The following is a 57,671-nucleotide window of genomic DNA, read 5'->3' on the forward strand; positions in this document are numbered from 1 at the left end:
TCAGCCCTTGATGCACGATTTCTTTTTCAACCAGCGCTCTGGGCATCACACCGATAACGGCACCTTTATGGGATAGCGCAGAATTTGCTATTTCCCCCATCAGCCCAACTTTACCACCACCATACACAATCCCCACGCCGGAATCGGCCAGAAAATGCCCCATCTGTTTTGTTTTCTCAATATAGATAGGTGAATTACCTGATGCCGAACCGCAGAAAACGCCAACTCTCATCACAAGCTCCCTGCAACAAACTGTACTAGCCATTCTACTACTACATGCTAAATACAATATTGAGTTATCGCATATAAGGCTATCGGATATCTGGAATCAACCAGCCGCAAACGCGATTGACTCACACCACGCCCGTATCTACGCGCTGACCGATATCTTTTAGCTGCGAGTATTTTTCTAACAGGCCGGGCGCATCGTCCAGACTCATGGCAAACATCCACATGTAGGTCATCACCGAATAGATATGCCCCGCATTGGTCCCGCCGTTCAGCGTCATGTACAAAATCGTCAGTGAAAACAGGATAGCGGCGGCGGCACCAATAGCCAGGTAGCCCAGCGCTTCACGATCAGACAGGCGAATACGCAACCCGGCCAATACATGGTAATGCTTGGTGAGCGAAGCCGCCGTCGCGCTACTGACAAAACCAACCTCTTTTTCCAGGCGGTTATTTAATTTACCGAACAGGACTTCATTTTTACGGGTGTATCCCGGCAGGAATAAGGCAAAAAACAGCAGGATAGCGACACAGGCAACACCCGCCCAGAACTCAATCACCAGTAGCATCACGGCGGCGCCGGTGATCGACGCCAGCGATGTGATCAGCACCGGGAGATGAATTTCGAAAAAATCCACGAACTCGCGTGAGAGCGCCACGCGCGCCGCGATAGTTGAGTGGTTATGGTTTTCTTTTCTCTGCGCCAGAATCACCGGTACGGCCAGTGCGGCATAAATACGAGCGAACGTGCGGGTATCCACACTGCGTCGCGCAGCACCAATCGCCCACATAACAAACACCATCAGCGCATACAGCACCGCGTGCCAAGGCTGAGCATTCAGAATCGCGTTAATGGCAAAACCCGCCATCAAAGGGTAAAGCAGATAGGTCACATTCTCCGCCACGACTAACAGCAGAGTGAGAATCAGTTTTTTGCCATGCAGCTTTCCGAGTTTTTTAAGGGTAACAGCGGCACTATGCGAAACCTTGACCGGTTCGCTGATATTATGGGTTTGCATGAGAATAGCATCTAACAAAGTTATACTTGAGCGGTTGCTCAAGAGCTAAAATTGTATTTGAGCACTTGCTCAAAGTCAACGCGGGGACGGTAATGAAAGAGACAACGAAAGCGCTAAAAGACAAAATCCTTGATGGCGCAATCGAGCTATTTATTGAGAAAGGCATAGAGAAAGTGACAACGCGCGAGCTGGCGGAACACGTTGGTATTTCGCGCAGCCATCTTTATCACTACTTTCCTGACTGGCAGACGCTGTCAATTGAGGCGCTAACGGCATTCATGCAGGCGGATTTGGAAGCGGTCGCGGCAGAAATCGCCACGTTACCGCCGAAAGAGAAACTGCATGAGCTGGTGAAGAATTATCTGCCGGATACCACGGACGTCATCTGGAATCTGTATGGATCGCTATGGCAGTTGGCCGTTCACAATAGCGCTTACGCAGAACTCGCCCATGTCATGACAGAGAAATGGTCTGCCTTACTGGAAGAAATAATTGCCTCAGGCGTCGCGTCCGGTGCCTTTAAGAATACGGACACCCAGCGCGTCTCCCGCCAGTTGGATGCGCTATTAAACGGCTACTCTGACCATCTGATTATTAATCCGTCCCCTGCCGATTTTCAGCAGGCAATTGAAGATATTGATGATTTCATACAACACGTGTTGTAAGGCACATGAGCAGCACATCTGAGATAGCGATGACATTGCGATTAATCGGGTTACGCCGTTCCAACGCCCATTAATCGCGGATGTTGCACGCCATTTTTGATTGGACGGTGCTAATCAGGTAGGCATACTTCGTCAACATCTCAAACTGGATGACGTCATTTTCAGCCAGAATAGGGATCGCCTCATCGGGGGCATTATCATTACCGTTTTTATTCATCGCGATATTATTCACCACCAGACGATTCCCTTCCCAAACGGAATCAAAGCTGAACGTACGCCGAATCGTCAGCGGCACACCATCCTCACCGATGTAAAAGCCGTTGACCAAAACCAGCGCTCTATTTTGTTTATTGAGATAAAAATAGACGTCATATTCCTTTCTGATTTTCTGATCTTCTGCGTAGAGCTTTACTTCAGCCTGACATATCAGCGGCTTTCGGTATAAATTACTTTTTAAATAAAAAACGGTCCCCAGAGAAAATGAAATAAAAAGCACCAATGCGGTGCAAAAAATTTTCTTTCTGACTTTAATTATTAACATAAGTTACACATCCACTCCCGTTATTCTTACAGGAAATAACGATTTCACTTTTCTTATCCAGCATTCCAGAGATAACAATTTTTTTCGACAGGAAGAACAGGGTGTTCTCTGAACATAGGTTTTCATAGTCGGTAGGAAGTGGATAGCCCACGCTGTCATATAAATAGAAAAGATCGCATTTCCCATTCATCTTCACGTCAACAAGGTGTCGATATGGGAAACGGTTTACGTTAACCAATGCGAGCAGGATAATCCCTACTATCGTTATCCAGATGATGAGGAGGAACCGGGTGTATTTCTGTGCCTTTACGGGCTCTGGTATAGCATGGTGTGTTATAGAAAACGGCTTTTTTTCTTTATACACATCCTCTTCTGCTTTCTCTTCTACGTTCTCTTCAACTGCCTGATGTAACGTTGCTTTTTCTCCTCCGCCCTTATCCGCCTCTGGGTAGGAAACGATACTTTCAGCATTAAAAACAATACCCAACTTGGGGATAGTCACTATCGAATCCTCAAGGTCAAATTCGCGTAATACCTTCCTTAACAGAGATAAATAGTTGTTGAGATTATTAATAGAGGGGGAAAGTGCATGCTTTTCCAGCGCCTCTTTTAACAAAAAATCGCGGCTTAGCGTTACCCCCTGATTCTCAATTAGCAAACTAAGCAATCGAGAAACAGGAAAGCTCAAAGAGATTGCTTCATTTTCACGCTCTATCCATGTAAGTGTCCCCTCTCCCTCATTGAAAATGATTAAATCATTAATCAAATAAACCATACGTCCTTTTTCCATCAAGATTAAGAAGCGTTATTCGTTTGTTATAATCCACCTGGCACATACATTATTTCTGATAATAAAACCTATGGAATAGTCTTAAAATCACTACGCCACAGAAAGAATCATCAACAAAAGAAGAATCAATTATATATCTTGCCTTACGGCACTCGTAATCAGGCAAGGATAAAAACTTACCTATTTGTTGTCAAAGATTATTTAACTTTCATTTAAGTTTCGTGCAAAAAAAAAGACATTTCATTATTTTTATAACCCCATCAATATTTCATGCCATGCAACACTATAGACAATGAATAACAAATAACACATTGAATTAAAATAAATTATCTCGATAATTATATTTATAGCGCATTATCACCCCTTAGAACACAAAAACCGCAAAACAGAATAAAAACCTAAATAAATATAAATTTAAAAGATTTAATCTAAATAAATATAATCAATACAATATATTTGACCACAAAATCATTCCCCCCTACTATGCAAACCAGTTCCATAGTCACTGGTCAGGCAAGCAGGGAATATATTCACCCGGTGAAATACAGCAAACCGCCGCCCAGACCAATAAAGGCATTACAAAAGAAATGGCATTACTCGTTATGCATGAATGCGCACGCATTCATGAGAGTAACGCTCATGTTTTAAATAGAGTAACCAATAGAGAGAGCGTAATATGAAACTATCAAAGATCACCCTGGCATCCTTCATCTCCGTGATATTTTCTGTCGGCGCACACGCTGCAGATTCACATAATGGAACGGTGACGTTTAAAGGAAAAATTATTGATACGCCTTGCTCAGTATCCCAGGAAGATTTGCACCAAACGATCGAGTTTGGCGAAATCAGCAAAACCGTGTTGGAAAACGGCGGCACGTCAGAAATTAAGCCGTTTGATATCACATTAAAAGATTGCAGTCTGGATACCGCCACCAGCGCCAAAATTGTTTTCTCCGGCGGCGCAGCATCCGGCACCAATAATGAAATGCTGGCATTAAACGGCAGCGCAACTGGTGCAGGTATTGCCGTAGAACGCGTCGGCGAAAAAATTAAATTCGACGGAACCACGCCAGCGGTTCCTGCTACGCCGTTGGCAAACGGGGATAATATTTTCTCCTTCACATCCTATGTCGCCAAACTCCCCACCCCGCAAGAAGGTGAGTCACCAACAATCACCACAGGGGCATTCTCCAGCACGGCTAATTTTGTTGTGTCTTATCAATAAAATATTGATGCGCTAACCATCCATTGCGCTAACAGCAGGGTATAGGCAATCAAATGGGGAGGTCACCTCCCCTAATACATTCTTTATTCCACACGTGGTTTACGTACGTGGATATCTACAACGCTGCATCTGTTCAAGCACATATTCCTATGGCAATGAAGAAACTTACGTTCAAAGAAAAAATAAAATCAGCCTTATTTCGCTACGGTGTTTTTATTTTTTCTTTGAATACAACAGCGCTCAGTGCAACGGAATTTAACGTTAACGTACTGGATGTTGATGAGCGTAGTGACATTGATCTTAGCCATTTTTCCGATCCTGAATACGTCACGCCCGGCACCTATCTTTTATCAATAAAAGTGAATGCGCGTGAAATACAGCAGGAGATGATTAGCTACCTGCCGGAAGGCAACCATCAGGCTCGGCCAACAGCCTGCCTCTCGCCTGAACTTGTTGATAAGCTGGCGCTGAAGAAAGAAGCACGCGACAAGGTCGAACGATGGAATAACGGCGAGTGTGTCGATCTGACGCCCATTGCCGGCGTGAAAGTGTCTAACCAGATAGGCATGGGAACGCTGAATATTACGATCCCTCAGGCCTGGCTGGCGTACAGCGATAGCAACTGGATTCCACCCGAACAGTGGGATCACGGTATCGGCGGTGCGCTGCTGGACTATAACCTCGTGGGTAACGTACGTCGTGATACCCATGGCAGAGGCACATCACACTATCTCAGCAGCTACGGCACTGCCGGGTTTAATCAGGGAGCCTGGCGCTACCGTGCCGATTACCGCTATTTTCTGCAAAAATCGCGCAACGGAAATCGCGATCGTTTCTCGTGGGATCAGTTTTACGCCTATCGCCCGCTGCCTACGCTTTCAGCCGATCTCAAACTGGGTGAAATGTATTTCAGCAGCAACCTGTTCGATAGCTATCGCTTTACCGGCGTGTCATTAGCCAATAACGACAACATGCTCCCACCTTCGTTGCGCGGCTACGCCCCCGAAATTCGCGGCGTCGCTAAATCAAACGCTACGGTGACCGTCACGCAAAATGGCCGACTGATCTATGAAACCACCGTGCCAGCTGGCCCCTTTGCGATTCAGGATCTGAAGAACGGCGTCAGCGGCACGCTGGATGTCCGCGTGACGGAAGAAGACGGCACGGTGACGACGTTCCAGACTGAATCGGCCAACCTGCCTTACCTGACGCGGCCGGGACACGTGCAGTATAAACTCGCTGCCGGTAAACCCTCGAATACCAACCATCGCCTGCAAGGCCCAGCCTTTTCTGCCGCCGAGGCCTCATGGGGGTTATCTAACGCGTGGTCGGTGTACGGGGGCAGTATTTTGTCCGATGGCTACCAGTCCTGGTCGGCAGGCATTGGGAAAAACCTCTACCTGCTGGGCGCGCTGTCCGCTGACGTCACGCAGTCACGCGCAACGCTCCCAGCGACGTCGTCGCAAATGGGCCATGCGTTCTCACTCAACTGGTCTAAATACTTCAACTCGATCGATAGCCAGATCAGTTTCGCGGGCTACCGCTTTTCAGAAAAAACCTACATGAGCATGGCGCAGTACCTCTACGCACTGAATCTGGATAATCGCTATCGCAATGAAAAAGAGCGCTACACCATTACGCTTTCCAAAAATTTCGCGACGCGCGAGTCATCCTCATGGCTGAGCGGGCTATCGACCTATGTTACCTATACGCGCCAAACCTACTGGAATGAAGCCGAACAGGATCGCTACGGGGTTTCGCTGAACAAGTACTTTGATATCGGCGCCTTTAAAGGGATTGCAGCAAATTTCGCGGCCTATCGCACCGAATTCAACCGCCGTACCGATGACAGCCTGTACCTGAGTTTTTCCATTCCGCTCGGGGAGCGAGATCGTCTGAGCTACAGCATGGGGCGCTATAACGACAGCAGCAATCAGACGCTGACCTATTCCAATAACGCCGATCCGCGCCGAACCTGGAACCTGAGCACACGGTACGACAGCAAAGAGCATACCTACCTGAGCGGCAACTATACCCATCTGGCACCGATGACCGATGCCACCGTGGGCGTAGCCTGGCAGCAGGATCGCTATACCTACCTGAACGGCTCGCTGCGCGGCGGGATTACCGCCACCCGCCACGGCGTTGCAGCACACCCGAAAGGCAATCAGGGGGGCACCCGCATCATGGTCGATGCGGGGCAGGCAGGCGTGCCGTTCACCGGCAGCCAGGTCGAAACCAACCGCTACGGTCTGGCCGTGATTGCCGGCACCAGCAGCTACTACGACGTATCGACCCGCATTGATGTACAGAAATTACCACCAACCATCGAAGCGGTGACAACGGTCGTTCAAGGCACGCTGACCGAAGGGGCAATCGGCTACCGCAAATTCGACGTGGTAAGCGGAGCAAAAGTCATGGCGCACATCGCGCTGGCCGATGCCTCCTATCCTCCTTTCGCCGCGCAGATCAAAAACAAGAAAGGCCGCGATATCGCCATGATCACCAACGGCGGGCAGGCCTATATCACGGGCGTCTCGCCTGATGAAACGCTGTCCGTCCTCTGGGAGGGAAGAACACAGTGTTCCATCACCCTGCCCGCGACCTTAAATCACCTTGATGCGCTGCTGCTTCCTTGTAAATAAGCGGCGCGAAGAAATAGAAAAGTCTGGAGAGTACGTTATGAAACACGCATGTTATCAGCGAGCAGCAGGATTCCTCATCGGCTGTCTGTTTTTGATGCCCTCAGCCTATAGCGCCCTGAGCCTCGATCGCACCCGCGTTATTTTTAACGACGAGGAACAATCTGCGACGGTCATGTTGATGAACCAAAACGCGGAGAATCCGTTTCTGGCGCAGTCCTGGCTGACGGACGCTCGTCACAATAAAGTGAACACGCCGCTGATGGTGCTGCCGCCGCTGCAACGCATCGAAGCGAAAGGCTATAGCCTGATCCGTCTGGTCAAGACCGAGCAAATCAGCCAATTGCCGGCCGACCGCGAATCGCTGTTTTACCTCAACGTCCGGGAAATTCCGCCCAAAACGGACAAACCCAACGTATTACAGATCGCCATTCAGTCTGAAATTAAGGTGTTCTTCCGCCCCCGCGGCGTAAAGCCAGCCAAAGACGAAATATGGCAGGAAAAACTGACAATCCGAAAAACGGGAAACACCTTTCAGGTAGAAAACCCAACGCCGTACTACATCACGGTCAGCGGCATTCTGAAACAGCCTAAAGCGACGCGTGCGAATCCTACCAGCCTGCTAAAGGGGAGCGCCTTTATGATCGCGCCACGCTCAACCCTGCCAGTTGCGGTGACTGACGGGGCGAGCGATCGCTTCTATCTGTACTACGTCAACGACTACGGCGGTCATCTGGAGCTGCCTTTCACCTGCGTACAAAACCAGTGTCAGCCCACAATCCATAAATAAACGACAGGGAACCCGCCATGTCTTGGTTAGCTATTCATCAACATCGCCATGTCGCTCTCTGCGCGTCGCTTTTTTTCAGCTTAACGGCATTTAACGCCAGCGCACTGGAATGTCGGCTGGGCACCGTGACTGGCCCGGTAAACGATTATGAGGATATCGGTACGCTAAAGATCCCGGCGACGTTGCCTATCGGCAGCCGCCTCTGGACGTCAAAACCCTATACCCGCAGCCTGGCCTGCTGGGCATATCAATCCGTACGTCCGCAGGGTGAAATGTCCTATTTTTATCCTAATCCCGAAGGCAAGGTCATCAGCCCAGGTGTTGGCATTGGCATCATCTACAACGGTCAGGATCTCGGGGTGATTACCAACGGCGGCACCACGGCATCCCGAGTCTCCACAGGACAGTGGATCGCAGCAGGCCCGAGTGGTTCATCGCCGCCGTCCAACCCGACCATGCTGAATGTCACGGTACAGCTCTATCTCGAAAAAACCGGAAATATCACCGATACCACGGCGGGCGTGGATGCGCTGCGCGTCTTCCAGATTGACGGTGAAGGGGGCATTAACAACAAACCCAACAGCAACTATGGCTTAAGCCTGTCAGGGCTACACGGCATCGACATTATGCAGTGCGCCGCAAAAATCAACGTCTCGCCCGACAGCTATGTCGATTTTGGTACGGTCAGAGCATGGTCGGGTACGGAAGCCAACGCGCTGGCGCAAACAGAATTCCACATCAACGTATCGACCGACGGCGGAGAAGACTGCGGCAAGGGATTCGATCTGGATATCAACTTTGATGCCTCATCGCGGGGAAATTCACTCGTCGGGATAGACGGCATGAACATGGGAAATGGCTCCACGCTGAAGATCGAAGATACGCGCAACGGCAATAACGTGGTGTTTAATCAGTTCATCAGTCTGGTTGACGGCCTGACATCATCGAGCGGCGTGATTGAACGGCGCTATACGGCTCGACTCTACGCCTCCGGCCCCGCGGTGGTCGGCGATACCGAGAAAAATATTATCCTACGGTTTAATTATCATTAACCCGTCTTCCTACGCGAGATCGCAACAATGATAAAACACAGCACCACAATAGTGAAAATCAGGTGGCGCCGCACTCTGCTCGCTTTTACGCTGGGCATCATGGCGCTGCACTCCAGCACCGCTTTCACACAGCAGAGAACACCGCTGGACGATCACGAAATGACCTTCCGCGTTTTAGTCGTCAACGCCGCCTGCAATGTGAGTACGGAGAGCAAGGCGATTGTGGTAGACATGAGTGAAGTTTCTGAGCGCTATTTAAAAACCAATAGCTACGGTGACTGGCATGACTTCACGATTAACCTCACGGACTGCAATCTGGATACTTACCAAAACGTCACGATTCACTTTTCAGGAAAAGAAGAGCCGCTGTTGCCCAAGCGGCTGGCGCTGGATACCCCTTCCGGTGCCAAAGGTATCGCGGTTGGCCTTTATCATGCGAACAAGCTGGTCAGTATCAACAGCAGCACGGACAGCATTGTGCTGCAAAGCGGAGACAACGCCATTCCTTTTTCGGCCCGCATCGAAAAGATACGCGACGATCTGATTCAGTCCGGTGATTTCATGGCAACGGCGAACTTCACCTTGAGCTATTTATAGCGGGTTGAGGGAAAAGTCGAGGCCGCCCCTGTTTTTTACCAAACACCGGCGGCACAAGCATTATTCACCCACGGCTAAAGTTACTTGTTAGCCGCTCCCCCTATTCGCTAGCGGCTAAAAACCAGCGGAATTCTTTTCGAGAACAGAAAATAGGGGATCCAGACGGCAATGCCAAAGACCGCAGAGGAAATCGCACGGATATCACCAGTATCGAACTTAGCATTAAACAAGTAAGCCGGTAGCACTGTCATATACCCCACCAGCAGCGCGCTAATGAAATAGTATGCAACCATCACATTCCGCGTGCGTTTTTTACGTCGGAAGAAGGTCATTGCGGTGAAAATTTCCAGTGCGAACATAGCACACAGGAAAAACACCAAGGCCAATGCGTAATAGCCGAGAAACCCAGTGTTCCTAAAGTGAATAACCATCGCATTGATAATTTCGTACAGCGAGAACGGCGTAGTAACGATAGAGAGAATAATCCCCAGCGCCGGGAGGTAGAGAATACCGTTAATCTTCTGTTGTTCTTGTTCTTCACATGTTGCGCACAGGCCAGATTCTTTACGTGCGTCGTTATCACAGTTTAGGCACTTCATTTTCTGAACTCCCTGTAAAATGTTCCAAAAGAAAAAGACGGTTTCCCGTCTTGATATCACACGTCATTGTCGCTTACCCCCGAAACGATGTTAACCCCTATTCCGCCATCAATTCACGCAGCATCCGTTCAGGGTGATTAAGGAAAGCACGTGTGACCTGATAGTGTTCCGTGTCCTCGTACGCGACCTGCTGTATTCCGTCTTCGCCAAACTGGAAGATCGTGGCATCAGGATATGCCATCAGGATCGGAGAGTGAGTCGCGATAACAAACTGCGATCCTTCACGGATGAGATCGTGCATGCGGGCAAGCGCAGCCAACTGCCTGCTGGGCGACAGCGCGGCTTCCGGTTCGTCGAGTAGATAAATTCCCTCTTTACCAAAACGGTTGAGCAGCAACGCCATAAAGGATTCACCGTGCGATTGTTCATGCAGTGAATAGCCACCATAGGAATTAATCACAGGCGGATCAAAACCAGGTTCGCTATCCAGCCGCTCAATTTCCGTCGCGACATTGAAAAAGCTCTCGGCGCGTAAGAAGAAACCGTTTTTAGGTTTCTTAATCCCTTTCGCCACCCGCAGGAAATGCGACAGCCTGGAATGTGAGGTGCGGGTACCGAAGTTGAAATTGCGGGTACCGCCTTCCGGGTTGAACCCCATCGAAACGGCAATCGCTTCTAACAGCGTGGATTTTCCCGAACCATTTTCACCGATAAAAAAGGTGACTTTCGGGTGCAGCTCCAGCTTATCCAACGAGCGAATCGACGGAATAGAAAACGGATAAACCTCGAATGAGTCCACCTTTTCGTGTGCCAGCGCGATTCGGCTGACGTATTGCGTTGAGATCATTTTCAGTCTTCCTGACGGGTAATGAGTGAAAATATCCTAACCCCATAGCGTTAAAAGAAAAAACGCCCGTATCGCTGTGATACGGGCGCTATGCTGATTCCCGACAACGGTGCTTCACATCGTCGGGTCAGTCACTCACATCAATAGCAACGTGCTGAACTAGAAAGCATAGTTAACCGTCATCGAGACGCTGCGCGGCGTGCCATACACGGCATAAGGCGCAAGGTAGTCGCTATATTCTTTATCAAACAGGTTGTTGATATTCGCCTGTACCGCCAGCTGTTTGGTCACCTGATAGCGGCTAAACAGGTTAACCAACGCGTAGCTGCCCTGCTCGGCGCGCAGCGTGGTATTTTGCGGGCCAGAGCCTTCCTGCCAGATACCATTTTGCCAGTTCACGCCGCCGCCAACGGTTAACTCCGGCAACGTTGGCAATTGGTAACGGGTAAACAGCTTGAACGACGTGCGCGGCTGTTCTGGATTGACCGACTTACCGTCCCGATCGTCAACAACATAGCGCGTACCGCCAAACGTCATTTGCAGGTTGTCCGTCACTGCGCCGTTCACTTCAAATTCGATCCCTTTGCTGACGACACCATCAACAGACTGGTAAGCCGTTTCCTGTGTCACCACATTCTTCTCAAGCGCAGTTTGAGCTACGCGATCCTGCTCAATTCGGAAGACCGCAACTGAAGCCGTCAGGCGACTGTTATACCAATCCCCCTTCACACCCGCTTCATAATTTTTCCCGGTTGTAGGAGACAAATATTGATTGTCTACACCTTTTTTCGTTTGTGGCTGGAAGACATCGGTATAGCTGGCATACGTTGACCAGGTATCGTTGATGTCATACACCAAGCCAACATAAGGCGTCACACGATTCTTACTGGTATTTCCTGTCGTTCCAACGATGCTCCAGTCGGTATAACGTGCGCCAGCAATCAGGTGCAATGGATCCGTTAACGAGAATCGTGCTGAGGTATAGAGGGATTTTTGTCGTGTGGTTGAGTGCTCATAATCATTATTCCAGAGCCCCGGCACAAAAGTGCTACCCACCCAAGACCCCCATGTCGGATCGGCAATATTGCCATTCCAGTTGTAGAAATTGCCCATATCCGCAGGGCTTATCGTCGATTGGGCATTAGCGAATTGATTACGCTGCCGAGTATAGCTGCCGCCTACCACCAGCTCATGCTGGCGCCCTAGTAGCTCGAACGGGCCAGACGCGTAAGTATCAATCGCATCAACTTTACGAGTGCCCTTATTCCATCCACCATAAGCACCGACATTACCGCCGAACGGATCAACCAGTAGCCCGGTATCTTTATCTGGGAACCCATTGGCATACATCAGCTTGGAATCGAAGTGGGTTTCACCATGCGTCCCGTTCATACGCACCTGCCAGCCGTTATCAAAACGCTGAGTCAGATCGGCAAAAACCTTCTTCGAGGTTTTATCCGAGTAGCTCCAGTTTGGTGCGGTGTTAAAACTACGACCGAAATGCGTGCTGCTGCCGTCAGTGAACCACGTCGGCAATCCGCCCCACGTAGGGCTATCGGTATTGCTTTCCTGATAATCATAACCGAGGGAGATCGTCGTCGAATCGGTCACATCAGCATCGATCACACCGTAGAGGAATTTTTTGCGGCTGTGGTAACGATCGAGCCAGGTGTCGTTATCCTGATAACCCGTAACCACACGCCCACGCACATTACCGGATTCCGTCAGCGGCGCAGACAGATCGGCCACCATCCGCTGTTTATCCCACGAGCCGTAGCTGCCAGATACCGAGCCTTTAAATTCGCGACTGTCCGCATGTTTGCGCACCATGTTCACCGCCGCAGAAGGGTTACCCGTTCCGGTCATCAACCCGGTCGCCCCACGTACCACTTCGATACGTTCGTAGATTGCTGTATCGGAAGCGGAATCACCGAAATCCCAAATTTCGTCTACGACCGTAGGAATTCCATCGAACAGATAGTTAGTAATCTGGAAGCCACGCGCAAAATACGTCATACGCTCGGAATCGATGATTTTAGAGGATACACCGGTCGTGTTCGCCATCACCCCACCAATCGTTTCAAGGTTCTGATCTTCGATACGCTGCTGGCTGATAACGCTCACTGACTGCGGGATATCACGCGGCGTCAGCGTCATCTTCGTTCCGGCGTTAGTCACTTTCACGCTGTAATCCTGCGGGTCGCTGGCTTCTGCGTTGGCATTGGCGTTCGCACTGACCACCAGCGTATCGCCTGAGGCGGGATTTTCTTCAGCAGCGGCTTGAGCAGGCAGGAAAGAGGCAGAAATCAACAGGGCGAGAAGAGAGACTCCGAATGGTTTTGCTCCGGCCAGCGAAGAATCACAAACGCGCGTTTTTCCGGCGCGAGTAACTCCAAAAGACATGGTATATCCTCGGTTAACTGATGGTGATTTTGGCGAGATGCTGAGGCGTTTCTTGTCAACATTTGCACAGAAAAGTAAATGATAACTATACGCATTATTATTGTTATTTCAACGAAAGGATTAATTCACTTAAAATACAAATAGATAAAAAAGAACAAATCACCACACCGTTAACAAGGCATGTTACAAAAAGAACATTTGAGGCATTTACAACAGACCGGCCAACCCAAGAACAGTCAGCGGCAGCGCGACGCCTGCGACCAGTGTCTGAAGCGCGATAATTCCCGCCATCAACGGTGCATCACCACCTAACTGACGAGCCATGATGTAGGATGACGATGCCGTCGGCAGCGCTTGAAACAACAAGGCTGCAATCGCCGCCGGACCAGACAGATTGAAGAGATGGCAAGCGACGATTGTTACTAGCGGCATCGCTATGAATTTCGCACATGATGCAATCACCATAGGGCGCAGCCAGCTACGCGCAGCGGAAAAATCCAGCGCCGCGCCCACGCACAGCAGCCCCAGCGGCAGCGATGCCTGCCCCAGCGATTTCAGAACTGGCTCAATCCCCAGCGGCAAACCTAATCCGGTAATCTGCAAAGTAATACCGATCGCGCAGGCCACCACTAGCGGGTTCAGCGCCAGCAGCCGCACGATATTCTTCAATGAGGGAGCCCCAGTATTGCCGTAGCGGGCAAAAACCAGAACACAGAGAATATTGACCGTCGGCACAATCGCCGCATTCGCGACGGCGGCAAGCGCCACACCGTGTGCGCCAAACAGCCCGGCAGCGGCAGACACGCCAACGTAGTTGTTAAAACGGACACCGCCCTGAAATAGAGAGGTAAACGCCGCATCATTGACGGGGAAGAAGCGGCGCGCAGCGACCAGCCCGGCAGCGACAACCAGCGTTGAGCACACCAGCGTCAGGATCATCGCCGCTACCGGCACGCCATCCAGACGCGCCGTCGCCAGACCATGTAGGAATAGCGCGGGAAGCAGAATGTAATAACCCAACCTTTCAGTCTGCGGCCAAAATGCCGCAGCCAAAAAAGATCGCTGGCGTAACCACGATCCCAGCACGATCAGTAGCGCGATCGGTAACAGCGCCAGCAGAAGTGAGGCGATCATCGGCTGACACGCCACGGCGCAGAAGATAAAAGAAAGAAGGATTGCGGATTGGACGCCATGGTTCAGTACCTGAGTGGAAGAAACAGGCACTACCCTAGCGGGATTTCTGATGAGAAAAAAACGAGATTAACTCAACGTTAGCTCAATTATTTCTCATGAATGGCATCTTCACCAGACTGCGTTCGGATCGCTTCCGCCAGTGCCGCAGCCAGACGCATTGCCGGGCGATCTTCACGTTCCAGCAGCACAACGCGCCGCTGCTGTTGAGGCTCACCAAAGGGGATACACGTCAGATTATTCAGGCGGCCCCTCTCCCGTTCGGACAGCGGAATAACCGCCACGCCAAGCCCGCTGGCGACCATCTGTACAATCGCCTCCTGACTGTCCAGCTCCATATCGGTTTGCACCCGCAGCCGCTGGCGGCGCAGCTCGCGATCGATAGTTCTTCCAGCCCAGGCGCGACGATCGAAACGAATAAAAGGGTGTTCTTGCAGGAGTGGTCTGGCATCCAGAGACGCCAGCGCCGAGGGGGCAACGATCCAGAATCCTTCCTGATACAGCGGCGTACTCATCAGACCGGTTGGATAGGGTTTTACCGGCTCGGTGGTTACAGCAGCGTCCAGCTCGCCAGCATCAATGCGAATCGCCAGTTCCGCCGACATCCCGGAGTTCACCAAAACACGCAGGCGTGGATGAGCATGACGCAATGCGGCCAGCGCGGCAGGCAAGACACCCGCCAGCGCGGTCTGGATCGCGCCAATTCGCAAGCGCCCGGCCAGCTCTCCGCTCTCACCTAATTCGGCGGCAATGCCGTCGTACTGCGCAAGAATATCCCGCGCCTGCTCTACCGCACGATGTCCGGCTTCCGTGAGTACCGGAACGCGACGTGAACGATCGAAAAGCGACACCTTGAAGTCTTCTTCCAGACTGCGAACATGCAGGCTGACGGCTGATTGTGTCAGGCACACGGCTTCAGCCGCGCGGGCAAACGATCCATACTGAGCAATCGCGACTAACGTGCGCAAAGCTTTTAACGACATGCAGCCCACTCTCCAGCCTATGCGTGAATAGAAAAACGTGAATAAAAAGCATGACAGGTAATAACAATGTCGCCTTTTTACACAGGTTGCAACATGCGCTGGCGGAGGAGATGAGCAGGAGAAGAACACCAGCGAAACAGTGATATGTTTCGCTGACATAAACCGGGCGATACCCTGCACCTTGATGAGGACACAGAGCAATTAACTCGATAAAATACAAAAGAGTCAGTGAGTAACGTGTCAATAACGTAGTGTTATTTTTGATGTAAGACCAAATACCATCCCTTACAGGATTCAGTATTATTTCCCTGGTGTGGCGAATATTTTCTTAATTTTGTGACATCATCTACATATAATTAGCGTAAAACTTCGTGGCAATAAATTGTAGCATAAGAATATAAATCAATAAAAGGTAAAAAACCCCCTTGTATGATAAAAACAATCATGATAGCAAAATCATTCGCGCAATAATAAGTTAGCAAGATAATAATTATCAACACACTATTAACTGAGATTCAATATTCATTGAATTAATGCCACCTCTCAAGGAGGGCAGGATGTCACCATCAGCGGAACACATGACTGACCATATTCATAGCCTGATTACTATGATGGAGTGCTTAAACGAACCATGGGGCATTAAGGATTTGTCATCGCGACATATTTACATGAACAAGGCAGCGTACTTCTATACGGGCACACCGGAAAAATTTGATATTGAGGGTCGTTTTGATGATGAGTTTCCAGCCAGTTGGGCGGAACTCTCCGATGATTTAAAAGAACACGACAGAATAACGGAGAATAGTGAGAAACGAGTGACGGTGATCGAAACACATTATTGGTATGGCAAAAAGACTCTCACACCTTGCGTCAGCGAAAAGATGCCTATTTTTGATAGGAATAAAGCCTGTATTGGTACCATGTGGAGCGCCAGACAGTTAGACTCACTATCTCCGCTTGTCTATATCAATCAGCAAAAACCGACCTTATTACAAACCGAACTCACAACGGATGTTTTTACTCAGGCAGAGCTCGACATTATATTTCTGCTATTGCAACGTTTTTCAAATAAAGACATTGCCAGAAAAATGAATGTCTCGCCGAAAACAATAGAGAACAGAGTCTATAACATGTACCAAAAAACCGACACTCACTCTCTCCAACAGTTTGAAGCATTTTGTCGGAATCTTGGCGTAGACGGTTATATTCCCCGTTCACTCATCACGAAAGGCATTCAGTTTATATAAGCGCGTATATCCCTATGGAAAAAATAGATGACTACCCCGTCAGCCGCGTTCCGCTGAGTGTCCGGCTGCCTTTTTTAAATGTGGCATTAGTTCACATCGGCATGTTAACCGCGCTAGACCAGTTTATGTTAGGCGCAGTGCTCGGCCATTCCATGACGCTAAGCCAGGCATTTCTCGCCATCTTTATTGGTAGCGCCATTTTTGGCGTGGTAACCGTGGGGCTGGGCTACGCCGGGATGAAAGAAGGTATGTCGGGCAGCCTGCTCGCACGCTGGTGCGGCTTTGGCCGTATTGGTTCCGTCCTGATTGGGCTGGTCATCGCCGTTAGCCTGATCGGCTGGTTCGGCGTCCAGAATGCCGTATTCGCCAAAGCGCTCAACTTTGCGATGGCGGATAAGCTCGGCTTTGGCTGGTCCGCCGCCCTGTCCGGCATTGCGCTGACGCTACTGGTTGCCTTCGGTTTCAGAGCATTACGCTTCACCGCCAAAATTGCCGTACCGATGTTTGTCATCGTCGTCGGCTACATCTCGATCATGACGCTCTCTGGTCACAATATTGCTGAACTGATCGCTTCTGCGCCTAACGGTGCGGCGATTTCGATTAGCGCCGGCGCAACAATGGTCGTAGGCGGCTGCATCGTCGCCAGCTTAATTACGCCAGATATGACGCGCTATTCTCAAACAGGAAAACACGTTTTCTGGATGACAATGCTGTCGATTATCGTCGGGGAATTTATTGTAAATGGCCTCGCCATAATTATTGCCCGCGCGCTCAATACCGCAGACGTTGTGACGATCATGTCTCAGGCGGCTGGCGGCATCGGGTTGATTGCCGTTATATTTTCGACACTGAGAGTCAACGATATCAACCTGTATTCTTCCTCCTTGGGAATCGCCAATGCCATAGAGGGCGTCACGGGGAAAAAATTACGCTATGTCTCGATCACGCTGGTGATTGGCCTCATCGGTACACTGCTTTCCGTCGCGGGTATTCTGGATCGCTTTATCGATTTTCTGACGCTATTAGGCGTGTTATTCCCCCCAATTATTGGTGTGATGCTGGTTGATTATTATATTTTACGAACCCACAGGGCACTGCTTGACGCCAGCCGTGCCGAAGGCCAATTACCTGACAGTGCACAAACACCGCTGATTGGCTGGCCCGCTATTATTGCCAGCATTGTCGGTGCCATCGTTGGATTAGCCTTTGAATGGGGCGTTCCGGCGTTTAATTCGTTACTGGCGGCCAGCCTGCTTTATTGGATAATAAAGCATTACACCAATAACCATGTGTATTTTAGGAAACCAGAACATAACCAAAATTTAAAATGAAATAGGTAACAAGATAAAATTCATCTATAATCCAATCGGCCTCTTTTCATAGAGGCCGATATATTTTTACTTAAGCAAATTAGCTCCTGAATAATTCAACCTGCATTCAGGCGGTGACGCTCAGGCAGATTGAAGCATGACGGATATATACTCTAAATAATTCGAGTTTCAGGAAGGCGGCAAGAGAAGGCATCCCGATGAGCTTACTGAGGTAAGTGATTCGGGTGACTGAACGTAGCCAACACACATGTAACTTGAAGTATGACGAGTATAGGCCATGATGGCCTTGGGATGGGCCTTATCTATCAACGAGAAATTCCTCTCGAGAAATAATAAGGCTGATTAGCAATATTCATGCTAGGAAAAGGATTTATGCCAAAAATAAAAACACTTCTCACGCCGTTAAACTGTCTACTCGTTTTAAGCGGCGCCTTAATGGTCAATACGGCAAACGCCGCTGAGGCTTGTGTCGCAGGTAACTGGCAGGTGGATAATTCCATCACCGATATGCCTTCCGTAAAATACCAGACTGAGCACTTTGCCTTCCGCTGGAATAATAACGACGTTAACCGTAATGATGCGGTTGCCGCAGGGCAGAAACTGGAACAAATTTGGGATAAGTTTATTAAACAAATTCAGTTCCCCGAGCCTTATTGCAAACAGACCGTGAAATATAAAGCCAATATTCACATTGATCCCACCTTTGGGCTCAGCGGGGGTATTGCAGGCGGTGGCAGCATGGGCATGTGGATCGGCCCTGCCTCGCTCAAGGATAACTGGGGGCTGGCACACGAATTTACCCATGCGCTGCAAGGGCAAACTGGCGGCTTCCAGAGTTCAGGCGATAACTACGTCGGCTGGATTTGGGAATCCCACGCGAACTGGATGACGCACCAGATGGATGAATTCCGTGGTACGTCTGCACACTGTTCGGAAATGCAGGTCAACTATCCGCATATTTATCTGGGTTCAACGCGTAACCGTTACTGCAACTGGCAGTTTATGGAATACCTAAAAAACCGCTTTGGCTATGGCGCGATCAACGATATGTGGTCAAAAGCGCCGAAATGGGGTGAAAGCGGTCAGTCTACTGCCGATCCGCTGTCCGTTCTGCGTACCAACATGGGCTGGAGCCAGTCTGAATTCAACGATGTCTTCGGCGACTGGGCGATGCACAACGTCAACTGGGATTACATCGATCCAGATGGCTTCGATCGTGGGCGTTTTTATCGTTCAACCTACGGCAGCTATGGTGCGGTACAACCCAACCAGAATAACGCTGACCGTCTGCTGAGAACCACGACGCTTGAGCCCGTGGCCGGTGCCAGCGCCACTCTGCGCCGCTTCTCTGTTCCGTTCGATCAGGCTCCGCAGCAGTTGGGCTACAACATCGTCCGGCTGATCCCAGAAAGTGGCGCGACGCAAATCACCGTGAAATTCCGTGGTATGGTGCAGAGCAAATCTGCCATTACCCGCTTCCCTGGGCTGAAAAACGATCCGGCAACCATGCCGCAGCCTAATTCCGACTGGCGCTGGGGTATTGTTGCTATCGGTTCGGACGGCGTTTCTCGCTACAGTGAACTACAGCGCGGCGCGTCTGCCACGGTGAAAAACTTCACTATCCGTCAGGACGATCGCGGCATTTACATGGTGGTCATGGGGACACCGTCGCAAATGCAGAAGATCAAGTGGGATCAGGCTTACTACTCTCTGTATCGCTACCCGTGGATGGCCGATTTCACCGGCGTCTGGCCGGAAGGCAGCCAGCCTGGCGCGCCAAATCCAACCGCTAACGGTTCTCGCCATGCCAACGGCGGCGGCTGGGTATCCAACGCAGCAAATGTTGCCCCTACCGCGTACGTCGGGCCTTATGCTCGCGTCATCGGCGGTACGGTGAGGGATAACGCCAGAATTGAAGATCGTGCAACGATTCTGAGCGGAACGGTAGAAGGGCGCGCTGTCGTTAGCGGCCTGACGATACTTCAGGGCAATACCGTCGTACGTGATAACGCACGACTGCATACGGTCTTCATGGGGCCGGGCGCGTTTGAACGCGGCATTGTGCTGTCAGGCAATGCGCAGATGCGTGGGGATGCGGAAATTCGCGGCGCTTCCGCGTCGCAAGGCGTGTTCTATGGCTTTATTGATGAAAATGAAGTCAGAAGCAGCGCAGCCGGTGCCTACCTGACCGAAGCCGTGCCAGAAGTGACGGCCGTTCCGGTCTACAGCACGAAGTAATATCGCCACAAAAAGGGGAACCGGCTCAGAACCACGTTACGTTGGTTCTCGGATCCCCATAAATACACAGGCCGCCATGATGGCGGCCTGTCTGCATAGCACAAATTCTTAGAACAGTGCGCCGGGCGGTACGTCTTTATAAGTATTCAGGTAAGCCGCCAGCATTTTTTTAAAGAAGTTACGCACTTTTTTCACCTTGGTTTTACTTAGCTCGTTATTCTAATGACGCGATGGGGTTGTTCTTGTCTTACTGGCAGTGACCTGCCTTATGGCGATGAATTGTACAACCCTTGTTGAGCAAAAGCTAATTTTTTGTGATGCGTGTCACACAATAAAATTCACCGATACTTTCCCTCTAGCCCACCTTCTCCCCACGCTGATTTTCTTTTGTTGCGAATCATTACCCTCAGTGACCAATACGCCGCAGGCTATGCTATGCTCATGATGAAAGACGAAATTTTAGTCACTGTCCGTTATTAATTGAGCGCTATTCACTGTCAGCTAGCACACTTTTCTTCACGCGCAGTCACCACGGTTTCGCCATTGGTTATTCGCTGATGAAGGCTCGTTCCGACCCCCATGGAAACCTGGAAACTTAACCTCTTCTCTGCCTGGCTGGGATGCTTTTTCACCGGGCTGGCCATGAGCCAGATATTACCCTTTCTGCCGCTGTACATTGAGCAGCTCGGCGTTCACTCGCACGAATCACTGAGCCTGTGGTCCGGCTTGATCTTCAGTTCGTCCTTTCTCGTCTCCGCTGCCGTTGCGCCACTGTGGGGAAGTCTCGCCGACCGTAAAGGTCGCAAGCTTATGCTGCTGCGCGCCGCGTTGGGCATGGCGATCGTGATGTCGTTGCAAGGGCTGGCAACCAACGTGTGGCACCTGTTTATCCTGCGCACGCTCATGGGGCTGACCTCCGGGTACATTCCCAATGCGATGGCGCTGATCGCTTCACAGGTTCCACGTGAAAAAAGCGGCTGGGCGCTAGGTATGCTCTCGACCGGGCAGATCGCCGGCGTCATTCTCGGCCCCTTATTTGGCGGCTTTATGGCCGACTACATCGGGCTACGCATCGTCTTTTTCATCACCGGCGCTATGCTGTTTACCAGCTTCCTGATTACGCTTTTCGCGATTAAAGAGAGCGTGGTTAAGGTCACCAAAGAGAATCGGCTCAGCGGGAAAGCCGTCTTTGCTTCCCTGCCGTATCCGGCGCTCATCATCTGTCTGTTCATTACGACAATGATGATCCAGATGGCGAACGGCTCCATCAGCCCCATCCTCACTCTATTCATCCGCGATCTGACTCCCGGCACGGACAACATTGCCTTTATCAGCGGCGTGATTGCCGCCATTCCCGGCGTGTCCGCCCTGCTATCCGCCCCGCGACTTGGCCGTTTAGGCGACCGGATCGGCGCACATCGCGTCCTGATCGCCGCACTGGCGATCAGCGTACTGCTGTTTCTGGTCATGGCGATGGTACAAAGTCCTACACAGCTCGGCATCCTGCGCTTTTTGCTGGGCTTTGCCGATGGCGCACTGATGCCAACCGTGCAGGCGCTGTTGGTTAAATACAGCAGCCAGCAGGTGACAGGCCGGATCTTCGGCTATAACCAGTCATTTATGTATCTGGGCAACGTAATGGGGCCGCTGGTCGGTTCCGGCGTGTCCGCCCTGATGGGCTTCCGCTGGGTGTTCATCGTCACCGCCGTTCTGGTGCTGTGCAACACGCTACAGCTCTTTTTCGCTTTCAGGAAACCTCACGGAAAGGGATAACGATCCGGCCAGCGACGGATATGCCGTGAAAACCATAGGCTTCATTGCAAAATGAAGCCTATGGTCACAAAACTGACATGACGATTATCTATGCTCCGACAATACGTCTGTCCAATCACCCCACATCAAAGAGCTAATCCCATGAAACACACGTTCTTAGCACTGCTGGTTGCCGGATTTTTGCCGTTCAGCGTTCAGGCCGCAGGAGAAAAAGTGACACGCTATGTCGTCACCTTCCCAGCCAGCGAACGTGTGGCGTATCAGGGCAAATTCGCCCAGAACTTCCCTAACGGCCTGCCTGTCGGCATTGGTTCCGGCCTCTATTTCACCGGCAAACAGGGTGACGACCTGATGTTCGTCACCGTCACCGATCGCGGCCCGAATGCCGATGCGCCGCTGGTCGGCGAGAAAGAAGCCAAGATCTTCGCCAGCCCTGATTACGCGCCGCTGATGATGGATATTCGGGTCAGCACAAAAGCCGCAGAGGCGATCAATCCACGCCCGTTGCACGATGCCGAGGGCAGTATCACCGGCCTGCCGCTACCTGCGGACGTTATCGGTACCACCAATGAAGTAGCGCTGAATGACGCACTGCAACCGCTCAGCACCAGCCAGCGCGGGCTGGACACTGAAGGAATTACGCCGGATGGCAACGGCGGTTTCTGGCTGTGTGACGAATACGGCCCGTTCCTGATCCACGTTGATGCCAGCGGAAAGATCCTGCAAAAATTCGGGCCGACGCCTGCGGGCAACGAACACTCGGTTGCCAGCGGCTTACCGAATATCATCAAGTGGCGTCAACCAAATCGGGGTTTTGAAGGCCTGACCCGCCTGCCAGACGGCACGATCGTCATGGCCGTGCAAAGCACGCTGGATATCGACGGCAAAAGCAAAAACAAAGCCCAGTTTACGCGTCTGGTGATGTTTAACCCGGAAACCAAGACCAGCCGCATGCTGGGCTACCCCATCAACATCGGCAGCTATAAGAAAGCGAAAGATGCCAAAATCGGCGACATCGTGGCGCTGGATAATCAGCGCATTCTGCTGGTCGAGCAGGGCGCGGATAAAGACAAACAGATGCAGAACCGCATCTATCTGGTCGATCTCAGCAAAGCGAGCGACCTGACGCCGTTCGATGCCGATGGCAAATCGCCAGAATTTGACGATCTCGCCCAGTTGGAAAAACGCGGCATTACGTTGGCGCACAAGCAGGAGCTGGTGGACTTGCGTAAGCTCGGCTGGCAGCAGGAGAAAGTTGAGGGGCTGGCGCTGGTCGATCAGCAAACGCTGGCCGTTATCAACGACAACGACTTTGGTCTGCAATCCACGCTGCAATCCCCGGTGAAAGCGAAAGACAAAGCGGACGATTATCAGGTTACTGCCGATGGTAAACTGACGCGGGACGGCAAAGCCGTCGAGACAACGCTAGCCATCAAACCGTTAGAGAAGCCAGAAGCCGATAATGAACTGTGGGTGATTCACCTGGCACAACCGCTGAAGTCGCATCTTCAATAAGAGCTTATTTTTAACAAGACAGTATTTAGTGCCTGCCTCACCCAAAAGCAGCACGAAAGACTAATCAATCCCAAAAAAAGCTAGGAATAACGTTTTATGCTCATTGATTTTTCATAAAAAAAATCAATGAGCTACTCTCGTCCAGCCCACAAATCAGTTCAAAAATCATCCAGCACGATTTCCCTCGACACATCAATAAAGAAAGCCTTACCTTCGGCATAAGATATGGCAATACAGCCAAAAAACACGAGCACAGAGCAACCATGGAATCTCACTGGCCTTTTTCTCGTGGCCTGATCATTGACAGGTTATGGAAAAATCGGCGCGGTGTTGATCATCGGCAAAATGATTGAATACATATAGACAGGGAAGTTAAGTCACCATGAAAAAAATATCACAACAGATGGACAACAATCATTCAAACACATCCACGGAGTCACACACAGACGTTGCAAGGCCAGAGTCGTTAACGCGTCGCCGCTTTTTGCAAGCTGGAGCAGGTGCGGCTTTCAGCGGCATGCTAGGTCAATTCAAAGGACGTTTCCTCACCCGAGCCATCGCCGCAGTCGCAACAGGCGCTATTGCCCCTTCAATTTATGCCGAGGAACGTACCTTCACCCATCCCGGCCTATTACATACCGAAGAGGATTTTTCCCGCATCCGAGATAACATTGCCAGAAAAGAGCAACCTTGGACAAATGCCTGGACCCCTTTCATACAGGATGGTTATTCACAGTTGGGAGCAACCCCCCGCGCAACCGATAATCTCGTACGCGGCGGAGAGGGGCAAAACTTCCCGATTTTATATATCGATGTGCAGCGTTCCTACCGTCTGGCGGTACGCTGGAAGATTACGCAGGATACGGCTTATGCCGATGAAGCCCTACGGTATCTCAACGCTTGGTCTGCTACTCTGAAAACCATCACGGGTAACGCAGACCGCTGGTTGGCGGCCGGTATCTATGGCTACCAATTCGCTAACGTCGCAGAGATTATGCGTACTTACTCCGGCTGGGCGCGCACCGATTTTGAGCGTTTCCAAAACATGATGCTGACGATTTTCTACCCGATGTCGCGTAATTTTTTGGACGTTCACAACGGTGCTGATATTACGAACTACTGGGCGAACTGGGATCAATGTGCGATTGCCAACATTTTGGCGATCGGTGTGCTATGTGACCGCCCTGACATCTATCAGGAAGCCATTGATTATTATAAATATGGTCAGGGTAATGGCGCAGGGATGTTAGCAGTAGCACATGTGCACCCAGGCTATTTGGGGCAATGGCAGGAAAGTGGTCGCGATCAGGGACACACAACGTTGGGTATGAGTCTGGGGGCCGCATTTTGCGAAATGGCCTGGAATCAGGGTGATGATATCTACGGCTATGCCAATAACCGCTTCCTCGCCGGTGCCGAATATGTGGCGAAATCCAACCTGACAGACGGAAGTGGTGCCTATTATTCAGTACCGTGGAAAAATTATCGTAATCGCCATGGCTTGATGGAAGGACTTGGCACCGTCAGCCAGGGAAATAACCGTCCGTGCTGGGAAACCATCTACAATCACTATGCTAAACGAAAGGGAATTGCGACCCCCTACGTTTATAAGTATGTACAGAAGATCACACCGGAGAATGGTGGCGGAGGGGATGGTACGGGCTACGGCACGTTATTGTACACTCGCGATCTGGCCGTCGAGAATTCAGCCCTTAAGCCTACGGGGTTAACCGCCTATCGCCGTGGACAACGCATAGAGCTGTCATGGTGGGGCGTCGTGGGTGCTACAAGCTATACGCTTGAGCGTTCAACCTCGGCGAATGGCGCATTTAGCGTCATCGCTTACGACATTACCGATGTCCTGACCTATACCGATCAAGACATCGCTACTCGCGCGAACCGCTACTACTATCGTGTTAAGGCCGTGGTTAATGGTGGAGAGACCCGCGCCTCTGACATGGTCAGCGTCGCCATCAAGGCAGAGGAAATTTTCCATCTGGCGTTCAATGAAGGTTCAGGCACCACGCTGGCTGATAGTACCCAAAAATGGGGAGACAGCACCTTACATGGCGGAGCCAGTTGGGGAACGGGGCCAGACGGCTCGGGTGTTGCACTGGTTTTAGATGGGGTTGATGGCCATGTCAGCTTGCCCGGAAAAGTGATGGAGAATTTAGGCGACTTCACCGTCGTTACCCGCTTCTGCGCTGATGACAAACGAACCTGGGCACGCATTTTCGACATGGGATCGGGCACCCGCTGCTGGATCGCCCTATTACCGTATAGTAATCAGGGTAAACCCTCGTTCAGAATATCCAGTTTACATGGCTACATGATGGAAGCCTTTGAACCCGTAACCGAGACATTCCCCGTTGGTCGCTGGGTCACCGTCGCGTTGAGCCTGTCCGATAGTGTCGGGATTATTTATATTGACGGCAAAGAAGTGGGACGAAGTGAAACGCTCACTCTGGCACCTTGTCAACTCGGTGAGTTGAGCGCCGCGTACCTTGGCCGTTCGCAGTATCCGACCGACCCTTATATGAAGGGACGCTATGACTATTTCAAAATTTACGATGGCGCTTTGAGCAGTAGTGAAATTGCCGCTTTATCAAGTTAACACGATTAACCCTCACCGCATGAATACGTCAAATTTCATGCGGTGATAGCGGCCAATAAACAAAGTTTAGGCGTGCTCGAACCAGTCACTATTCTGTTGCGCAATCGGCGTGATCGAATAGATCATTTCCTGCAAATGCTCACGAATCGCTTTTTCCGCGGCATCGGGATCGCGCGCTTTCAGGGCACTAAAAATCAGGTAGTGCTGTTGGATCAGGCTGACCGGTGGAGAAACCTGGCTCAGGCTGAGAAAACGTACGCGATCCATCGTCGCTTTGATCGATTCGATGGTTTCCCACGCCAGCGGACAGTTGGCAATCTGCGTCAGAAGCTGATGGAAACTGTCATCGAGGCTAAGGAACTCGCGCACTTGTTCATTCTGCGCAGCCAGTTCCTGACGGCGTAAGTTGTGCTCCAGCGTCAGCAGCTGTTCATCCGTCACCATTTCTGCCGCCCGACGCACAATCGCGCACTCCAGCGCCTGACGGATAAAGCGGGCATCCGCCACGCGCTGTTCGGAGATCTTCATGACAAACGTGCCGCGCTGCGGCAGGATCTGCACCAGCCCGGCCTCTGCCAGCTTGATAAAAGCCTCTCTGACCGGTTGGCGGGACACATCAAAACGCACAGAAATTTCTTTTTCAGACAGCAGCTTACCCGGTGGAATATTGCATTCCACAATGTCTTTGCGCAGTACGCGATAAATTTGCTGGTTGACTGGTTCGTTGTTGTTGATCTGAAAAGAGGTATCCATGCCGCTGTGCTTAGCCAAGAAATTTATCGCTTATGATACACGCTTAGCGCAGCGAGTGTCAGTGTTACCGCACCCGCTGCGCTTTCGTCTTACCAGGCACACTCCTGCAATGTTTCCTTCACGCCCTTCGCTAATAGCGACAGGTAGCGCTGCGTCACCGCATCGACAAACACAGGGTGGTGCGGTAAATCCTCACCAAAAATCGCCGTCAGCGTCAGCAACGCCGCAACCCGGCTCTCGCCTTCCGGGCTGCGTTGCACCGCTTCAGCGATTTGATCTTTTAGCGGATCGCTGATTTCAATCGGCTTTCCTTGCTCATCCACGCCACCGACATAGCGCATCCACCCCGCCACGCCGAGCGCCAGCGCATCAAAACGGCTACCGCGCGCCAGATGCCAGCGGATCGAATCCAGCATCCGCTGCGGCAGTTTTTGTGAACCGTCCATCGCAATCTGCCAGGTACGGTGTTTTAACGCCCGATTGCGATAGCGATCCAGTAGCGCATCCGCATAGGCGGCGAGATCGACACCCTGCGTACGCAGAGTCGGCGCCTGTTCATGCAACATCAGGTGATGCGCCGCCGCGACCAGGTCGCTGTCCTGCATGCACTCGCTGATATGTTGATAGCCAGCAAGGTAGCCCAGATATGCCAGAAACGAGTGGCTGCCGTTCAGCATCCGTAGCTTCATTTCCTCAAACGGCAGGACATCCTGTACCAATTCCGCACCGGCTTTTTCCCACGCGGGACGACCGTTGACGAAGTTATCTTCAATCACCCACTGGAAAAACGGCTCGCAGGCAATACCCGCCTGATCGGCGACACCCAGATGTCCCTGAATCGTCTCCAGCGTTTCCTCAGTGATAGCCGGAACAATCCGGTCCACCATGGTGGACGGAAAGGTGACGTGCTGTTCAATCCAGTGCGCCAGTTCGATATCCTGCAGCTCAGCCAACTGCACAATCACGTTGCGTGTGACATGTCCGTTTTCCGGCATATTGTCGCAGGACATCACGCTGAATGCCGGTAGCTGGCGTTCCCGTCTGCGTTTGATAGCAGCCAGAATCACACCGGGCAGGGAGCGTGGTTCTGCGGGCAACCCCAGATCGTGGCAAATCAGCGGATGTTCAGTATTCAACTGCCCCGTCGCCGGATGGTGGCAATAGCCTTTCTCCGTGACGGTAATCGACACAATGGCGATATCCGGTGCGCTTAGCGCTTCCAGCACCGCCTCGATGCCTTCGACTTCCGCATGCAGCGCACCGGTTGCTACGCCGATGACCCGGCTATGCCAGCCGCTGTCCGCCATTTCGGAAACCGACCACAGCAAATCCTGTTGGCGAATGGCCTCAATCTGCTGTTCGCCGCCAATCAGGTTAATTTCACAATAGCCCCAGTCGCTGCCCTGCTCCGCCGCCAGCTTATCGGCACAGACCGCCTGATGCGCCCGGTGGAATGCGCCAAAGCCAATATGCGCAATACGTGTTTTTAGCAGGCGTCGGTCGTAACGCGGCACCACAACCTGCGGTTTAAGAGTAGAAAATTCACTGATACTCATCGTTATCCCTGATAGGTGATTCAAAAAATATGCCTACGCCCTAAATGATTCGAGTTGCAGCAAGGTCAACTCATCTGCAACCCGAACAATGACCATCTGAACGTTACGCCGCGTCGTCTAATTCATCTAAATCGCGATCTTTGACTTCCGGCATGCAGATAGCCGCAAATAAGCCAATCACAGAGTAGGCAATCAGCATCACGACAATCGGCCACCAGGAACCGGTCATGTTGCAGAAAATACCCGCTAATACCGGACCAAAACCAACGGCAACCAACCCACCGGTTTCTTTGGCAATCGCCATTTGCGTAAAGCGGCTGCGTCCACCGAACATTTCTGCCAGAGTGATATTTTCCAGTGCAAATAATCCCAGCACCGCGAAGTTATGAATAATGATGATGCTGACGATAATCACATTGACGCTATTCTCTTTATCAACAATCAGAGAGAGCATCGGGTAGGCTAGTAATATCGCCGAGATATTCAGAATAATATAAGGTATGCGACGACCGACTTTATCCGACAGCCATCCTAATAACGGAATGGTGATGAAACCGATAATAGAACTGATCATCAAGGCATCTGTCGGAATATACTTCTCGAACAACAGAGTCTGAACCAAATATCCCGCCAGGAAGGTCTGAATTAACCCTGAATTTCCCGCCTGACCGAAACGCAGCCCAACCGCCAGCCAAAATGCTTTGCCTCTGAACATCGACAATATGGATTTTTGCTCGCTTTGCTCAACCACCAGTGCAGGAGACGGCTCTTCAGTACCGGATACATCGTTGCTGACTTTCTCAAAGACCGGGCTTTCTTTCAGGTTCATACGCAGCCAGATCGCAAATATCATCACAACCACGCTGGCCAGGAACGGTACACGCCAGCCCCACGCCAGTAATTCTTCTCTGGAGAGGGCAAAGAACATGAAGGCCCAGATAGCCGTGGCACTAAGCGTACCGCAGTTGGTCCCCATCGCTACCAGTGAGGAAATAATCCCGCGTTTCCCCTTCGGCGCATATTCCGCCAGCATCGTTCCCGCACCGGAGATCTCCGCACCAGCGCCTAACCCCTGCACGATACGCAAGGTCACCAGCAAGATCGGCGCAAAGATACCGATCTGCGCGTAGGTCGGCAGCACGCCGATTAGCGTGGTACAGATACCCATCATGGTAATGGTAATAAAGAGCACTTTCTTTCTACCAATGGAGTCACCCATGCGGCCGAAAATAAAGGCGCCGACGATACGTGCCACGTAGCCTGCGCCATAGGTGCCCATTGCCAGAATCAGCGCCATCGCCGCCGATTGTTCAGGGAAAAAGATTTCATGGAAGACCAGCGCCGCCCCGAGCGAATACAGCTGGAAATCCATAAATTCCAATGCGGTGCCCAGCCAGCCGGACACCGCCGCTTTGACTAAGTCAGAGGTACTTCTTGCAGGCTTATTTTGTCCAGATGCTATCTTATGCTTATTCATATATATACTCTCGACGATTTGTAATTATGGTAGAGCACAGTAAGTAAAATTACCGTTCATCATGGTGTCGCAATCCACTCCAGTCCGTTATTGACGGTCTGGAGTGATTAAGAGAGAAATAATTACTTCAAAGGAATCATTATATTATTCTGTAGTCGATATAGTTTTTCCTTTTATATATCCCCTGTTGCCAATAAAAATATTTATACTCGTCATGCTTCATTAAACGTCAGCAGAACTTTACAGCAGCGCTTTTGATCTTTTTCAAAGACCTCAATCGCCTGAACTACCTGCTGATACTCAAACCGATGCGTAATCAGTTTTGCCGGATCGATACGTTTCTCTTTCAACCACGCGATCACGGTAGGGAATTTGTTGGCATTCAACCGTGATGAGAAGATGGAGAGCTCTTTGCTGGTGATTCCCTGTTGGCTGACCTGACAAGGCTCGCTGGAAAAGCCCATGATGGCGATGCGTGCCGCAGGAGAAGCAATCGTAATCGCTTCCTGCAAAATAGACGGATGGCAGGCGGCGTCAACGATCAGCGTAGGCTTGATATTCAGCGCTTCCAGCTCGTCTTTTAAGGACAGCGACGCGTTGTTGATGACCCTGTCCGCGCCGCTGCGTAATGCCATATCCAGACGTTCAGAAATGCGATCGACGACGATGACTTCCTTCACGTTGAACACGCCTTTGAGCACCTGAACCGAGGTCAATCCCATCGGTCCCGCACCATAAATTAAGGCGACATCCTGCTCCGTCGGCTTCACCTGTGCAGTCACGTTGGCGGAAATCGTGAAGGGCTCGACCATCACGGCAAACTCATCAGGGATCTCATCCGGAATAGTGTGCGCGTTCTTCGCTGGTACGGTGGCATACTCGCTGAACCCGCCGTCACGATGCACGCCCAGCACCACCAGAGAGGTACAGACGTTCGGCTTGCCGATTGAACAAGGGTAGCAGTGGCCGCAGCTCACGACCGGGTCGACCGACACGCGTTCGCCCAGACGGGAGGTGTCCACACCCTCCCCGACAGCTTCAATCACGCCGAAGAATTCATGCCCAATCACGCGCGGGTACTTGGCAAAGGGGTTATGCCCGCGATAGATGTGGCTGTCCGAACCACAGATGCCCGCCAGCTTCACCTTCACCCGAACTTCGCCTGCCGCGGGTTGCGGAATCGGGCGTTCTTCAATCACCAGCGTATTCGGCTGCTGTATCACAATGCTTTTCATGTGTTGACCTCTTATTCCCAATTCCACTCTTACCAATTCCACAACGTGCCATCTTCCAGACGGGCAACCGGCAAATAAGCGGGGTCATAGGGATATTTGGCCGCCAGCTTTTCATCGAACTCAATGCCTAACCCCGGTTTTTCGCCTGGGTGCATGTAGCCGTTATCGAATGTCCAGTTATGCGGGAACACTTCCAGCATTTGCTCCGAATAACCCATATATTCCTGTACGCCGAAGTTTGGCACCCAGAGGTCAAAATGCAGTGCCGCCGCCATGCAAATAGGCGACAGATCCGACGGCCCGTGTGAACCGGTGCGCACCTGATAGAGTGAGGCAAAGTCGGCGATGCGACGCATGCCAGTAATCCCGCCCGCGTGGGTAATCGTGGTACGGATGTAGTCGATGAGCTGTTCTTCGATCAGCTGCTTGCAATCCCAAATACTGTTAAAGACTTCCCCCACCGCAATCGGCGTCACCGTGTGCTGACGGATTAAACGGAAGCACGCCTGATTTTCCGCAGGCGTTGGGTCTTCCATCCAGAACAGACGATAGTCTTCAATGCTTTTGCCAAAGCGCGCCGCTTCAATCGGCGTCAGGCGGTGGTGCATGTCGTGCAGCATGTGCTCGTTGAAGCCAAACTTGTCACGCACCGCTTCAAACAGCTTAGGCGTGAAATCGAGGTATTTTTCCGTCGACCACAGTTGCTCTTCCGGCAAGTTGCCTTTCGTCGCCGGCTCATACGCCAGCCCTTTGCCTTTCGCCATGCCGTAGGTGGTTTTCATACCCGGCACACCGCACTGTACGCGAATCGCCTTAAAGCCCTGATCGCGATGCTTGGCGTAATCGTCCAGCACTTCATCAATCGAGTGGCCCGTCGTGTGGCAATACACCATCACGCCCGTGCGCGATGCACCGCCCAGCAGTTGGTAGAGCGGCATATTGGCGGCTTTGGCCTTGATGTCCCACAGCGCCATGTCGACTGCCGAAATGGCAGACATCGTCACCGGGCCACGACGCCAGTACGCGCCTTTGTAGAAATATTGCCAAATGTCTTCGATCTGGTGCGCATCGCGGCCAATCAGCTGCGGACACACGTGATCTTTGAGGTAAGAGGCGACCGGCAGCTCACGCCCGTTGAGCGTCGCATCGCCAAGGCCGGTTAATCCGCTATCGGTCGTAATTTTCAGGGTGACAAAGTTCCGTCCCGGGCAGGTGACAAACACTTCAGCGCTGACAATCTTCACGTTACTTATCCTTCTGTGCATGTAGCCATTCGTTTATGCTGACTACCATACAAGTATATTAATGGCGATAATTTGAATCGCCTCACATTTATTCACATCTGCAACATTTATCTAAAATCTATGAAGGTCGGGAAGAGAAACCGAGGTGTGTCGAGGGGGTAAAACGTAGGGAGATAAAGGGTAGGCGGCGATTCGTGCGGTCAATGCATCAGGGATGGTAGGAGCGCGAAGCTGCGGTACGCGCGCGGAAGATCCGCGCCTTGTGAACAAGGAAAATGCCCTACCGAACGGACTCGCTGTAGTCTTGCAGGAAATCCAGAAACAGCCGCACCATGGGAATGTTCGTGCTGCGCTTGAGATAGCTAATGGCGAACGTCCTTTTCAGTTGTTCTTCCAGCGGAATCACCGCGACATCGTAAGCGGTCAGGCTTTTGGCGACAGATGAACAGAGGAAGACCACGCCGGACAGGTTGATCACCAGATCCATAATGATGTCCATGTTACTGCATTCACGAAAGTAGCTGGGGTTGATGCCCTGTCGGGTGAAGGATTCGGAAACCGCGGCATGTTCCCCCGTCCCTTTTTGCGGCACGATCAGCTTTTCTTTTACCAGCTGCGGCAAACTTAGCGTCTTATTGTCAGCCAGCGGGTGCGACGTCGCCATCACAGCCACAATGTCATCAATCTGGCAAATGGTGTGATGAAACAATGGATCGTTCAGGTACTCATCAAAAGGCGTCGAGAAAGACAGGTGGATCTCGCCATTGCGCACTCTTTCCAGCAAGTCCGTGCTTACGCCGTCAATGAAAGAGATATCGATATTGGGATAGGCTTTCTGAAACAGGTTAAACATATTGTAGTGGGCCAAACGATTGAAAATCGGGATCACTCCAACCAATAATGCACCATCCGTGCTTTCCTCATAGCTGCTGACAAACTGCTCCAGTTCATAATGTTCCTTAATCATCCCCTGAATTTTGTCAGCAAAGATCTTCCCGAATGGCGTCAGAGAGAACTGCCGGGTGGTTCTGTTAATCAGTTTCCTTTCCGTTTCAAGCTCCAGACGTGCGATCTCCTGCGACAAAAAAGCCTGAGAGATATTCAGTGCCTTCGCCGCTTTAGTGAAACTCCCGACCCGGATGAGTTCCTGATAATAAATCACACGCTTTATGCTGAACATTGTTTTATATTACGCATCAACGATAACTTCTATAATCGGCCATAATAACAATTATAATGATTTGTAAATAATCAAATGTGATTAGATGCACATTTAATTCATGAGAAATAACGTTAATAGTAGATATAGTCAACTTATTATCAACGAGGAAATAATTCATTCATTTAAGACTAAACACCAATAATATTAAAGATTTTTTAATATTACCTTTACAAATATGACATCACCTCTCACAAACAAAAAAAATTTACATACCACTAACAAAAGGACTTAAGATATGGATTATTCAAAAACGACAAAAATAGGGTTAGCGACCTTGGCAATGATGAGCGCGACGGCAATCAATGCAGCACAGACCCAGCATGAAATCACCGTAAAGCAGGAAACGACATCCGTGAAGTTAATCTCTGACGTCGTTTATTCTCAGGTATCGATGCGGGGCTATCCCAACGTTGCATTAAAAATGGATATTCTTCAGCCCGACGCGAAGAAGGCGCTTCCCGTCGTGTTATTCATTACTGGCGGAGGCTTTATTAACGCCAATAAAGATAATTACCTGCAACAGCGCCTGAGCATTGCCGAAGCTGGTTACGTGGTTGCCAGCATGGAATACCGTGTCGCCCCCACCGTTCTTTTCCCCGCGCCGCTGGAAGATGTCAAATCCGCGATTCGCTATCTGCGCGCCAATGCGAAAAAATTCGGTATTGATAGCCAGCATGCCGCGGTATTCGGTGCCTCTGCGGGAGGCTATCTGGCAGCATTTGCCGGAACAACAACGGGTTCAAAAGCCTACGATAAAGGCGATAATCTTGACCAAAGTAGTGATGTCCAGGCCGTCATCGATTTCTATGGTTTATCCGATCTGACGCTCGTCGGTGAAGGTTTCCCTGACGATGTCGTTCAGAAGCACGCATCGTCTTCTTCAACAGAAGCGATCTGGGTCAACGGCACTGCCGTATTTAACGAAGGCGGGCCGATTACCCGCTACCCTGATAAAGCCGCAGCGGCCAACCCGATTAACTTTATCAGCGCCACCACACCGCCGTTCCTGATTATGCACGGCACCAACGACACTGTGGTTTCCCCACGCCAGACCGAACGATTGCACCAGGCTCTGATAGCAAAAAATATCGAATCAACGTACTACCGCGTTAAAGACGCAGAGCACGGTGGGTCGCATTGGCTACAGCCTGAAATCATGAAAATTACCGTGAGCTTTCTTGATAAACACCTAAAACCTTAATACCCGTTTACGGTTTCTAGTCTATTCCTCTATTATTTTGTTAAACAAACGTTAGTGCAAAATACGCACTAACGTTTTTTATTTGTTACGAAAAAACTCATTATTCATTTTACCCCCCCTTTATTAATCACATAAAAAACCGACAATCTGACACACATCAATTATTCGTTTTTATCACAAAAATAAAAATAGCAACTTGCATCCATATAACAGAAACACAATCTCTTAAAATAACGAGAAAAATAAAAATGCATTTATAACAAATCGACATTTGTTATATACGAATCTACAAAAAAACAATTGTGACCCATCGCACACTTAGCCTTTAATTCCCATGCTCCAATAAAACCACAATAACAACGTGGCCTACTGATTATTTTCATCGTAATAACGGAACATTATTCCCTATTAGCGCCACACTGCGAAATATTAACGCTATTGCTGGATTACTACTGTCTAGCGTTCGCGCGGCTATCACCTCAATGTGAAGATTTATAATATGGAAGAATTATCTCGCCGTCGTTTTATTGCCTATATGGGAAGCGCGATTGCCATTAGTGGGCCGGTCGGTTTCGCCAAAGCGCAAAATGAGTCAGAAAACGCACAGGGTAAATTACCCGTGAAATATGGCTTATTGCATAACGAAATGCGCTGTATCGGCTGCAAAGCCTGTATCAAAGCCTGTAAAGAGACCAATAACGTGCCCGATGGTGTCACTCGGCTGGATATACTGCAAACCGTCGATATTCCTGCCGTCGAGAAGACGCGCGCCATTAAGCAATTTTTCCGCAAATCCTGTCAGCACTGTGAAAACCCGCCCTGCGTTGCGGTCTGCCCAACGGGAGCCTCCTTCAAAGACGCGCTCACCGGGATCGTTGATGTCAACGATAAACGCTGCGTGGGCTGCCGCTACTGCATTGCCGCCTGTCCTTACCATGTGCGTTTCATCAACCCAGTCACAAAGACGGCAGATAAATGTAACTTTTGTCGGCAAACCAATCTGGCCGCCGGAAAGCAGCCCGCCTGCGTCGAAATCTGCCCCACCAAAGCCTTGGTATTTGGCGATCTCAACGATCCTGAAAGCAACATTGCCAAGATGATCGCCAGCAACGCGACCTACCGCTCCAAGGTTTATCTGGGCACCGAACCCCAACTCTATCGTATGCCGGGGAAACGAGGAGAAATCGACAATGCATAACGCCTTCACGTTCGACACGCTGGTATGGGACTGGCCCATCGCCGTTTATCTTCTTCTGGTCGGTATTTCAGCGGGCATGGTCACGCTCTCGATGCTCCTCAGGCACTACGTTCCCAGCGAGTATCACGGCAGTAATCGCATCATCAAAGCCACCGCCATCGTGGCTCCGCTCGCCGTCATTCTCGGGCTGGCGATCCTGATTTTTCATCTGACTCAACCGCTGACCTTCTGGTACTTGATGGTCTTTTACAACCCGACGTCCATCATGTCGCTGGGCGTAATGCTCTTTCAGGTGTACTTCGTCGTGATGCTGTTATGGCTCATCACGCTTTATCATGACGGGTGGCTGACGCAGCTTGAGGCCGTCTGGCATCGGCCTGCGCTGGCGGCGCAAGCGCGTAAGCTGGCGGCGATGGTCGTCAACAAGGCCGCGATAATTGAAAACCTGCTGCTGGTGCTGGCCATCCTGCTCGGCTGCTATACCGGCTTCCTGCTGTCCGCGTTGAAATCGTTCCCGCTCTTGAATAACCCCGTTCTGCCCGTCCTGTTTCTGGTATCCGGCACCACCTCCGGCATTGCCGTCATGCTGCTGGCCAGCGCGTGGGGGAACACGACCTCAAGCCATTCACGCTCCCTGCATTTCATCCACCGCGTGGAAACACCGGTGGTGTACGCCGAACTGTTCCTGCTGTTCGCGTTTTTTATCGGGCTGCTACTTGGCGGCGGACAAAAGGTTGTCGCCGCACAGACTGCGCTCTCGGGCTTCTGGGGCGGCGTATTCTGGATTGGCATTATCGGTATCGGCATTGTGATTCCCTCTATTGCCAATCGGGTGCGCAAGCCTTCTCATGCCGGTAAAGGCCAGTTGATTACATTAGCCGTCATGAGCCTGTTCGGCGTGTTTCTGCTACGACTGTTCGTGCTTTATGCCGGACAAATGACGGTGGCCTGAATGAATACGTCATGGGTCTTATTCTGGATTGCTTCGGTTACCTTTTTCATGCAGTCCCTGGATACCACCATGGTGTATGTCGCCATCCCCGCCATTGCGCAGTCGCTACACCAGCCCGTGTTGCATATGGAGGCGATTGTGATCGCCTACATTGTCACGGTTGTCGCGTTTACGCCGGCCAATAGCTGGCTGGCGGAACGGTTGGGAGAGAAGAAAACCTACCAGATCGCCATCGCCACGTTCACGATCGGCTCGCTGCTGTGCATGACGGCAACCACGCTCGGCAGCTTAAGCATGTTCCGCTTTATTCAGGGCATCGGCGGTGCGCTCATGCTGCCCATCATCAGAACCGTTATATTGCGCACCACGCCGCAGAGTCTGAAATTACGCTTCCTGAATCGAGTGACCTTATTGGGATTACTCGGCACCCTGCTCGGCCCCGTTGTCGGTAATATTCTGGTTAGCTTGCTCTCGTGGCAGGCGATATTCCTCGTTAATATCCCGCTGGCTTTAGTCTGCTTTTTTCTGGCAAGCCACACTATTCCTGTTGCGCCACTAAAAGAGACATCTCGCACCGGCGCCTATGAATTAGCCTTTCCCATTTTGATGTTATTTCTCGTGGCTTTCATGCTAACCACCGCCACGAAAAATATATTGCCAACGTTCGTCATGTTATTTCTTTCTTGCAGCACGTTGGGGCTGGTGTTGCTTTACTATCGGCAGCACCTCATCGCAGAAACCGCGCTATTCCCCCGCGCACTGTTTGGTATCAGAACCTTTTCTGTCGGCATGATTGGCGGCATCGCGACGCGCACGCTGCTGGCATCAACGCCCGTCGTCCTGTCGTTAATGCTACAAACGACGCTGGCCTGCGAACCTGCGGAAACCAGCCTGATTCTGCTGCTTTTTTCCAGCGGCGCACTGCTGTCAAAGCTGCTGTTTGAACCGCTGGTCAAGCGTACTGGCTACCGGCGGCTATTGATGCTGACAACCGGCGTGACATCGCTATGCATCCTCGCCCTGAGCGCCGCCGTGCAGGAGCAATCGATGCTCCTCATCGGTATTATTGCCATGATATTAGGCGTGCTGATTTCGACCTTATATTCAGCAGAAAGCACCCTGGCCTTTAGCAACCTGAATAACAGCACATACCACAGCGGCAATAATCTGCTGACCATTAGCCAGTTACTGTCCGTCATGCTCAGTATGACGCTGACGTTTCCGATATTACGTTTTCTTTCTCAGTTTGAAATCCTCTTCAACCTTAACCCTTTCAGCCTGCTGTTTTTATTACTCGGCATCGGTTTACCAATGTGCTGCCTGATATTCAGGCCCCTCAATAACGACGACGGCTATCACTTTATTCATGGGAGATAACCTTGTGATTCAGCGTATTTATTCAAAAACGATGGGAAATATTGATATGAAAATCTGCTCAGGAATGCTTCCACTCTGCCTGCTATTCGCAGTGGGCACCGCGGTCGCACAAGACGGGAGCTTTAAAGCCGGTACCTACTCCGCCGCCAGACAGGGTATCGGCGGGGACGTCACCGTCACGCTCGACATCGATGCACAGGGGAAAGTCCTCAAATCGACGATTGATGCCCCGGAAGAAACGCCGGAAGTCGGCGGGGAAGCGGCCATCGAACTCGCCAAAACCATGACCGAAAAACACAGTATTGAGGTTGATGGCGTGTCCGGCGCCACGATGACCAGCGGCGCGGTGAAAGAAGCGGCGGAAGACGCGTACTCACAGGCTAAGGCGAATTAATACCGTTGGTCCTCCACGTACAACGCACGGCTGCGCGGTAAAAATATTAATAACATTAAGGAAAACATCATGAAACGCTTCAGAAAAAGTGTACTCGCGACGTTCTGTCTCTCGATGATGAGCTGGTCTGCTGCACAGGCAGCGGACGCGGCGAAACCGGAAATCCCGAAAAGCGCCGATATCGTTATTATCGGCGCGGGAGCGGCAGGCACCTCGGCAACCATGGCCGCTGCCGAGAAAGGGGCGAAAATCGTCTTACTGGAAAAACAGCCAATTGTCGGCGGCACCGGTAACTTTGCCGAAGGCATCTTCGCCGCCAACAGCAGCATGCAGAAACGCCAGGGGATTGTGGTGACACCCGATATGGCCTTTAAGACCATCATGGATTACAGCCATTGGATGGCCAACCCCTTCGTGGTGCGCGCCTTCGTAAACCGCTCTGCCGACACGATTGAATGGGTGAAATCGAAAGGCATCAAGTTTGAATACATCGGCCCCGGCGGCCCTGGCGGCATGCTGACCTGGCATGTGATCGACGGCCCCGGCCACGGTCGCCACCTGATCAAAACATTCCACGAACAGTTCAAAAACATGGATGTCACCACGCTGGTGAAGACAGCAGGCAAAGATCTGGTCGTGAAAGATGGCAAGGTGACGGGCGTTATCGCACAAGATAGCGACGGCAACACCGTCCAGATCGACGCGAAGGCCGTCATCATCGCGACCGGCGGCTACGCCAACAACAAAGAAATGCTGCAAAAATACGCCGCCTTCCCTGACACCATTATGGTCGGTAACGTCGGTAAAGACGGCGATGGAATTAATATGGCCTGGAAAGCCGGTGCCAAACCGGACGGTCTCGGCCTGCTGCAAGCCTATCGCCCCGGCTTGCCAGACTACGCGCCGAATTCACACCTGCTGGCCGCCGCGCGTCAGCCCTATCTGTGGGTTGACCAACACGGCCGCCGCTTTACTGATGAATCCAACGTCATCATCTGGCCACACTCCGGCAATGCGCTGTCAAAAGCGGGCGGTATCATGTATTCCATTTTCGACGAAACCTCCCGCAAGCATTATGTCGAAGACGGCATTGATGTGCCGATTGGCGAATGGGTGATCGCCAATACCAAGCTGACGAAATTCGATAGCGAATTTACGAAGGAAAGTCAGAAAAACCGTGGCTTCGTCTTCAAATCCGCCACCGTTGACGGGCTGGCGAAAGAGATGGGCGTTGATGCTAGCGTGCTGAAGCAGACACTGGAAGAGAACAACAAGTTTGCGACGCAAAAACGGGACGACGTGTTTAATAAAAACATGGATTACCTGCGTCCAGTCAAAACCGGCCCGTTCTATGCGGTAAGAATGCAGCCTGCCGCGCTGGGCACACTCGGCGGCGTGAAGATTGATGAGAAAATGCAGGCAATCGATAAATCTGGCGAGGTCATTCCAGGTTTGTACGTCACGGGTAACGATGCGGCCGGTATGTATGGCGATACCTATGACCTGCTGTTAGGCGGCGGCACATTTGGCTTTGCGCTCAACTCCGGTCGTATCGCGGCAGAAAGCGCCCTCGATTACATGAAGTTCAGCAAAAAATAAGCCCTACCCTTAACCTAGTCTCGATCGTTTGAACTTCGAGAGACGCGGGGCGACCACAGGGGAAACCTCCCTGTGGTTCCCCTATCCGGCTTTACGAAATGTCAGGTTAAAACGGCATTCGTCGGACATCCCTTCCGGTACGCTGCCGCTTTTCAATGGCAGAATACCGTGGAAATAGAGCCGTGATTCACCGCCCCAGACCACCACATCGCCATGCGTCAGCGCCACACGCTGCGCTTTATCACTGCGCGCCATGCCGCCAAACAGGAACGTCGCGCTGAGCCCCAGCGAGACGGACACGATCGGCTGACGAAAATCCCGTTCGTTTTTATCCTGATGCAGAGACATTCGTGTACCGACGTCATAGCGGTTGATGAGGCAGGCATCCGGTTCAAAATCAGCAAAACCGGCTTCACTCGCGGCCTGCTTCGCCAGCCGGAAAAAGGCTTCCGGCATGGCGGGCCACGCCTCTCCGCTCAGCGGATCGCATGGCGTGTAGCGATAGCCGCGTTCATCCGTCACCCAGCCGAGTTTCCCGCAGTTGCTCATCGCCACCGACATCACAAAGCCACCCGGCGTCACCATATTCCGCAGCGGCGCACGCGCGGTGACGGCTTTCAGCGCCGCAAGTAACGCCGGAGCGTCATCATAGGCGCGTCCACGCAGGATAAACGCCCCCGAAGCCAGTGTTTCCGTCCAGCGACGCGGCGCTTCATCGGCAAATAAATCAAAATTCACGATAACGGCTCCCCTTGCGGATGCGTGCCCTGTTCTTTCTCCAGCAGGGCGCGTTTACGCACAACGCCCCAGCGATAGCCAGATAGCGCCCCATCATGCCGGACTACGCGATGGCAGGGAATGGCAACCGCCAGCCGGTTGGCCGCACAGGCACCCGCGACCGCGCGCACGGCGGCTGGCGTACCAATACGTTCGGCAACCTCACGGTAGCTCAGCGTTTCTCCTGCGGGGATCGCCCGCAGCGCCTGCCAGACACGCTGTTGGAATGCCGTACCGCGAATATCCAGCGGCAGCGTCAGCCCGATGGCCGGATCGTCGACAAACCCGACAACCTGCGCCATCCGTTGTTCAAACGCCACATCGGCGCCGATCAACTGTGCGTGAGTGAACATTTCCTGAAGCGAGTTGAGCAAAAGTTCAGGATCGTCTCCCAGCAGGATCGCGCAGATCCCCTTCTCGCTTTCCGCCACCAGCACCTCACCGAGTGAACAGCGGCCAACGGCAAAGCGGATCGTCATCCCTTTCCCTTTGTTCTGAAACGCCGTTGGCGTCATCCCTAAATGCGCGCCCGATGCGGCATAAAAACGCCCGCTAGCGTCATAGCCCGCTGCCGTAATCGCGGCGGTGACCGCACGCTTTTCCACCAGCTGTTCACGTAGCTGGCGATGACGGTGGCCGCTGGCATACTGTTTGGGCGTCAGGCCGGTTAGATTTTTAAACACGCGATGAAAATGGAACGCGCTTATCCCCACGGCCTGAGCCAGCACTGCCAGCGTCGGCGGAGATTCTGACTGCTCAATTATCCGGCACGCGTGGGCAATTTGCTGCGCCTGCTGTTCCTGCCGCGACAGCGTTCCCTGACGACACCGCTTGCACGGACGGAATCCCGCCGCCTGCGCCTCACCGGCCGTCGCGAAAAACACCACATTTTCACGTCGGGGCTGGCGCGACGCACAGGAAGGCGCACAGTAAACCCCCGTCGTCTTCACCGCATAGATAAAGCAGCCGTCAGCCGCGCTATTGCGCGTCACTACCGCCTGCCAGCGCGAGTCGGCATCCTGAAACGGCGTATCACCCAGCATCGTATCGTTACGCATTTGTACACCTCACTCCAATCTCGGCATTACTGCCAATCTTACTATTACTGAAAGTCATGCCATGCGCTAACGCTAAACCGAAGCGACCTTGGGTACACGTCCCACTCTTGCTTTTTCATTCGGCTCACCCCGATGTTGCTATTTCCATCGACATCTATGGTTACTTTTTGAACAAACCTGTGATGCGAATACATGGTACACGGTGAAGCTCAGGTTTTTTTCTCTGCAAGCGGAGGGTAAACATGAGCGGAAATAGCGTTCACTGGAATGGCGGTTTGCATCATGATGCCGTGCAAGTGATGTCACGTGGCGGGGGAATCATCGTTTCGCCAACCAAAGTGGGTTACATCATCATGGCTTCAGACAAGACCGGGCTGGAACGAAAATTTGATGCCAAACAGCGCAACCGCAACAAGCCGGGTGTCGTGCTGTGTGGTTCCCTCACGCAGCTGAAAGCGCTGGCGCAGTTGAATCCAGAAATCGAGCAGTTATATCAACGCCATTGGGACGCCGATGTACTGCTCGGCTGCATCCTGCCCTGGCGCGATGAGGCCTTAGCGCAGATCCCTAAAGATGGCTCGAAAGCGCTGATGATGGATGACCGCAAAACCAGCTGCTTTGTGATTAAATTCGGTAAACCGAGTGAAATCCTCACGCAGGCGCTGTGGGAAAAGTACGGTAAATTAACCTTTGCCAGTTCAGCCAATCCATCAGGCAAAGGAAACCGAGGCGAGGTAGAAGGTATCGGTGAACGGATCAGTGCCTTTGCCGATCTGATTATCGAAGCCGACGATTACGTGAAATCTATCCAGCCGAATAAGTCCCATGACACACGCTATGAGCAAGGCGTGATGGTGTCGATGGTGGATACGGACGGTCAGTTGATACCAGAACAGAAAGGCAGACGAAGCGTGTATCCATGCCCGACGCTGATACGCAAGGGGCTGGATGTGGACAAGGTGATGTCGCTACTGTCTGACACCTTCACCACCTGGGACTATCGCCACGGCGAGTATTATTAACGCGTAACAGCGGCATCGCCTGCCGCTGAAATCTCCCCTCTGGCCGTTCCCGCGACAGCATGTAATCCCCCTCGCCACTTCTTGCTTTTTTATCCGAATAATCCTTTCCACATGGCGCGCCATGCGGCAATCTCCTATGCTCGTTTTCTGCCCTTTGCATTCTCATCACGGAAGCCGTTTATGCCATCCCATCCGCCGTTGGATTTCACGCAGCAGGCCAAAACCCATCTCAGCGCCATCAATGCGCGCTGGGCCAGCCTGATCGAACAGGTTGGCGATTGTCGCCATCAGACCGCGCCACACCGGGAACCCTATGAGGCACTAATGCGTGCCGTTGCCTATCAGCAACTGACGACGCGAGCCGGGGACGCGATGGTCGCGAAGCTCCTGCGGGTCCATGACGATGCCTTTCCCAGCCCGGAACAGATGCTGGCCTGCTCCACCGACACACTGCGGCAGTGCGGTTTTTCCGCTCGTAAAGCGGATACGCTACACGGTATCGCGCAGGGAGCGCTGAGCGGTTTGGTGCCCAGCCTCGAACAGGCCGCAGAGAGGGATGATGACACGCTCATTCAACAGTTGACGTCGCTCAAGGGGATCGGGCGCTGGACGGTAGAAATGTTTTTGATTTATTCGCTCGAACGCACCGACATCATGCCGCTCGACGATCTCGGTATTCGGCAGGGGTTACGCTACGTTTATGATTTGCAGGACATGCCGAAACCGCGCGATTTGCAGGCACTGAGCCTTCACTGTCAGCCTTATCGCACGGTGGCGTCATGGTATTTATGGCGATCGCTGGAGCTACCGGCGTATCAGCACTTTAAACTGACACACCGGTAACGCAGGGAACTCACACAAATGAATCAGCGCAGACGGGAGCTGGTCGACACCTGACGAACGTGGCGACGGCGGTTCACTATGCGCTCCCGCAGGGTATCGTAGGCCCAGTTATACACCACGGTGTACGGCAGGAAGAACAGGAAGAAACCGATCTCCACCATCAGCGCCTGCCACAGCGTGACGTTCAGCATCCACGCCGCCAGCGGCAAACCAATCAGGATAAAACCGCCTTCAAACCCCAGCGCGTGGGCGATACGAACCGGCAGCCGACGCTTAACGCGATCCGCAGGCCACAGACGATCGAATATCGTGTTGTAGATCATATTCCAGATCATCGCGACGCTGGACAGCATGATGGCCAGTGCCCCCATATCGAAGAGTGGCTTATTCAGCAGCCAGGCACCCGCCGGCGCACAGATCGACAACGCGATCAGTTCAAAGCCCACCGCATGGTACACACGCTCACGTAAGGTTTTGCTGGTTTTGTTCTGCATAGCACATTCACTTTTATTTATTGCGAGTTACTGGTCAATTTTCGCCATGACCATGGATGGCATCGTATTACGGCCTTATTTTCATCGCATAAGGTGGTAGAGTACAGTTAGATTCCATCGATAAAAACGATATACTCGTCATACTTCAAGTTGCATGTGCGTTGGCTTTCCTCGCTCACCCCAGTCACTTACTGATGTAAGCTCCTGGGGATTCACTGCGTCGCCGCCTTCCTGAAACTCGAATTATTTAGGGTATAGATAAAGATGCGATATTCACCAGAATCCTTGCTGGCGTTTGTCACCACCGTTGATGCGGGCTCGTTTTCCGCCGCCGCCCGACGATTGCATAAAAGCCAATCCACTATCAGCGCGGCTATCGCCAATTTGGAGGCCGATCTGGGGCTGACGCTGTTCGATCGCTCCGGTCACCAGCCCACGCTCACGCTGGCGGGCAGAAAAGTGCTGTCCCACGTACAGGCAATTTTATCTGCCAGCGAAGAGCTCGATGAACTGGCAATCCGTCTGGCCGACCATATCGAACCCCGTCTGACGTTTATGCTGTCCGACATCTGGCAAGCGGCTCACTACGAACCTGTACTCCAGCGTTTCGCCCAGCAATTTCCTGATATTGAATTTGAGTGCCTGATTGCAGAAGGCGATGACGTGATCGATCTGCTGCAAATGAACCGGGCGCATGTTGGCATATTACGCGCTCAGGCGGATTACCCGCCCGATGTTGCCGCCGCGCGTTTGCAGGTTAAGACGGAAATGGCCCTCTTCGTGTCGGCAACTCACCCGCTCGCCGCTGAAAAAACCGTGACGCGCAGCCAGTTGGCAACTGTCCGTCAGCTCTATCTCAATACCTATAAACGCAGCGACCATCTGCAACCAGAAGGGATCGTCTGGTCTGCGCCGTCCTACCTTATGCTGCTGGAAATGGCGCAGCAGGGGCACGGCTGGAGCATGCTTCCGCGCTGGCTGGTGGCGCAATACGATCGGAAAAAGCTGGTGGAGTTGCCTGTGGCAGGCTGGCCGCAGTGGATTGACGTAGACGTTGTCTGGTCCAAACCCCATCCACCCGGCCCTGCTGGGCTGTGGATGATCGACAATCTCCTTGCCCAACAAGAGAGTACGCTACACTATGGGGACACCCGCTGATTTATCTACGGAGTCATCATGACGTTTTCCCCACAGGAGCGTGAGGCGCTGCTGGCCGTAAAAGGCGTTGGCCCTGCGGTAGTCGCCCGTCTGGAGCAAATGGGCTTCACTACGCTGGCGCAGTTGAGCGAGGCCGACGTCAGCGATATTGTGGCAAACGCCGCCGCACTGACAGGCTCAACCTGCTGGAAAAACAGCCCGCAGGCACGCGCAGCGATTACTGCCGCCGTGACGTTGGCAAAATCACATCAGTAATCACATCGGCCACAGCACTGTGGCTTTATATGACGATCTCATTTTTCGTCAAGCGATAAAAAGCCAATAACGATTTCTTTATATCGCCATCAAATAACATTAAAGAATAAATGGTTATTGTTTTTAATTTCACCATTTACTTTACTTAATTAAGCCAATTAAAAGAGGAATATCTTCACGTTAAACCCCGTGCCGTTTCCCGTGGCGTCCGCATACAGGAAACCTATGCCGTGCCGCCGTTCCACGCGTCTGCTGCGGGGAAAAATAACACGCGCATCACTATTATTGTGATGTACCAAAGTGGTACTTCCCGACAAAAAACCATACTATTATGGCGATTACTACTTTTGTATTCGAGACATCCCTGTAGTGCTGCGGTAATACGCCTTAATAATAAGATGCTGAATCCTATAAGGTGAAAAATTTACTAATTAATGCAATTGCAAGTGAGAAAAAAATGTCGAATAAACCCTTCTATTACCAAGATCCTTTTCCACTCAGTAAAGATGACACCGAATATCGCCTGCTGAGCAGCGACTTTGTTTCTGTCGCACAGTTTGAAGGTCAGGACATCCTGAAGATCGAGCCAGCAGCGTTGACCCTTCTGGCTCAGCAAGCCTTCCATGATGCCTCTTTCATGCTCCGCCCCGCTCACCAGCAGCAAGTTGCCGATATTCTTAGCGATCCGGAAGCCAGCGAAAACGATAAATACGTTGCTCTGCAATTCCTGCGCAACTCAGAAATTTCCGCCAAGGGCATCCTGCCGACCTGTCAGGATACGGGTACGGCGATCATCGTCGGTAAAAAAGGCCAGAACGTCTGGACCGGCGGTAACGACGCTGGAGCGCTGTCCAAGGGCGTGTACAACACGTTCATTGAAGACAACCTGCGCTACTCACAGAACGCCGCGCTGGACATGTACAAAGAGGTTAACACCGGCACCAATCTGCCTGCGCAGATTGACCTCTACAGTACCGAAGGCGAAGACTATAAATTCCTGTTTGTCACCAAAGGTGGTGGTTCTGCCAACAAGACTTATCTGTATCAGGAAACCAAAGCGCTGTTGACGCCGGGTAAGCTGAAAAGCTTCCTGATCGAGAAAATGCGCTCGCTGGGCACCGCGGCCTGTCCGCCGTACCACATCGCGTTTGTGATTGGTGGCACCTCGGCAGAAACCACGCTGAAAACCGTTAAACTGGCATCGACCAAGTACTACGACGAACTGCCGACCGAAGGCAATGAGCACGGTCAGGCGTTTCGTGATGTCGCGCTGGAGCAGGAAATTCTGGAAGCCGCGCGCGATCTGGGTCTGGGCGCGCAGTTCGGCGGTAAATATTTTGCGCACGACGTGCGGATTATCCGCCTGCCGCGCCACGGCGCATCGTGCCCTGTCGGTATGGGCGTGTCCTGTTCTGCTGACCGTAACATCAAAGGCAAGATCAACCGCAAGGGAGTCTGGCTGGAGCAGTTAGAGCAGAATCCGGGTAAATATATCCCTGAACATCTGCGTGAAACGGGCGAAGGCGATGCGGTTAAAATCGACCTGAACCGTCCGATGGCCGAGATCCTGAAGACGCTGTCGCAGTATCCGGTATCCACCCGTCTTTCCCTGACCGGCACCATCATCGTGGGCCGTGACATTGCTCACGCCAAGCTGAAAGAGCGTCTGGATAACGGCGAAGGCCTGCCGCAGTACATCAAAGATCACCCGATTTACTACGCGGGTCCGGCGAAAACGCCAGAAGGTTATCCGTCCGGCTCGTTAGGTCCTACCACCGCTGGCCGTATGGATTCCTATGTCGATTTACTGCAGGCCAACGGCGGCAGCATGATCATGCTGGCAAAAGGCAACCGTAGCCAGCAGGTGACCGACGCGTGCCATAAACACGGCGGTTTCTACCTCGGCAGCATCGGCGGCCCGGCAGCGATTCTGGCACAGAACAGCATCAAGAGCCTGACCTGTGTGGAATACCCGGAGCTGGGAATGGAAGCCATCTGGAAAATCGAAGTTGAAGATTTCCCAGCCTTTATTCTGGTCGATGATAAAGGCAACGATTTCTTCCAGGTGATTCAGAGCGCCAAGTGCGTGAAATGCGGTTAACTCACTTCTGCTGTGATTAGAGGTTAGCCACTAACGCCAGCCGAGCGGGAGTAACGGATAGATCGTAAAGTCGCTGTAAACACGTCCATGTGCGCTCGGCTTGCGCCATCCATGGCGCAAACGCTTTACTCTTCTATTCCGTTACTCCCGTTTTCGTTCGGTAAATAGGTTTGTCTACGGTCTACAGCGCCCCGATTTTCGGGGCGTTTTTTATTTGATGCCCAGCCGCTTCGCCAGACGGTGTAGGTTGCCGCTGTCTATTTCCAGTTCTCTCGCGCAGGATGACCAGTTGCCCTCATGACGCGCCAGCGTGTGTTGGATGATCCGACGCTGATAGTCGTCCGTTGCCTCTCGCAAGCCGCCGCTGATGAAGTAATCCGGTGCGCTGCCGATAGCACTCGGTGCTCCTGCGGGGGTATGAACGGGCTGGGCGGAAAGTTCAAGATTGAAATGCTCAGGGCCTAACAGCACCTCACCCGATTCCTGCCCTGCTCTCGCCAGCACGGTGGCGCGGTAAATGGCGTGCTCCAGCTCGCGCACGTTTCCCGGCCAGTCGTATCGTTCCAGCAGCGCGCCCGCATCTGCCGTCAACGCAAGGCGCGCCAGCCCCAGCTGCACACGGCTGCGCTCACAGAAGAACCCCGCCAACAGCGCCACATCTTGATGACGCTCGCGCAGCGGCGGTACGGATAGCGGGAACACGCTCAGGCGGTGGAACAAGTCAGCACGGAAAGCACCATCCAGCACCGCCTGCCGCAGATCGCGGTTGGTCGCCGCCAGCACGCGCACGTTCACTTTCAGGCTGTTGTCATCCCCCACGCGCTGGAGATCGCCATACTGCAATACGCGCAGCAGCTTCGCCTGTAGCGTCAGCGACAGTTCGCCAATCTCATCCAGAAACAGCGTGCCGTTATCCGCCATTTCAAACTTACCGGTGCGGTGATGGATTGCACCAGTAAATGCGCCCTTCACATGACCAAACAGTTCACTCTCTGCGACCGATTCCGGCAGCGCGGCGCAGTTCAGGTACACCAGAGGATGAATTGCCCGACTGGAACCGCGATGAATCGCGCGCGCCACCAGCTCTTTACCAACGCCAGTTTCTCCCATAATCAGCACGTTCAGATCGGAGCCCGCGACGATATCGACCTCTTTCTTTAGCCGCAACATCGGCTCCGACAACCCCACCATTTCCTCCACGCTTTCCGCCGCAGGACTTTCGGCACGCACTGGCGCGGGCAACTGCCGCTCAAGACGCTCCATCAGCAACGCGTTACTCAGCGCCGCCGCCGCCATCGCCCCCACCAGCCGCAGTTCTTCATCGCTAAAATGGTCGAACTGGCAGGGATCCATACCGTCCACGGTCAGCGCCCCGATCAGGTTCTGATTGGCAAACAGCGGCAGGCCGACGCAGGCATGCACCTTAAGATCTTCCTGACTGGGAATCAGGCCGTCATAGGGGTCGGGAAGCTGGCTATCCGCCGGAAAGCGCACTACGTCGCCCGCACGGGCAATCGCCTCCAGACGGGGATGATCGGACAGGCGAAAGCGTCGCCCCAGCACGTCCGGTGCCAGACCGTCGATGGCCAGCGGGCGGAACAGCTGATTTTCGTAACGCAGCAGCGCCGAGGCATCACAGCGCAGCAGTTGGCGCAGGCTGTTAATCAAGCGCTGAAAACGATCCTGATTTGATAGCCCCATTTGCAGCTCGATAGCAATACGGGCAAGGGCGTTAATAGAAAGTGTCATGGTGTGTCCTAATGACAGAACCTGTGTCATTAGGACAATAGATAAAGCATGTCATTTTGACAATCATTATTTATTAAACTGTTATAAATCAATATATTAAAAATTGGCACGCTTTCTGCAATCTCTACAGCATATTTCCGTATACGACTATTGAGGTTTCAGAACATGGCAATTCACGTTAAGAACAATATCCACTGGGTTGGACAACGCGACTGGGAAGTGCGTGATTTTCACGGCACCGAATACAAGACGCTGCAAGGCAGCAGCTACAACAGTTATCTGATCCGCGAAGAAAAAACCGTGCTGATCGATACCGTCGATCACAAATTCAGCCGCGATTTTGTGCAGAACCTGATGGCAGAAGTGGATCTGAACACGATTGACTACATCGTGATCAACCACGCCGAAGAGGATCACGCCGGCGCGCTGAGCGAGCTGATGGCGCGTATTCCCAACACGCCAATTTACTGTACCCACAATGCGATCGACTCCATTACCGGTCACCATCACCACCCTGAGTGGAATTTCCACACGGTCAAAACCGGCGACACGCTGGATATCGGCAACGGCAAGCAGTTGATCTTTATCGAAACGCCGATGCTGCACTGGCCGGACAGTATGATGACCTACATGACCGAAGATGCCGTGTTGTTCAGTAACGATGCGTTCGGCCAGCACTACTGCGATGAGCATCTGTTCAATGACGAAGTGGATCAGACGGAACTGTTCGAGCAGTGCCAGCGCTATTTCGCCAACATTCTGACGCCATTCAGCCGCTTAGTGACCGCCAAGATCCACGAAGTGCTGGGCTTCAACCTGCCGCTGTCGATGGTCGCGACCTCACACGGCGTGGTATGGCGTGACGATCCTGCCCAGATCATCCATCTGTATCTGAAATGGGCGGACAGCTATCAGGAAGATCGCATCACACTGTTTTACGACACCATGTCCAACAACACCCGCATGATGGCCGACGCCATCGCGCAAGGCATCAACGATGTCGACCCCGGCGTCGCGGTGAAAATCTATAACGTCGCCCGTCACGACAAGAACGAAATCCTGACGCAGGTCTTCCGCTCGAAAGGCGTGCTCGTCGGTTCATCCACTATGAATAACGTGATGATGCCGAAGGTTGCCGCCATGCTGGAAGAGATCACTGGCTTGCGTTTCCAAAACAAAAAAGCCTCAGCATTTGGCAGCTACGGCTGGAACGGCGGCGCGGTCGATCGCATTCAAACCCGTTTGATGGACGCCGGTTTTGAAACCACGCTGGCGCTGAAAACCAAGTGGCGTCCTGACGGTTCCGCGCTGGAAATTTGCCGCGAGCACGGCCGCGAAATTGCTCGTCAGTGGGCGCTGCATCCGCTGGATGATACGCCAGCCCGTCGCGTCATTTCGCCCGTAAAACAGACTGCTGCGGCACCGCAAACCGCCACCGCCCCGCAGAATGTGAGCGCCCCCGCCGAGAGCGCCTGTGGTTGCAGTGAAGCCGCAGCGCCGCAGTCCGCAGCACAGCCAGCGGTGCAGTCAGAAAGCGGCTGTATGCAGTGCAGCGTCTGCCAGTGGATCTACGATCCGGCACTTGGTGAACCGATGCAGGATGTGACGCCCGGCACCATGTGGTCAGATGTACCAGACAGCTTCCTCTGCCCGGAATGCGGGTTGGGCAAAGACGTTTTCAATCCGATTCGCTAAGGAGAGGATGATGAAAGATATCGTGATTATTGGCGCGGGCTTTGCCGCCCGCCAGCTTATTCGACAGATCCGCAAGCTGGATGCGCACTGCCCTATCCGCCTGATCACCGCCGACAGCGGCGATGAGTATAACAAGCCGGATCTAAGCCATGTGATCAGCCTGCAACAGCACGCCGACGATCTGACCAAGATGCAGGCGACCGCATTTGCCGAAGAAAACCGCATTGCGCTGCTGCCGAATACGTGCGTCACCGCCATTGACCGCCATGCACAACAGGTCATCTGCGGCACGGATCGCTACGATTACCACAAGCTGGTGTTCGCGACCGGTGCCAGTGCGATGGTGCCGCCGATTCCGGGGTGCGAACATATGTTGACGCTCAATAGCCAGCAGGAATATCGCGCCCATGAAGGCCGCCTCTGGCAGGCCAAACGCGTACTGGTGCTCGGTGCTGGACTCATTGGTACCGAACTGGCGATGGATCTGGGACGCGCAGAAAAACAGGTCACGCTGGTTGACTGCGCCAGCAGCATTCTGCCCGCGTTGATGCCGCCCGAAGTCAGCGCGCGCCTGCAATTCACGCTGACGCAGCAAGGGGTTTCACTGCGGCTGAATACAACCCTACAGCAGTTGGAGAAAACCGAAACTGGCGTGCTGGCCACATTTACCGATGGCCGAACCGTCGACGTGGATGAAGTCATCTCCGCTATCGGCTTGCAGGCCAACACGCAGCTGGCGAAAGCGGCGGGGTTAACGGTGCAGAAAGGCATTCAGACCAATGTGCAGTTACAAACCAGCGATCCACAGATTTACGCGCTGGGCGACTGCGCAGAGATTGGCGGCAAGCTCCTGCCCTTCCTGCAGCCCATTCAGCTCAGCGCGATTACGCTGGCGAAAAACCTGCTGGGAGCCAGTGAGGCGCTGACGCTGCCGCCGATGCTGGTTAAAATCAAAACACCGCTGTTTCCTTTACAGATGGCAGGTGATACCACGAGTGGCGGCCTGCACTGGCAGCAGGAATGGAACGAGCAGGGGATGGTAGCGAAAGCGCTGGATGGTCAGCAGGTACTACGCGCCTTTGTGGTCGGCGGTGAACGCATGAAAGAGGCATTTCCGCTGCTGCGACAGCTTTCCACTGTAAGTTCAACCACGGCCTGACACAGCAAAATAAATAATGCATTTAAAATACATATTTCTGGTCAGCCTGCGTGCGGATTAATAGAATACGGCCATCGCTTTTGGAATTTACAGAGGTAAACATGCAAGATCTCATTTGTTATAAGAAGATGCCGCAGTGGAACAGCCAGACGCTGCCTGCCGCGTTTCAGGAAAAGCACAACACGCAGGAAGGCACCTGGGCAAAACTGACCGTGTTGAAAGGGGAAATGACCTTTTCCATGCTGACCGAAGACGGCGAGACGCTGGAGACGTTCCAGTTCTCCGAGCAGAACCAGCCGCCGTTTGTTGAGCCGCAGGCGTGGCACCGCATCGTTTCCTTCTCTGACGATCTGGAATGTCAGCTCAGCTTTTTCTGCTCGGCGGAAGATTTCTATCATAAAAAATACGGTCTGACGCGAACGCATTCCGAAGTGATCAACGCGGTGCAGTACATCAAACCGGGCAAAACGCTGGATTTAGGCTGCGGCGGCGGACGTAACTCGCTGTATCTGAACCTGCGTGGGTTTGACGTCACAGCCTGTGATAAGCACGAGCAGAGCATTGATTCGCTGAATAACATCATCAAGAGCGAAGCGTTGGAAAACATCCGGGCGGGCGTTTACAACATCAATCTGGCGGAAATCAAAGAGCAGTACGACTTTATCCTGTCGACCGTCGTGCTGATGTTTCTGGAACGCGATCGCATTCCGCACATCATCAGCAATATGCAAGACAGCACCGTTAACGGTGGCTATAACCTGATTATCGCCGCGATGTCGACGGAAGATTGCCCGTGCCCCATGCCCTTCTCCTTTACCTTTAAAGAAGGCGAGCTGAAGAACTATTATGCCGACTGGGAGATCCTCAAATACAACGAGGATATGGGTGAGTTGCACAAGACGGATGCACACGGCAACCGTATCAAACTGCGCTTCGCCACGCTGCTGGCAAAAAAGCCGTAAATCGCTAAAAACGCTATTCGTTAAAAACCTAAGTCGTTAAACACTTAAGCCATAAAACAGAAAAGGGCCGATTAATCGGCCCTTTTGTTTGCGTGGTATCTGCGTGAATCAGCTGGCTTTGCGCTCTGCCGCGATGCGGTAAGCCACCAGATCTTCAATCGTCAGTACCGGCATGTTGTGCTGCTTGGCAAACGCGATCACTTCCGGCGCGTGCGCCATTGAGCCATCATCGTTCGTCAGTTCACACAGAACGCCAGACGGCTTCAGGCCCGCCAGCGTCATCAGGTCAACCGTCGCTTCAGTGTGACCACCGCGCGTTAACACGCCACCCGGTTGGGCGCGCAGCGGGAATACGTGACCAGGGCGATTCAGGTCGCTCGGCTTGGCGTTATCCGCAATCGCGGCACGAATGGTGGTCAGACGGTCAGCAGCGGAAACCCCCGTTGTCACGCCTTCGGCAGCTTCAATCGTTACAGTGAACGCCGTTTGGTAATGGCTGGAGTTCTTCTCCACCATCATCGGCAATTCCAACTGCTGGCGACGCTCTTCCGTCAGGCACAGGCACACGATGCCACTTCCGTGACGAACCGTCAGCGCCATCTGTTCAACGGTCATATTTTCAGCGGAGAAGATCATGTCACCTTCGTTTTCACGATCTTCATCATCCAACACCAGCACGCCGCGGCCATGACGCAATGCATCAAGTGCGCGTTCTACGCGTTCGGTAGGATTGCCAAATTCAGAAAGTAATGTCTGATTCATGGTAAAAAACCTCAATGTTATTATGAATTACCAGAATCAGGGCGAGCTTGAGGAGTAACCATTACGACTGGTTGCATAGCAATGGCTAACAAAAATAACGCGAGCGGGCATATAAGCCCGACAGATACCGTTACTCTCTCCCATCCGGACTTTAACCGTCGGCCCCGGAATTACACCGGATCTGCTGACCCCACGTTGCGAAATCGATAATCAATATCGAAAAACACAGCATGAGCGCTCGCGGGCTTCCAGTATGTATACTGGTTTACCGCCGGTGGGGAATTACACCCCGCCCTGAGAATAAGCGCATTTACTATAACGCTAATACCTCGATAGGGCAATTGATCCGCCGCAGGAAATAGGGCAAAACGTATGCTGAATTACAGTAAAATTATGCTGCATATGTGCAAAGCAGGGAGCGGATTTAGTTTATCCATCCCACAACTCGCATTACACTTGCTATACCCTAAATAATTCGAGTTTCAGGCAGGCGGCAAGAGAAGGACAAATTCGTCGGGAACGAATTTGACCAGCCAACGGCTGGCCTTCGGTGAGAGACAGGATGTCTCTCATTTTATCCCGATGAGCTTACTCAGGTAAGTGATTCGGGTGAGTGAACGCAGCCAACGCACATGCAACTTGAAGTATGACGGGTATATAGTAGTGACCTTACATAACCTAATCAGGAAAGCGACATGATTGACCCAAAGAAGATTGAGCAAATCGCCCGTCAAGTGCATGAATCTATGCCAAAAGGTATCCGGGAATTGGGTGATGATGTGGAGAAAAAGATTCGTCAGGTCTTGCAAGCACAGCTGACCCGATTGGATTTGGTGAACCGTGAAGAGTTCGATATTCAGACGCAGGTTCTGCTCCGCACGCGCGAGAAGATTGCCCGTCTGGAACAGCGTATGACCGAGCTGGAAGCGAAATTGTCTACGGAAGAAAAGCCCGCCGCAGCGCCGGAAAACGACTAATCCTTCCCCTATCATCATCGCGATGCAACGCCCTAGTCAGGGCGTTGCTCGATTCCCAGACCGCAATATTCAGAAGAAACGAACTCAGTGGGAAAGCAGTTCAACCGACTTGCGCGGCAGGAACAGCCATAGCACGGCCAGCATGATTAACGCATACAGCGATTTCCAGCCGATCATCAGCAATAGCGCACAGCAGAGCAGGCCCCCGATTGCCGCCATCACGCGCGCACGCCCTTTCAACAAACGCCACCCAGCCAACATACACAGCAGATAGATCAGTACAAAGATGCCGTTCGCGTACACAATCAGCATATCCAGCGGTAGCCTGAGCCAGTAAATTAACAGGCAGCACACCAGACAGCAGGTCACCACAACCGACAGCGCATTTACCGGCGCCTGCCCCGCAGACAGCGTCGCCAATGCACTTCCTCTCGGCGCCTGCGACCAGACGAGACGGGCGAAACCCTGCGTATAAATATTCACGCTGGCAAAGCAGGCCAGATACCCGACAAAGCAGGCAATCCACAGTGCATGTTCACCAAACAACTGCACGACGATACCCGGTAGTGAAGCCGTTGCGGCAATCCCTTCACCGTAAGCCTTAAAATGCAGTACCGCCACCGTACATCCCCAGTAAACCGCGCCAGCAACCAGCATGCCGATGAGTAAAGCCCGTGGGAAATCCCGCTCCGGCACCCGAAACTCCGTCGCCATATGGGCAAACGCTTCAAGACCCACAAAGCACCAGAACATCACGGCCAGCGCGCCAAAGGTGTTAGACCATGACAGTTCCTGTACCGACGGCCAGGGAATGTGCGCGGGCGTAATATCGCCCTGCCACCAGATGGCAACGACCAACCCCACCACCAACATCGCGATAACGATCTGAATGTTGGCGCTAGACCCCGCACTGCGTAGGCCAAGCAACCAGATGCCGCCCAGCGTCAGCAGTTGTACACAGAGCAACCCCAGATCGCTCCAGCCAAATGCCGCTTGCCAGAACCCGGCAGCAATCTGCAAGGCAGCAGGTAGCCCCAGCGGAATAACCGACAGGAATAACCAGCCAGTCACTCGCGCCATACGCGGCCCAAAGGCCAGGTTAACAAAGTGCGCGGCTCCGCCCGCATTAGGAAAATGTTGCCCCAGTGCAGCAAAGCCAATGGCGATAGGGAAAACAAACAGAATCAAGATCGGCCACGCCCACAGGCTATCCTGCTGCGCCAACTGTGCAACCAGCGCGGGAACCGCAAACACACCGGTTCCTAGCAGAGAGGTAGAAAGCAGTCCCACGCCCTGAATCAGGCCAAGCTCTTGTTTTAATCCTTTTGCTTCACTCACAACGTTTCACCTTTTCTTGCTTTTTACACCACACACGGCCGGGACTAAGAATAAAAAAAGCCTCCACTAACGGAGGCTTCTCTCACCCACTGCATTCGCAAACTTATGCTTTCGCATAGATAGTGCTATCAGGCGTTGGCTTTCAGCACATCGCGGATGCGGGCTTTGTAGGATTCGACCTTCTGCGGCGTCATCATACGACGCTCATCATCCTGCACCACGCCGCCAACATCGTCGGCAATACGCTGCGCAGACTGTAACATCAGTTTAAAGTTTTGGCTGGCGTCGCCGTAAGACGGCACCATCATGAAAATAGACACACCAGGCGTTGAGAATTCGGACATCGCGTCCACATTAAACGAACCAGGTTTAACCATATTCGCCAGGCTGAACAACACCGGACCGGCACCCGCCGGGTTCACATGACGATGGAAAATGTTCATTTCACCAAACTGGAAACCGGCCTGAAGCAGGCTTTGCAACAGCAGTTCGCCGCCAATAACCCCGCCCTGATGCGCTACGACGTGCAGCACCAGAACCGCTTCTTTTGCCGCTACGGGCTCAACAGGCTCAGCGGGTTGCTGAGGCTGTGCAGGTTGAACCTTCTCATGCAGCGAATGCGCAGCAGGCTGCTGCGGGGCAGATGGCGGCGCATCGTATGCAAATGACTCACGCGGTGTGTCGATGCTCGGCTGGGTAGACGTTTCTCTGGGATTAACAACCTGCGGGTTGCTATCGCCACGCACCTGCGAACGCGGAGAATCCACCGGCGTGGCTTCATCCAGTAAAGGATCGTAAGAAGAGACGGGAGACAGGTGCTCGA

At 52.3% G+C, this 57,671-nt stretch carries 50 protein-coding genes and 1 riboswitch (2 of these 51 running past the window's edge); of the genes, 27 read left to right on the forward strand and 23 right to left on the reverse strand.

Annotated features, from left to right (window positions below):
• Both WCT94_RS01010 and WCT94_RS01015 read right to left on the reverse strand, forming a co-directional pair.
• Positions 1–235: the 5' portion of a TIGR00730 family Rossman fold protein gene (locus tag WCT94_RS01010; RefSeq protein WP_336867657.1), read on the reverse strand. The gene continues 335 nt to the left of window position 1, outside the view; 235 of the gene's 570 nt are visible here — the first part of the coding sequence; the start codon lies at positions 233–235; its stop codon lies beyond the left edge, outside the window.
• A gap of 118 nt (positions 236–353) precedes the next feature.
• The gene (locus WCT94_RS01015; protein WP_336867383.1) at positions 354–1,247 is read right to left on the reverse strand and encodes an ABC transporter six-transmembrane domain-containing protein; all 894 of its coding nucleotides are present in this window, start codon (positions 1,245–1,247) and stop codon (positions 354–356) included.
• Between the two features lie 92 nt (positions 1,248–1,339).
• Between WCT94_RS01015 and WCT94_RS01020 the strand changes: the two genes are divergently transcribed.
• Complete coding sequence (locus WCT94_RS01020; protein ID WP_336867384.1) at positions 1,340–1,912, forward strand: TetR/AcrR family transcriptional regulator; 573 nt, start codon at positions 1,340–1,342, stop codon at positions 1,910–1,912.
• Between the two features lie 70 nt (positions 1,913–1,982).
• Here the strand turns inward: WCT94_RS01020 and WCT94_RS01025 are convergent, their stop codons facing one another.
• The gene (locus WCT94_RS01025) at positions 1,983–2,240 is read right to left on the reverse strand and encodes a FidL (RefSeq protein WP_336867386.1); all 258 of its coding nucleotides are present in this window, start codon (positions 2,238–2,240) and stop codon (positions 1,983–1,985) included.
• A gap of 199 nt (positions 2,241–2,439) precedes the next feature.
• Positions 2,440–3,228, reverse strand: coding sequence for a winged helix-turn-helix domain-containing protein (locus WCT94_RS01030; protein WP_336867387.1), 789 nt, complete (start codon positions 3,226–3,228; stop codon positions 2,440–2,442).
• A gap of 691 nt (positions 3,229–3,919) precedes the next feature.
• Between WCT94_RS01030 and WCT94_RS01035 the strand changes: the two genes are divergently transcribed.
• The 5 genes from WCT94_RS01035 (at position 3,920) to WCT94_RS01055 (ending at position 9,549) form a co-directional block, all read left to right on the forward strand.
• On the forward strand, positions 3,920–4,468 hold the full coding sequence (locus tag WCT94_RS01035; RefSeq protein ID WP_336867388.1) for a fimbrial protein: 549 nt from the start codon (positions 3,920–3,922) through the stop codon (positions 4,466–4,468).
• 224 nt (positions 4,469–4,692) lie between these two features.
• Positions 4,693–7,113, forward strand: coding sequence for a fimbria/pilus outer membrane usher protein (locus tag WCT94_RS01040; RefSeq protein ID WP_442955469.1), 2,421 nt, complete (start codon positions 4,693–4,695; stop codon positions 7,111–7,113).
• 37 nt (positions 7,114–7,150) lie between these two features.
• Positions 7,151–7,900 (forward strand): fimbrial biogenesis chaperone, encoded by a 750-nt coding sequence (locus tag WCT94_RS01045; RefSeq protein ID WP_336867390.1) that lies wholly within the window; start codon positions 7,151–7,153, stop codon positions 7,898–7,900.
• Positions 7,901–7,917: 17 nt separating this feature from the next.
• Positions 7,918–8,952, forward strand: a complete 1,035-nt coding sequence (locus WCT94_RS01050) for a hypothetical protein (protein WP_336867391.1) — start codon at positions 7,918–7,920, stop codon at positions 8,950–8,952.
• Between the two features lie 51 nt (positions 8,953–9,003).
• Positions 9,004–9,549, forward strand: coding sequence for a fimbrial protein (locus tag WCT94_RS01055; protein ID WP_336867392.1), 546 nt, complete (start codon positions 9,004–9,006; stop codon positions 9,547–9,549).
• Between the two features lie 107 nt (positions 9,550–9,656).
• On the opposite strand, the gene WCT94_RS01060 is transcribed toward WCT94_RS01055, so the two are convergent.
• The 5 genes from WCT94_RS01060 to WCT94_RS01080 all read right to left on the reverse strand — a co-directional run bounded on the left by WCT94_RS01060 (position 9,657) and on the right by WCT94_RS01080 (position 15,572).
• Positions 9,657–10,148: a DUF2569 domain-containing protein gene (locus WCT94_RS01060; protein WP_336867393.1), complete on the reverse strand. Its 492-nt coding sequence runs from the start codon at positions 10,146–10,148 to the stop codon at positions 9,657–9,659.
• A gap of 97 nt (positions 10,149–10,245) precedes the next feature.
• Complete coding sequence (locus WCT94_RS01065; protein ID WP_336867394.1) at positions 10,246–10,995, reverse strand: AAA family ATPase; 750 nt, start codon at positions 10,993–10,995, stop codon at positions 10,246–10,248.
• Between the two features lie 159 nt (positions 10,996–11,154).
• Complete coding sequence (gene fhuE, locus WCT94_RS01070; RefSeq protein WP_336867395.1) at positions 11,155–13,398, reverse strand: ferric-rhodotorulic acid/ferric-coprogen receptor FhuE; 2,244 nt, start codon at positions 13,396–13,398, stop codon at positions 11,155–11,157.
• A 207-nt stretch (positions 13,399–13,605) separates the two neighbouring features.
• Positions 13,606–14,532: an AEC family transporter gene (locus WCT94_RS01075; protein ID WP_336867397.1), complete on the reverse strand. Its 927-nt coding sequence runs from the start codon at positions 14,530–14,532 to the stop codon at positions 13,606–13,608.
• A gap of 146 nt (positions 14,533–14,678) precedes the next feature.
• Entirely contained in the window at positions 14,679–15,572 is an 894-nt protein-coding gene (locus tag WCT94_RS01080) for a LysR family transcriptional regulator (RefSeq protein WP_336867398.1), read from the reverse strand.
• 557 nt (positions 15,573–16,129) lie between these two features.
• On the opposite strand from WCT94_RS01080, the gene WCT94_RS01085 reads away from it, so the two are divergent.
• The 3 genes from WCT94_RS01085 (at position 16,130) to WCT94_RS01095 (ending at position 20,388) form a co-directional block, all read left to right on the forward strand.
• The gene (locus tag WCT94_RS01085) at positions 16,130–16,819 is read left to right on the forward strand and encodes a helix-turn-helix transcriptional regulator (RefSeq protein WP_336867400.1); all 690 of its coding nucleotides are present in this window, start codon (positions 16,130–16,132) and stop codon (positions 16,817–16,819) included.
• Positions 16,820–16,833: 14 nt separating this feature from the next.
• The gene (locus tag WCT94_RS01090; RefSeq protein ID WP_336867401.1) at positions 16,834–18,150 is read left to right on the forward strand and encodes a cytosine permease; all 1,317 of its coding nucleotides are present in this window, start codon (positions 16,834–16,836) and stop codon (positions 18,148–18,150) included.
• Between the two features lie 372 nt (positions 18,151–18,522).
• The gene (locus tag WCT94_RS01095; protein WP_336867402.1) at positions 18,523–20,388 is read left to right on the forward strand and encodes an Svx/AvrXca family virulence/avirulence protein; all 1,866 of its coding nucleotides are present in this window, start codon (positions 18,523–18,525) and stop codon (positions 20,386–20,388) included.
• A gap of 108 nt (positions 20,389–20,496) precedes the next feature.
• On the opposite strand, the gene azuC is transcribed toward WCT94_RS01095, so the two are convergent.
• Positions 20,497–20,583 (reverse strand): stress response protein AzuC, encoded by an 87-nt coding sequence (gene azuC / locus WCT94_RS20785; protein WP_085996941.1) that lies wholly within the window; start codon positions 20,581–20,583, stop codon positions 20,497–20,499.
• Positions 20,584–20,967: 384 nt separating this feature from the next.
• On the opposite strand from azuC, the gene WCT94_RS01100 reads away from it, so the two are divergent.
• The 3 genes from WCT94_RS01100 (at position 20,968) to WCT94_RS01110 (ending at position 26,290) form a co-directional block, all read left to right on the forward strand.
• Positions 20,968–22,161, forward strand: a complete 1,194-nt coding sequence (locus WCT94_RS01100; RefSeq protein ID WP_336867404.1) for a multidrug efflux MFS transporter — start codon at positions 20,968–20,970, stop codon at positions 22,159–22,161.
• 141 nt (positions 22,162–22,302) lie between these two features.
• Positions 22,303–23,676, forward strand: coding sequence for an esterase-like activity of phytase family protein (locus tag WCT94_RS01105; protein ID WP_336867405.1), 1,374 nt, complete (start codon positions 22,303–22,305; stop codon positions 23,674–23,676).
• A 517-nt stretch (positions 23,677–24,193) separates the two neighbouring features.
• Entirely contained in the window at positions 24,194–26,290 is a 2,097-nt protein-coding gene (locus tag WCT94_RS01110; RefSeq protein WP_336867406.1) for a LamG-like jellyroll fold domain-containing protein, read from the forward strand.
• A 66-nt stretch (positions 26,291–26,356) separates the two neighbouring features.
• On the opposite strand, the gene WCT94_RS01115 is transcribed toward WCT94_RS01110, so the two are convergent.
• From WCT94_RS01115 to WCT94_RS01140, 6 genes are all read right to left on the reverse strand, one after another.
• Entirely contained in the window at positions 26,357–27,043 is a 687-nt protein-coding gene (locus WCT94_RS01115; RefSeq protein ID WP_012773501.1) for a GntR family transcriptional regulator, read from the reverse strand.
• A gap of 89 nt (positions 27,044–27,132) precedes the next feature.
• Complete coding sequence (locus WCT94_RS01120) at positions 27,133–28,599, reverse strand: mannitol dehydrogenase family protein (protein ID WP_336867407.1); 1,467 nt, start codon at positions 28,597–28,599, stop codon at positions 27,133–27,135.
• Between the two features lie 103 nt (positions 28,600–28,702).
• Positions 28,703–30,076 (reverse strand): MFS transporter, encoded by a 1,374-nt coding sequence (locus WCT94_RS01125; protein ID WP_336867408.1) that lies wholly within the window; start codon positions 30,074–30,076, stop codon positions 28,703–28,705.
• A gap of 212 nt (positions 30,077–30,288) precedes the next feature.
• Positions 30,289–31,311 (reverse strand): Zn-dependent oxidoreductase, encoded by a 1,023-nt coding sequence (locus tag WCT94_RS01130; protein WP_336867409.1) that lies wholly within the window; start codon positions 31,309–31,311, stop codon positions 30,289–30,291.
• Between the two features lie 29 nt (positions 31,312–31,340).
• Positions 31,341–32,555 carry a D-mannonate dehydratase ManD gene (gene manD, locus WCT94_RS01135; protein ID WP_336867411.1) on the reverse strand — a complete coding sequence of 405 codons (1,215 nt, stop codon included), beginning with the start codon at positions 32,553–32,555 and terminating at the stop codon, positions 31,341–31,343.
• Between the two features lie 280 nt (positions 32,556–32,835).
• Positions 32,836–33,735 carry a LysR family transcriptional regulator gene (locus WCT94_RS01140; RefSeq protein ID WP_336867413.1) on the reverse strand — a complete coding sequence of 300 codons (900 nt, stop codon included), beginning with the start codon at positions 33,733–33,735 and terminating at the stop codon, positions 32,836–32,838.
• Positions 33,736–34,012: 277 nt separating this feature from the next.
• On the opposite strand from WCT94_RS01140, the gene WCT94_RS01145 reads away from it, so the two are divergent.
• From WCT94_RS01145 to WCT94_RS01170, 6 genes are all read left to right on the forward strand, one after another.
• Positions 34,013–34,978 (forward strand): alpha/beta hydrolase, encoded by a 966-nt coding sequence (locus WCT94_RS01145; RefSeq protein WP_336867414.1) that lies wholly within the window; start codon positions 34,013–34,015, stop codon positions 34,976–34,978.
• A gap of 499 nt (positions 34,979–35,477) precedes the next feature.
• A complete protein-coding gene (locus WCT94_RS01150) occupies positions 35,478–36,176 on the forward strand; it encodes a 4Fe-4S dicluster domain-containing protein (protein ID WP_012773494.1) in 699 nt (232 codons plus the stop codon).
• Positions 36,169–37,128 carry a cytochrome c nitrite reductase subunit NrfD gene (nrfD, locus tag WCT94_RS01155; protein ID WP_336867416.1) on the forward strand — a complete coding sequence of 320 codons (960 nt, stop codon included), beginning with the start codon at positions 36,169–36,171 and terminating at the stop codon, positions 37,126–37,128. Before WCT94_RS01150 ends, nrfD begins: the two co-directional genes overlap by 8 nt.
• Positions 37,129–38,505 (forward strand): MFS transporter, encoded by a 1,377-nt coding sequence (locus WCT94_RS01160; RefSeq protein WP_336867418.1) that lies wholly within the window; start codon positions 37,129–37,131, stop codon positions 38,503–38,505.
• 46 nt (positions 38,506–38,551) lie between these two features.
• Positions 38,552–38,899 (forward strand): FMN-binding protein, encoded by a 348-nt coding sequence (locus WCT94_RS01165; RefSeq protein WP_336867419.1) that lies wholly within the window; start codon positions 38,552–38,554, stop codon positions 38,897–38,899.
• A gap of 69 nt (positions 38,900–38,968) precedes the next feature.
• Positions 38,969–40,498, forward strand: a complete 1,530-nt coding sequence (locus WCT94_RS01170) for an FAD-dependent oxidoreductase (protein WP_039272733.1) — start codon at positions 38,969–38,971, stop codon at positions 40,496–40,498.
• Between the two features lie 81 nt (positions 40,499–40,579).
• Here WCT94_RS01170 and alkB read toward each other — a convergent pair whose 3' ends face one another.
• Together alkB and ada are read right to left on the reverse strand one after the other, a co-directional pair.
• Positions 40,580–41,236, reverse strand: a complete 657-nt coding sequence (gene alkB / locus WCT94_RS01175) for a DNA oxidative demethylase AlkB (RefSeq protein ID WP_336867420.1) — start codon at positions 41,234–41,236, stop codon at positions 40,580–40,582.
• The gene (gene ada / locus WCT94_RS01180; protein WP_336867422.1) at positions 41,233–42,333 is read right to left on the reverse strand and encodes a bifunctional DNA-binding transcriptional regulator/O6-methylguanine-DNA methyltransferase Ada; all 1,101 of its coding nucleotides are present in this window, start codon (positions 42,331–42,333) and stop codon (positions 41,233–41,235) included. The genes alkB and ada overlap by 4 nt, the downstream gene beginning before the upstream one ends.
• A gap of 242 nt (positions 42,334–42,575) precedes the next feature.
• On the opposite strand from ada, the gene WCT94_RS01185 reads away from it, so the two are divergent.
• Together WCT94_RS01185 and WCT94_RS01190 are read left to right on the forward strand one after the other, a co-directional pair.
• Positions 42,576–43,355 (forward strand): L-threonylcarbamoyladenylate synthase, encoded by a 780-nt coding sequence (locus tag WCT94_RS01185; protein ID WP_336867423.1) that lies wholly within the window; start codon positions 42,576–42,578, stop codon positions 43,353–43,355.
• 180 nt (positions 43,356–43,535) lie between these two features.
• On the forward strand, positions 43,536–44,198 hold the full coding sequence (locus WCT94_RS01190; protein ID WP_336867425.1) for a DNA-3-methyladenine glycosylase family protein: 663 nt from the start codon (positions 43,536–43,538) through the stop codon (positions 44,196–44,198).
• Positions 44,199–44,221: 23 nt separating this feature from the next.
• Here the strand turns inward: WCT94_RS01190 and WCT94_RS01195 are convergent, their stop codons facing one another.
• Complete coding sequence (locus WCT94_RS01195) at positions 44,222–44,692, reverse strand: multidrug/biocide efflux PACE transporter (protein WP_180778124.1); 471 nt, start codon at positions 44,690–44,692, stop codon at positions 44,222–44,224.
• Positions 44,693–44,956: 264 nt separating this feature from the next.
• Between WCT94_RS01195 and WCT94_RS01200 the strand changes: the two genes are divergently transcribed.
• From WCT94_RS01200 to fumA, 3 genes are all read left to right on the forward strand, one after another.
• Positions 44,957–45,850, forward strand: coding sequence for a LysR family transcriptional regulator (locus WCT94_RS01200; protein WP_336867426.1), 894 nt, complete (start codon positions 44,957–44,959; stop codon positions 45,848–45,850).
• 18 nt (positions 45,851–45,868) lie between these two features.
• Complete coding sequence (locus tag WCT94_RS01205; RefSeq protein ID WP_336867427.1) at positions 45,869–46,105, forward strand: helix-hairpin-helix domain-containing protein; 237 nt, start codon at positions 45,869–45,871, stop codon at positions 46,103–46,105.
• A 457-nt stretch (positions 46,106–46,562) separates the two neighbouring features.
• Positions 46,563–48,206 carry a class I fumarate hydratase FumA gene (gene fumA / locus WCT94_RS01210; protein WP_336867429.1) on the forward strand — a complete coding sequence of 548 codons (1,644 nt, stop codon included), beginning with the start codon at positions 46,563–46,565 and terminating at the stop codon, positions 48,204–48,206.
• Positions 48,207–48,416: 210 nt separating this feature from the next.
• On the opposite strand, the gene norR is transcribed toward fumA, so the two are convergent.
• Positions 48,417–49,955, reverse strand: a complete 1,539-nt coding sequence (gene norR, locus WCT94_RS01215; protein ID WP_336867430.1) for a nitric oxide reductase transcriptional regulator NorR — start codon at positions 49,953–49,955, stop codon at positions 48,417–48,419.
• Between the two features lie 165 nt (positions 49,956–50,120).
• Between norR and norV the strand changes: the two genes are divergently transcribed.
• From norV to tehB, 3 genes are all read left to right on the forward strand, one after another.
• Positions 50,121–51,650, forward strand: coding sequence for an anaerobic nitric oxide reductase flavorubredoxin (gene norV, locus WCT94_RS01220; RefSeq protein WP_336867432.1), 1,530 nt, complete (start codon positions 50,121–50,123; stop codon positions 51,648–51,650).
• Between the two features lie 10 nt (positions 51,651–51,660).
• On the forward strand, positions 51,661–52,809 hold the full coding sequence (gene norW / locus WCT94_RS01225) for an NADH:flavorubredoxin reductase NorW (protein ID WP_336867434.1): 1,149 nt from the start codon (positions 51,661–51,663) through the stop codon (positions 52,807–52,809).
• Between the two features lie 101 nt (positions 52,810–52,910).
• Complete coding sequence (gene tehB / locus WCT94_RS01230) at positions 52,911–53,771, forward strand: SAM-dependent methyltransferase TehB (protein ID WP_336867436.1); 861 nt, start codon at positions 52,911–52,913, stop codon at positions 53,769–53,771.
• Positions 53,772–53,879: 108 nt separating this feature from the next.
• On the opposite strand, the gene ribB is transcribed toward tehB, so the two are convergent.
• The gene (gene ribB, locus WCT94_RS01235; protein ID WP_336867437.1) at positions 53,880–54,533 is read right to left on the reverse strand and encodes a 3,4-dihydroxy-2-butanone-4-phosphate synthase; all 654 of its coding nucleotides are present in this window, start codon (positions 54,531–54,533) and stop codon (positions 53,880–53,882) included.
• 128 nt (positions 54,534–54,661) lie between these two features.
• Positions 54,662–54,839, reverse strand: a riboswitch (FMN riboswitch).
• Between the two features lie 389 nt (positions 54,840–55,228).
• On the opposite strand from ribB, the gene ubiK reads away from it, so the two are divergent.
• Entirely contained in the window at positions 55,229–55,510 is a 282-nt protein-coding gene (ubiK, locus tag WCT94_RS01240; RefSeq protein WP_048256443.1) for a ubiquinone biosynthesis accessory factor UbiK, read from the forward strand.
• An 84-nt stretch (positions 55,511–55,594) separates the two neighbouring features.
• On the opposite strand, the gene yjeH is transcribed toward ubiK, so the two are convergent.
• Both yjeH and zipA read right to left on the reverse strand, forming a co-directional pair.
• Positions 55,595–56,848, reverse strand: coding sequence for an L-methionine/branched-chain amino acid transporter (yjeH, locus tag WCT94_RS01245; RefSeq protein ID WP_336867439.1), 1,254 nt, complete (start codon positions 56,846–56,848; stop codon positions 55,595–55,597).
• Between the two features lie 128 nt (positions 56,849–56,976).
• Positions 56,977–57,671 carry the 3' portion of a cell division protein ZipA gene (gene zipA, locus WCT94_RS01250; RefSeq protein ID WP_336867440.1) on the reverse strand. The gene runs 340 nt beyond the window's last position, so 695 of the gene's 1,035 nt are visible here — the last part of the coding sequence; the start codon falls outside the window, past its right edge — the gene reads right to left on this strand; it ends in the stop codon at positions 56,977–56,979.

The sequence above is a fragment of the Pectobacterium sp. 1950-15 genome, assembly GCF_037136835.1.
Classification (GTDB): domain Bacteria; phylum Pseudomonadota; class Gammaproteobacteria; order Enterobacterales; family Enterobacteriaceae; genus Pectobacterium.

Bases quoted from the DNA above. Each gene is read 5' to 3' on its own strand.
- WCT94_RS01015 (WP_336867383.1), bottom strand. From the start codon at position 1,247: ATGCAAACCCATAATATCAGCGAACCGGTCAAGGTTTCGCATAGTGCC.
- WCT94_RS01020 (WP_336867384.1), top strand. From the start codon at position 1,340: ATGAAAGAGACAACGAAAGCGCTAAAAGACAAAATCCTTGATGGCGCA.
- WCT94_RS01030 (WP_336867387.1), bottom strand. From the start codon at position 3,228: ATGGTTTATTTGATTAATGATTTAATCATTTTCAATGAGGGAGAGGGG.
- WCT94_RS01035 (WP_336867388.1), top strand. From the start codon at position 3,920: ATGAAACTATCAAAGATCACCCTGGCATCCTTCATCTCCGTGATATTT.
- WCT94_RS01045 (WP_336867390.1), top strand. From the start codon at position 7,151: ATGAAACACGCATGTTATCAGCGAGCAGCAGGATTCCTCATCGGCTGT.
- WCT94_RS01050 (WP_336867391.1), top strand. From the start codon at position 7,918: ATGTCTTGGTTAGCTATTCATCAACATCGCCATGTCGCTCTCTGCGCG.
- WCT94_RS01060 (WP_336867393.1), bottom strand. From the start codon at position 10,148: ATGAAGTGCCTAAACTGTGATAACGACGCACGTAAAGAATCTGGCCTG.
- WCT94_RS01065 (WP_336867394.1), bottom strand. From the start codon at position 10,995: ATGATCTCAACGCAATACGTCAGCCGAATCGCGCTGGCACACGAAAAG.
- fhuE (WP_336867395.1), bottom strand. From the start codon at position 13,398: ATGTCTTTTGGAGTTACTCGCGCCGGAAAAACGCGCGTTTGTGATTCT.
- WCT94_RS01075 (WP_336867397.1), bottom strand. From the start codon at position 14,532: ATGATCGCCTCACTTCTGCTGGCGCTGTTACCGATCGCGCTACTGATC.
- WCT94_RS01080 (WP_336867398.1), bottom strand. From the start codon at position 15,572: ATGTCGTTAAAAGCTTTGCGCACGTTAGTCGCGATTGCTCAGTATGGA.
- WCT94_RS01085 (WP_336867400.1), top strand. From the start codon at position 16,130: ATGTCACCATCAGCGGAACACATGACTGACCATATTCATAGCCTGATT.
- WCT94_RS01090 (WP_336867401.1), top strand. From the start codon at position 16,834: ATGGAAAAAATAGATGACTACCCCGTCAGCCGCGTTCCGCTGAGTGTC.
- WCT94_RS01095 (WP_336867402.1), top strand. From the start codon at position 18,523: ATGCCAAAAATAAAAACACTTCTCACGCCGTTAAACTGTCTACTCGTT.
- WCT94_RS01100 (WP_336867404.1), top strand. From the start codon at position 20,968: ATGGAAACCTGGAAACTTAACCTCTTCTCTGCCTGGCTGGGATGCTTT.
- WCT94_RS01105 (WP_336867405.1), top strand. From the start codon at position 22,303: ATGAAACACACGTTCTTAGCACTGCTGGTTGCCGGATTTTTGCCGTTC.
- WCT94_RS01110 (WP_336867406.1), top strand. From the start codon at position 24,194: ATGCTAGGTCAATTCAAAGGACGTTTCCTCACCCGAGCCATCGCCGCA.
- WCT94_RS01115 (WP_012773501.1), bottom strand. From the start codon at position 27,043: ATGGATACCTCTTTTCAGATCAACAACAACGAACCAGTCAACCAGCAA.
- WCT94_RS01120 (WP_336867407.1), bottom strand. From the start codon at position 28,599: ATGAGTATCAGTGAATTTTCTACTCTTAAACCGCAGGTTGTGGTGCCG.
- WCT94_RS01125 (WP_336867408.1), bottom strand. From the start codon at position 30,076: ATGAATAAGCATAAGATAGCATCTGGACAAAATAAGCCTGCAAGAAGT.
- WCT94_RS01130 (WP_336867409.1), bottom strand. From the start codon at position 31,311: ATGAAAAGCATTGTGATACAGCAGCCGAATACGCTGGTGATTGAAGAA.
- WCT94_RS01140 (WP_336867413.1), bottom strand. From the start codon at position 33,735: ATGTTCAGCATAAAGCGTGTGATTTATTATCAGGAACTCATCCGGGTC.
- WCT94_RS01145 (WP_336867414.1), top strand. From the start codon at position 34,013: ATGGATTATTCAAAAACGACAAAAATAGGGTTAGCGACCTTGGCAATG.
- WCT94_RS01150 (WP_012773494.1), top strand. From the start codon at position 35,478: ATGGAAGAATTATCTCGCCGTCGTTTTATTGCCTATATGGGAAGCGCG.
- nrfD (WP_336867416.1), top strand. From the start codon at position 36,169: ATGCATAACGCCTTCACGTTCGACACGCTGGTATGGGACTGGCCCATC.
- WCT94_RS01160 (WP_336867418.1), top strand. From the start codon at position 37,129: ATGAATACGTCATGGGTCTTATTCTGGATTGCTTCGGTTACCTTTTTC.
- WCT94_RS01165 (WP_336867419.1), top strand. From the start codon at position 38,552: ATGAAAATCTGCTCAGGAATGCTTCCACTCTGCCTGCTATTCGCAGTG.
- WCT94_RS01170 (WP_039272733.1), top strand. From the start codon at position 38,969: ATGAAACGCTTCAGAAAAAGTGTACTCGCGACGTTCTGTCTCTCGATG.
- ada (WP_336867422.1), bottom strand. From the start codon at position 42,333: ATGCGTAACGATACGATGCTGGGTGATACGCCGTTTCAGGATGCCGAC.
- WCT94_RS01185 (WP_336867423.1), top strand. From the start codon at position 42,576: ATGAGCGGAAATAGCGTTCACTGGAATGGCGGTTTGCATCATGATGCC.
- WCT94_RS01190 (WP_336867425.1), top strand. From the start codon at position 43,536: ATGCCATCCCATCCGCCGTTGGATTTCACGCAGCAGGCCAAAACCCAT.
- WCT94_RS01195 (WP_180778124.1), bottom strand. From the start codon at position 44,692: ATGCAGAACAAAACCAGCAAAACCTTACGTGAGCGTGTGTACCATGCG.
- WCT94_RS01200 (WP_336867426.1), top strand. From the start codon at position 44,957: ATGCGATATTCACCAGAATCCTTGCTGGCGTTTGTCACCACCGTTGAT.
- WCT94_RS01205 (WP_336867427.1), top strand. From the start codon at position 45,869: ATGACGTTTTCCCCACAGGAGCGTGAGGCGCTGCTGGCCGTAAAAGGC.
- fumA (WP_336867429.1), top strand. From the start codon at position 46,563: ATGTCGAATAAACCCTTCTATTACCAAGATCCTTTTCCACTCAGTAAA.
- norR (WP_336867430.1), bottom strand. From the start codon at position 49,955: ATGACACTTTCTATTAACGCCCTTGCCCGTATTGCTATCGAGCTGCAA.
- norV (WP_336867432.1), top strand. From the start codon at position 50,121: ATGGCAATTCACGTTAAGAACAATATCCACTGGGTTGGACAACGCGAC.
- norW (WP_336867434.1), top strand. From the start codon at position 51,661: ATGAAAGATATCGTGATTATTGGCGCGGGCTTTGCCGCCCGCCAGCTT.
- tehB (WP_336867436.1), top strand. From the start codon at position 52,911: ATGCAAGATCTCATTTGTTATAAGAAGATGCCGCAGTGGAACAGCCAG.
- ribB (WP_336867437.1), bottom strand. From the start codon at position 54,533: ATGAATCAGACATTACTTTCTGAATTTGGCAATCCTACCGAACGCGTA.
- ubiK (WP_048256443.1), top strand. From the start codon at position 55,229: ATGATTGACCCAAAGAAGATTGAGCAAATCGCCCGTCAAGTGCATGAA.